Genomic DNA, 57,671 nt, shown 5'->3' on the forward strand with positions numbered 1-57,671 from the left:
GTGCCGCACCGAACGCGCGGGGCGATGCCCACGCGGCTAAACGAAACGATGTTTTTTTGCTGGATCAAATCTCTTCACGGTGTTGTGGTTAGGACCGTCGGAACAATAAGTGGCGTAGCGAAACTCGCCAAGAGTTTCGGCAACTCGGCAAACCGAAAGTCTTGGCGACTTTCGCTACCAATTTCCCCGCCACTAATTGTTGCGGCGGTCCTCAGTTCGACTCGACGACTGCCACGGACCGACCGGCGGCGATGATGTGGCCTCGCAATTCTTCAGGGCTAAGACAACGATCGTAAATGGCGACCTCGTCGATCTGGCCAACGAATCGGCGTTCAGTTCTTGTCAAGTAAAGCTGACCGATCACGATTTGCAGATTCTCGTTGAGTAGATCTGGATCCAACTGTTCAATTGCCAAACGTCCATCGATCCAAAGCGACACGCGATCCCCTTGTTTCTGAGCGGCAAGGTGCTGCCACGTTCGCACCTGGTAAGGCTGCCCGCCCACTAAGTTGCTGCCATCTGTCACGACTCCTGATGACGGGGTTCGATGGACAAACCGAAACCGATGCGGCCGGAAGTCCTCCAGAGGGTTTTTCCAATGCTGGACCAACGTCTCAATCATCATCGAATGCGAGTAACGCCCATCCTCTTCTTTCACTGGCTCGTGCATACAGAACATTTCGCCGTGATGATAAAGCTCTGGCTTGACCCACATTTCAATCGTGTAATTCGCTAACGGCTTGGGCGGCCAAGTTCCCGTACTGGCGAATCCGGAAGAAGTTCCGATTTTGCCCAATTCAGCCACTCGATTTTCACCATACCGACGCCAACCGGATTCACCAAACATCTCGGCGTCCATGTCGGGGGCGCTGCCTTGATTGGCGACGAAATAGGGTGACTCGCCAAGTAATTCCTCAAACCGCCAATACACACTGGGCTTTGATTCCAAGACGGCGTCAACATAATCTTGGCCGATATTTAATGGATCGAATCCAGACGAACGCGCTGAAACAAAGCTGGACATCGAAGCCTCAAACATAACCGGCCCCAACCTTTCTGATCCTGAACTAGTTGAAAACCGGACTGCTTCTCCCGCTTCCAGCCGAAGCTGCTTGCTTCTGGAGAAAGATCGGATCGGTTCAATCAATCCTCGCCCGGCGAACAAATGAACTTCGTTCACACTGGCCTGAGACATCAAACCAATCGAACTTTGACCATCAATCATAACCAGACCGATTGGGGTAATGATCAGGACTTGTTCGCTTCCCGTTCCCAGCGACTTAACGGTCAGTGATCCATTACGCAATTCGAGCTGTCCATCACCGTGGATGTAGACACTCGCTGGACCTTCAACTCGCACCAAAGCTTCGCCAGATGTCCCTTCACCGATTTTCAATTCAGCAACACCCTCGGCAAGATCCAGCATTTCGCCAAAGCGAATCGACTGCCCAAGCGACGGTGTGGGCCCGTCTGAATCACGCCAAACACAGGCCGTCATCGACACCAACTGCGGTCGCGATGCTTCCAGCAAAGCAACCGCTGTCGAGTCATTGCTTGACGATGAGTTTGCGAAAGACCAAACCAGGGAAGCGATAAACAGGTGGCTCGCAGCCAAACCGATCAACCAAACCGAATTTGTCCATCGGCTTGAACCAGCCGCAACCTTTTCTTCACCACGCACATTTCGATCGAGCTTTGACAAAGGAACTCGACCGGGGGCTGACTTGAAATGCGGCCGACTTTCATTGCCAAACGCTTCGGCCAACAACTTCGCCATTGGCAAAGAATCGAGCGACCCCGAGTCACCGAACGCGCACAATTGATCAATCAAAGCCGCTACTTCTTTCGCTCCGCCGTCGATTCGACACAGCCGCTCAAGCTCCGACGTTTCAGCCTCGCTGAGCGATTCTGATTGCGACTTCAAAATCAAAGTTCGCAAAGCCCGCAGGTCCTTCTCTTGGATCGTCATTGCAAGCCCTCGCTGATGGACCGCTCGACGCAGCGCAACAAAACGCCATGAACTCGGCTCAGTTCGCGATAGATTGCGTGAGTCGAACGGCCGACGAGTTCCGAAATTTCGCTCACGCTTAAATGGTCGAAATACCTCTGCCGAATTAGCTCGTGATCGCTATCGGGCAGATTTTCTAAGCACTTGGACAAAGCGAGCCTTCGTTCGTTAACTTGGGACGAAATTGGAAACGCCGCGAAAGCCAGAGACTCAATCGCCTCATCGCTTAACAATTTGAACCGGCGCTTGGATTCTCGATACTTCAACATTTCAAAATGAGCGATTCGACAAGCCCAGGCGGGAAAGCTGCCATCGCTGTCGTATTGGGAAAACTTTTGCCATAGCACCATCGATGTGAGCTGGAAAATCTCCTCAGACTCATCCTGGCGATTCATCGCCAAGATTCGAATGAACGACATGATCTTGCTCGAATGCATCGCAAGCAATTTGACGAACTCGTCTTCAGATGAGCCTTTCGTTGTAATCGATTACACCTTTTCGGGGGGGGTATGGGTGGGGGCAGCAACGCTACAAGGAATCGTCCCAAGAAAACTTACTAAGAATCGGATTCCACCAAACCCAACCCGAACGCGTAAGCGAGGGATCTTGCTTGACGGGTAAATCCCTCGCTTACGCGTTCGGGTTGAGGTTGGGAAATCAGGAAATTGCTTCGGAACAAGTCTTGAAAAAGGATCGCTCTCAAAAAAGGATTGCAGAGAAACTGTCGTAAAACGACCATCCAGGTTGCTGGCGACCTGCCCGTAGCTGATCCCGCCAGGGTTCAGTCGAGCTTAAGTCGAACGCGGACTGAACCCTGGCGGGATCAGCTACGTTTTAAAACGGCCTCAAACAGCGTTTCACACGCTCTCTATCTAAGATCACGAAAACTCCTGGAATTTTTGCAGACTTTCACCAAATAGATCTACAAAAACTGCTCTCCCAAAAAAAACGTTCTTTCTAAAAAACTTTGCGGGTCAGAAACCAGCATTTCGCGGTAATACAGGCCGGAGTTGGTGCATTGACCTCGAAAGGGCTCTATAATGGGCACCAACGAGACCTCGTAATTTTTTTGGATTTACAACGGAGTACATGAGATGAGACGAAAACGTATTGGTTTTACTTTGGTCGAATTGTTGGTGGTCATTGCGATCATCGGCGTTTTGGTCGGCCTTCTGCTGCCCGCCGTTCAGGCAGCCCGAGAAGCAGCTCGCCGAATGAGCTGCAGCAACAACTTCAAGCAAATTGGGCTTGGGTTACACAATTACCACAGCGCTTTCAACCAGTTGCCGCGGCACATGGGTGGAACCGGGGGACCTCCGACAGCCGAATGGCGTCGGGTTTTCAGTTGGAGCCGCGACTGCAATCAGGGCAGGTTGAGCATTTTGGTGGGGCTGATGCCATTTATCGAGCAACAAGCGATCTGGGAAATGGTCGTCGGTGGCTCTGATGACAACAACATATTCCCGCCGATGGGTGCTTCACCGGCTCGAAGTGACTTCGACCCGTGGATTACCAATATCCCAACACTCCGCTGCCCAAGTGACCCAGGCATTGGCATCCCTTCCTGGGGCCGTACGAACTATGCAGCCTGCTTGGGTGACAGTTTCGCTCGAGGAGTAATTGGCCCGATGACAGTGTCAACGGATGTTGCCAATGATTCAGGACTGGCACAGCAAACACGTGCTGGCCAACGCGGCATTTTTGTCCCCTGTGAATCGACCCGATTCCGCGACATCCTGGATGGACTCTCCAACACGATCATGGCCGGTGAAATTGCAACCGACTTGGGTGACAACGATGTCCGCACCGCTGGCCTGCAGGACTTGCCGCTTCAGGATGGCGACGGAAACGCGATCGTCGGCCCTGATATTTGCTCGTTGAACCCGGCCAGAGACAACTTGCGTCCGGGATTTTGGCAAGGCGGCACCAACACGCTTCCCACCAGAGATGCCCGGCACGGACGTGGTTTCGCTTGGGCCAGTGCTTTCCCGATCTTCAACGGCATGAACACAATGCTTCCTCCAAACGCTCCCGCCTGCATGACGGCAAACACGGATGGCGAATGGAATGGTGCGACTTTCCAGCGAGAGGTACGAAACGGGTTCCTTCCGCCAAGTAGTCGGCACCAAGGTGGCGTTCATGTGTTGATGGGTGATGGTGCGGTGAAGTTCATTACGGACTCCATCGAAGCTGGATCGCAACAACAGGCACCTGTGTCATTAAACAGCACCGCTGTGGTGGCCATTCCGCCTAACACAGCCGGTTCCGCTAGCCCTTACGGTTTGTGGGGCTCGCTGGGTACACGTGCTAGCAAAGAAGTGATCGATGGGGAATTCTAGAGCAGGCTGACGATTACGTCAGATGCTCAAGTATTTTGGTTATCAATCAGGCCACGTGAAGCCTGCGTCGTCATCGGCGTCGCGGGCTTTGTGGGCAGCGTAACGGCGTCGCTGGGATTTCCCCCCGCGAGCCATCAAAACAAGTTTAGTTTTTACAATGAGTCAAGGTAGAGAAATGAAAATGAAGCGGTTTGCATGTGCTTTTTTCGTCGGAGTTTCGGCCCTCATCTCCATTCCCGGATGTGGAGGAGGCGGCGAAGCCCAGGTCCAAAACACTCCTGAAGATCAGAAATTCTATGAGGAGCAGATAGCCAAGGACGAAGCGATGGACAAAGCTGCGCAGTAGGTTTCCTACCCAACAGCGTTTGGAATCCAGCGGTTTAAGGCGGATTCGCTTCATCGCGATCTCTGCCGCGGCGTTAACTGCATTGCCGCTTAGGTTTCTCCTGTTTTGACTTTCGCTTTCCATTGGAAATGGTTCATGGAATAGTTACTAGCCGGGGCTGGTGTGGATGACCACACCAGCCCTTTTTCGTTTTTCCGGAGGCGTTACTGCCGGCGGCTCACAAGAGCTTGCCCAGATTCAAAAAGTGGTTTGCCCAGCCATTCCTGGCCGGAAAGTGTGCGAAAACCACGCTAGACCAGTTTAAAGGGAATTCTTTTGGTTTTTCGCGCGAAAAACCCACTACTTCCCGGGATTGAGATAATAGGAGTTCTGCCGATGGGCGGTCCACGCTGGGTCGCCAACCGAGGGGCTCTTCCCTTTTTTCCTCATATCAGAGTTGAAGGAGTTTTCAGATGAAACGGAATCGAACTGGATTTACTTTGGTCGAACTGTTGGTGGTCATTGCGATCATTGGCGTGTTGGTCGGCCTCTTGCTGCCCGCAGTCCAGGCAGCCCGCGAAGCAGCTCGCCGGATGAGCTGCAGTAACAACTTCAAGCAAATTGGCTTGGGGATTCACAATTATCACTCCGCCTTCAAGAACATGCCGATTCATGGCTGCGGAACCGACCGTTGGGCAGGGCAGCAGGTTTATGCTGGTGATAGTGATGAGAATAGCATCAATCGTCGTGGCTCCTTCTTAATCGGCACTTTGCCGTTTATCGAGCAGCAGGCGTTGTGGGAGCAGATCTCGAATCCCATCTCAATTAACGCGGACGGCACCCCTCGAACACCACCTTGGCAAGCAATGGGACCAGGAGTCGCAAGAATTGACTACGGGCCATGGACCACCAACATTCCATCTTTCCGTTGTCCAAGCGACCCCGGCACGGGGCTTCCATCGCTCGGGCGTACCAACTACGGCGCTTGCATGGGCGATTCTTCGATCATGTCACGAGAAGGCCGGTTGTTTGTTTCCTTAATTTCTCGCGGTGCCACGGTTCCGTATACGGAAAACAATGATCAGCAAGCTGAGCGATCGCGGATGGTTCATAGGGGTATGTTTCTCATGAACAGCCCCATGAAGTTTCGTGACGTTCTCGATGGGCTATCCAACACGATTATGTGTGGAGAACTTGCAACCGACTTGGGTGACAATGATGTTCGAACATCCCTTCCCCAGGACAGTGCTTTCAACGACCGAGCGGGTCACGGTCGTGCCGAATGCCGAACGAACCCTCGCTTTATGGATCAGTTCCACGATCCACTGCGTCCTCAGTTTTGGTCGCCAGCGGCGGGTGCTTCCACTAGCACCGCGCTCGGTCGCGGCTTCCGATGGCACGATTGCATGCACGTCTTTTCGCAAGTGCATACCATTCTGCCTCCGAACTCCGGCGTTTGTACCGGCGGATTCGCGAGCAACGACTCCAATGTGACGGTTTCAAGTCGCCACCAAGGTGGAGCTCACGTGTTGATGGGCGACGGCGCGGTGAAGTTTATCACTGACTCAATCGACGCCGGCAATGGCAACGCTAGACAGGTTTCCTATCACGGTCAACCAACCCAGCCTGCGCCGGGTTCGGCAAGCCAATACGGGCTGTGGGGGTCTTTGGGCACGCGTGCCAACAAGGAAATCATTGACGAAGAGTTTTAGACCATTCGGTTTGCTCGGATAAATTTGCTTTTCGCTCTGCTATCGACTACCGATGGCAGGGCGAAAGTTTTAAGCTTTCATACTTTGCCCACCAAACGTGGGCTTGCTAAGGAGAAGAGATGAAGTCACGTATTTTATTGTGTGTATTTGCTTTGGTTTTGGTTGGCGGATGCGGTTCATCGGAACCCAGTTCGATTGCCGATGGACTCGAGCAGAGTGAAATTGATAAATACAATGCTATGATCGCGGATGAGGCGAAGCGTTCCTCCGAAGCAGGACAGATTGGTGCCAACGAGTAAGTTGTTCTGACCGCTTTGTCATCGAGGCAACACAAAGGCTGATGTGGTTTCCATGTCAGCCTTTTTTTACATCTCGATCGTTTTCTCTTGTCAGCCTTCTTGGCGTCAGCGGGAAACGTGCCGGAGTTTCCTCGACGCATGGCCCTGAATTGTTATTTATCTTCACTATGCTGGGTTCCTTCCCGAACAGCCGTTTGCGTCATTCCGTTTTGCTTCCTGGTCGTAAGGCAGCATTTCTGGGACGAAGCCGTTTCAAATTTTTAAGCCGAGATTGACATCATGATGCCCCGATTGGTTTTCGTTTTCATTGCCTTGTTTTTAGCTCCAACAGTTTGCTGGTCTGAAAGCTTACCTATCGCTTCCATCTCCAAACCAGCGATACAGCCAGACGGTTCCGCTGGATTCGATGCGATGGTTAGTCGCGGCTACACGCCGTTGTTTAACGGAGAAGATCTTTCCGGATGGCGGAATCCTTACTCGCATGGAGAAGCGAAAGTTGTTGATGGCGAGATTCATTTGCTCGGCGACAAAAAATTCTTCTTGGTGACTGAGAAAAAGTACTCGGACTTTCGCGTTAGCGTTGAAATTCATCTGCCCGAAGGACCAGCCAATTCGGGGGTGATGTTCCGATGTCACGTCGATGAAGACGCCAAGAAAAAGGTCTACGGTTATCAAGCCGAATGCGATGGATCCGACCGCAAATGGTCTGGCGGTTTCTATGACGAAAGCCGACGTGGTTGGATTTGGCCCAGCACCAAAGGTCGCTCGAAAGATCAGTTTCTTGCGCATTCAGCAGAATCAAAGGCTGCTTTTGCAGATCCGACGGTTGCCAATGCACTCAATCGCAACGGCTGGAACCGCTTCGAGATCACTTGCATTAACGATTTGATCAAAATCGAAATCAATGGAGTGCAAACCGCTCTGTTTCGTGATGCAACCGACGCCAGCGGGTACATCGGAATTCAGCATCACGGTGAGAAAGGTCAGACCTATCGGTTTCGCAACTTGTTCATCAAGGAATTGCCTGAAATTCCTGCCGAGCAACATGTGGAGCTGACCGAACAGGAACCGGTGACGATCAAGCGAATCAATGACAAGGTCACCCAAATCGATTTTGGCAAAGTTGCTTTCGGCAACATTGTCATGCCGGTTCCCAGCGGTCGCGGAAAGGCTAGCGTCCATTTTGGTGAAAAGCTAAATGGCGATCGCATCGACCGAAAACCACCGGGAACGGTTCGCTACGGAATGACTGAAATTCGTCTTGGTCAGGAACGAGGGAACTGGATCGTGCCAGCCCCGGTGGACTTGCGGAATGTTCAACAAACCGGGCTGACAACCGCGAACCCGCCTGCCGTGCTGATGCCAGCGGCATGGCAATCGGTGATCCCATTTCGCTGGATCGAGATCGAAGGACTTGATGCGGACTATCCGTATGAATTTATCCGTAGACGAGCCGCCTACTCGGCGACTTGGAACGACGACGCCAGTGCATTTGAATGTTCCGATGAAACGATGAATCGCATTTGGGATCTGTGTAAGTACAGCATCAAAGCGACCACGTTCGCGGGCGTGTATGTCGATGGCGATCGCGAACGCATTCCCTACGAAGCCGACGCCTACCTAAATCAACTGAGTCACTATTACACCGATGACAACGTTACGATGGCGGCTCGTACGTTTGATTGGTTGATGGAAAACGGCACTTGGCCGACCGAGTGGTCACCGCACATGGTGTTCATGGCACACGCCGAGTGGATGCACACGGGCGATACGCAGTGGCTGAAGCATCGCTATGAATCACTGAAAGCAAAAACGCTGATACATCGAAGCGGCGATGACGGATTGGTGCGTAGTGACAAGCTGGATCAATCACGGCATGACATCGTCGATTGGCCACAAAAAGAACGCGACGGTTTTGTGTTCACAGAAATCAATACAGTCGTCAATGCTTTTCACATCGAAGCACTAAAGCAAATGGCCAAAATGGCTCGCGCGGTTGGCAAAGTTGATGACGCCAATGCGTTTGAATCACGCATTGAACTTGCAAAGGCTTCGTTCCAAAAAACTCTGTTTGACGAAAGTGCTGGCATTTATCGCGACGGTGTCGGCACCGATCACAGCAGCATTCACGCCAACTTTTTCCCACTAGCGTTTGGGTTGGTACCCGAAGAAAAAATCGACGGCGTCGTCGCCTGGTTGGAAGAGCGTGACATGCAGTGCAGTGTCTATGCCGCCCAGTACTTCATGGAGAGCCTGTTCCAAAACGGCAGCGACAAGAAAGCGGTTGACCTGATCCTGGCCGACGGAGACCGTAGCTGGAAACACATGGTCAACAGCGGCACGACCATTAGCTGGGAAGCTTGGGAAATGAAGTACAAACCTAACCAAGATTGGAACCACGCTTGGGGTGCCGCGCCGGCCAACTTGTTGCCGCGTTTTGTGCTAGGTGTGCAAGCGGCCAAGGCCGGATGGGACCATGCCATCATCCGGCCCATGCCGGGCGGGTTGAAATACGCTCGTGGCAAAGTGCCAACAGCGAAGGGACCGATCAACATCGATTGGAACAATGACGCCACCTTCACGCTTGCGGTTGAGCTACCCGAAGGAGTCTCGGCGAACATCGATCTGCCAGCAGGCGAAGGCACCAGCGGCGTATTCGCCGGTGGCGAACAAGTCGCCGCAACCCAAAAGGGTGACCGCTGGGTTGTCACCAATCCAGTCAGCGGCAAAGTATCCCTGGAAGTGAAGTGAAGCCACAATCAACGCGATTCGAGACACTCGAACAGGATCGTTTAGCCGCGTGCCCATCGGGCCGCGCGTTCCGCGATGCTTCGATTCCGCGATTGATTGGACGCGCGGGGCGATGCCCAACGCCGTGAAGAGTTTTGGTCCAGTAAAACCCATTGAATGTTTAGCCGCGTGGGCATCGCCCCGCGTGTTTCGTTCCGCGTGGACGCGCGGGGCGATGCCCACGCGGTTAAACAGTTTAGAAACCGTTCGCGGCGTGGGGCGATGCCCACGCGGTTAAACAAAGCCTTGCAAATGACCTCCACAACAAATCAAAAAACATGAATCGAATTCTATCTTGCTTGCTGATCGGAATTGCCCTTTCAACATCATCGTTCGCAAATGAAACCCAACGCCAACCGGACATCGTTGTCTATTTAGCCGATGACTTGTCGGCGGCGGACTTAAAGCTTTACGGCGGAACGAACATCCAAACGCCGTCGATCGATCGATTGGCCGCCGATGGAATGACATTCGATCAGGCGTTTGTTGCCAGCCCGTCTTGCGCGGTCAGCCGAGCGGCTTTGTTGACCGGGTTGATGCCCGCTCGTAACGGCGCAGAGGAAAACCACAGCTATCCTCATGCAGACGTTCTTCGTTTGACGACGGTGCTAAACGCGATGGGATACCAAACCGCCGCGTTTGGAAAAGTTGCGCATCTTCGGAGCGCCCCGGACTACAAGTTCGACACGTTCGATCTAAAACAGAACATTCCCGAACTGCGTCAGACCGTCACTGACTTTTTGGAAAACCGCACCGACACTCGCCCACTTGCCCTGTTCGTCGGTGTCTCTGATCCGCATGTCCCGTGGCCGAGCGAATCGTCCGTGGATCCAGAATCGATGTCGATGCCACCACAGTTGCTGGACACACCGCGGACGCGGGTTCAGCGTTCTCGTTACCTGCAAGAAGTCAAAGACCTAGATGCCTACTTGGGCGAACTTCGTGAATTGACCGACAAGCATTTATCCAAAGACCAGCTCTTTGTTTTTTCAAGCGATCATGGGGCTCAGTTTCCGTTTGGAAAGTGGACGTTGTATGACGAAGGCATTCGCGTGCCGCTGATCGTCGCGCAGCAAGGCAGCATTGAAGCGGGCAGCCGAACCGATGCGATGGTTAGCTGGGTCGATATCCTGCCGACACTGATCGATATCGGTGGCGGCGAGGTTCCTGAGAATTTGGATGGACAATCGTTTGCGTCGGTCATCTACGGCGACGCTGACTCGCTGCGAGATCGAATTTTCACCACGCACAGCGGCGACGTGAAGATGAATGTCTACCTCAGTCGCAGCGTTCGCACCGATCGCTACAAATTGATTTGGAATCCGCACCCCGAATTCGCCTTCACGTCCTACATCGACTTGCTGTTACGTGAAACGTCGGGTGATTACTTTAAACAGTGGACCGAAGCCGCCAAGACCGATCCCGAAGCCGCAAAAGTTCTCGCCCGCTATTACGGCCGTCCCGAGTACGAACTGTTCGATTTAAAAGAAGACCCAAACGAACTGAACAATCTTGCGGACAGCCCAGAGCTGGCTAGCGTTCGGCTACAATTAGACAGCGAACTCAAAGCCTGGATAACAGAACAGGGCGATCAGCTTACCGTCTTCCATGAACCGCTGATGCTCGATGCCCCAGACACCTGGGTTCCACGACGTAAATAAGGATGCAAGGAACTCGCGACTTTTCATAGTCGCCTTTCGCTCCGCGAAAGACGACAGTTGTTCCTCGCTCGTTCCTAAACAAGCCTGCACGATATCCGCCACCTTTAGGAGCTTCATCATCGACCGCCGAAATTTCATCAATCGTCTGTCCGCCGGTTACGCTGGCTTGGCCCTTTCCACGAATTATCTTCTCGCCGATTCCACGATTGATGGTGGGGCCGATCGCGGGGTCAGCGTCGGCAGCCACTTCGATCTGCTGACCAAACAATTGCTGGTGGATTGGTGCGATGGCATGATCAAACACCAGATCAACGCACCGGATAACCCCGGACTTCACGGCGCACTGGAATGTCCTTCCTGCACCCACATCCATGGTCGATGTAGCGATGCGGTTTACCCGTTCTTGCATTTGGCCAAGGTGACTGGCGACAAAAAGTACCTTGACGCGGCGATCAAGGTTTACGATTGGGCTGAAAACAACGTCAGCCAACCCGACCGCAGTTGGACCAACGATATCAATCCAAAATCGTGGCGCGGGACGACAATCTTTGGCGCGATCGGATTGGCAGAAGCCTTGCACTACCACGGTGAACTCCTGGATGAAGAACGCAGGCAGGCTTGGACGAAGCGTTTGCATGAAGCAGTCGAAAGCTATTTGTATCGCGACTTCAAAACAATTGACTTTACGAACTTAAACTATGGCATGACGGCCGTTTATGGTTTCAACCTGTTTGGCCGCCTGCTCGAAGAACCGAAATACATTGACCGAAGCGAGCAATTTGCTAAGCGGGTCAAAGAGTTCTTTACCGAGCCAAACAAGTTGTTGTGGGGTGAAGGCAAGCCCAACGACAATCGAAGTGGTCGTGGGCTATTGCCGGTGGACCTGGGATACAACGTCGAGGAATCTTTGAACGGCGTCGTGCTGTACGCCTTGGAAGTCAACGACACCGAATTGTTGGACTTGATGGTAGAATCGCTCGGCGGACATCTGGAATTCATGCTTCCCGATGGCGCTTGGGACAATAGCTGGGGAACCCGATCGGCCAAATGGAGTTATTGGGGCAGCCGAACGTCCGACGGTTGTCAGCCAGCGTTTAGCCTGTTGGCCGGTCACAACCCGGCGTTTGGAACAGCCGCAATCAAGAATGCTGAATTGCTTCGGCGTTGCACGGCCGACGGACTCCTGCACGGTGGACCACATTACGTATCACACGGCGTCAAGCCATGCATGCACCACACGTTTGCGCACGCAAAAGTCATGGCGCTGGTGCAAGACAAGATGCACTCGATGCCAAAAGTCGACACCACGACACCGCTGCCTCGCGTGACCGCCAAAGGGGTCAAGCACTTCCCCGAGATCGCAGTTTGGTTGGCAGCCAAGGGACCGTGGCGTGGAACCGTTTCGGCTTACGATTCCATTTACAAAACCAAGAATCAAGATCACATCCAACAACCGACCGGCGGATCGCTTGCGGTTCTGTATCACGACAAAGTTGGATTGTTGTTGGCCAGCAGCATGGCTCGCTACATTCAGGTCGAACCCCTGAATCAGCAACCCAATCCGGGCGACGATTTCCCGCTGACCACTCGTGTCGAAACGCGTCAAGATGATACTTGGTACACGAACATCTACGACCTAACGGCAGAGGTCAACGTCAAGGAAGAGGATCAACAAATCACGTTTGACGTCGCCGCGAAGATGCAAGACGAAGATCGCAACCTGGTTCCCGCAGACGCGGCGGCTTGCAGCCTGAGCTACAAATTTCAGGACGATAAAGTCACGATTTCGGCGATGGGTCCGAGTGCGGAAAGCAAACCCTCGCCGACAACACTGGTCGTTCCAATCGTTTCACCGTCGGGCGAAGAAGTGCGCCAAGTTTCACCCAACCGAATTGAAATCGATAAGCCTGAAGGCACCGTCGTGGTTGAGTGCAATGTGTCGATGGAAATCAAAGCCAGCGAGAAAGGTCGTATTTTCAACATGGTTCCCGGTGCGGAAGCCGTACCGATCATGGTTCAAATGTCCGCAGATGCGGCGACCCCGGTAAGCGTTGAAATATCGGTGGTCTAACAGATTGTGGCTACGTCAGTAACTGATCCTGTGATGCTCCATTTTTGCCCCGCAATCACTGTTCAGTTATTCATGCCTGTCTGAGGTACGCTCCTTCGCTCTGGGGCAGAATCGATAAATCACACCAGATCTCGGGTGCATACCGCAGTTTGCAGCCCGCACCGTTGGAGTCCAGGCTTTAGCCGTTTGAGCACTCAATCCAATCGCGAGGGTCCCCTCATAAAAGAGCGGCTAAAGCCTGGACTCCAGCAAATAACGCCATCTTCTGCAAACCGCGAGATGCCCCCCAAGTCACACCCGTTTGCATTAGGCTAAGGAACGATCGGCTTTTTATAGTCGCCTTTCGCTCCGCGAAAGTAGCGTCACAGCACACTTTCGCGGAGCGAAAGGCGACTATAAAAAGCCACAGTCCCTAAAGACCTACAACCGCTGAATCTAGTTTTACGATCCGGACGATCGAAAATAACCTACGAGAGAGACAATGAACCGAACACGCTTGCTTACCGTTTTTTTGTTCTCCGCCTTTTTCTCTGCTTTGATCAGCGACTCACATTCTTGTCTGGCTGAACAGATCGTTGACCTGCGATCCGATGGCCGAATCACTCCGCTGGCAATCGATGCGAGCGATCCACTGTTGTCGTGGAAACTGGAAGGTAGTCGGAAAGGTCTTTCGCAAACTGCCTATCAAATTCAGGCTGCCACGACGACTGAAAAACTTGCCGAAGCCGACCTTTGGGATTCTGGATGGGTCAACGAAAGCAAGTCGCATGCGATCGCGTACGAGGGCAAGAACCCGGCTGCTAAACAACGGGTTTACTGGCGAGTTCGGATCAAGAATGACGCTGGTGATGTTCTGTCGTGGTCCGAGCCGTCTTGGTTTGACGCCGGATTGCTTTCTGATCGCGATTGGCAAAAGGCGAGTTGGATTTCTTGCACTCGCAAGCAACAAACCGAATACGGCCCCGCCGAGGTAATGGGCGATTGGATCGCCGCTGCAAACAAATCGCAAAAGAATGATGAGATCACCTACACATTTTCCTTCACGCTGCCAGACAAACATGTTGTTTACGCTGGCGCGTGGTGGAACCACGTCGATCAAGGGACGACCGAGCTTGTCATTAACGGAACGAAAGGACTCAGTGGTCCCGAAGGCCCGCCAACGGTCCACTTCAAAGACTTTAGTTTCCAACTGAAAACAAAAAACGAAATCTCGATTGCTGTGTCGGACGCCGAACCATCAACGCCAATTTGTTTTGGGATGCAGGTCGTGTTTGCAGATGGGACGGAGCAGACGATTGGCACCAGTGCGAATTGGCAAGTTCAGGTTGGGGATTCCGCGATGCCTGCGAAAGTGATTTGCGAGTATGGCAAGTCGCCGCTTGGCGAAGCAAAGATTTCTCCACGCGCACCGCTGGCCGCAACTTGGTACAAGAAAGATTTTCAGGTTAGCAAAGAGGTCGCTGCGGCGAAGCTTTACGTTTGCGGATTGGGCTATCACGAACCGTATTTGAACGGGACGAAAGTGGGCGATCATGTGCTCGATCCTGGCCAAACCGATTACGAGCATTTCGCGCACTATCAAGTCTTCGACATCAAGGATCAGTTGAAGAAGGGTGCAAACACGCTTGCGGTTCTGTTAGGCGATGGTTGGTACAACAACAACCGGATGTTCTCGCACGCGCGGTTTCGCTACGGCAACCCGGGCCTGCGAGCTTACGCGGATGTCCGCTATGCCGATGGCACTCACGATCACATCGTTTCCGGCAACAACTGGCATTGGAAAGAATCCGGGTTGACCGAGTCGAGCGTCTTTCGTGGCGACTACATCGATTATCGAAAATGGCATGACGAATGGGAAAAGCCGGGCACGCCCAACGGATGGAAGCCAGTCCGAAAAGTGAAACCACTATCGCCAAAATTGGTCGCTCAAGACTTTCCCCCGATTCGCATCGTGCGAGAAATCGAACCAGTCAAAATTTGGCAGATTGGTGAGACGACCTGGGGCGTCGACCTGGGGGAAAATATCAGCGGCTGGATTGGACTGCAATTCGATGAACCATCGGGCAACGTGATTCGTCTGCGCGTGAGTGAATTGCTGGACCAAGATGAAACGCATTTAGATAATGTGCCAAGATCGTTTTGGAACTGCCACGCCGCACCGCAGCATCATCGCATCATCGCGGACGGCAAGCCGCATGATTGGCGTCCCTACTTTAGTTACCACGGTTTTCGGTTTGCCGAAATCAGTGGACTAAGCAAAGCACCGACCGCCGGACAGATCAAGGGATTGGTCGTACACACCGACACGCCCGTGATTGCTACGTTCGAATCGTCTGATCCGCTACTAGATCGTATTTTTGCGATGGGGATTCAGACGCACTTAAACAACATGCACTCGATTTTGGAAGACTGTCCTCACCGCGAGAAATGTTTGTGGGGCGGGGACGCTCACTCGTCTTGGGCGACCGGCATGTACACGCTCGATTCGGGTTCGTTCTACCGCCAACAAGCTCGGCTTTTTTACACACCACCGATGGATCCGCTGGGCATTCCCGGTCGGATCGCTGTCGGCAAACGATCGACCAACAAAACGCTCGATTTCACTTGGTCCGTCTCGCCGCTATTCACCGCTTGGCATCACTATCAAATGAGTGGTGACCTAGCGACGGCCAAAGATCACTACCAAGAAATGATCGACTTCCTGCGATACTTCGAGGGCGAATCACCTGATCTTTTGCCGACCATTTGCCGCTACGGCGACCATGCACCGCCGATCGGTATCGAACGCACCCCAGCCGATCCCAAGTTGATCGCATCGATGAACTTCTTTGCCGCCGCGAATCGGTTCGCCGAGTTTGCCGAAGTGCTAGGCAAAGAAAAGGACGCGGTTTGGAGCCGAGATCTTGCCGAGCGAATTCGCAAGTCGATCATCAAGACTTATTTTGACGACGAAGAAAAGACGTTTGGCAACGGCACTCACGACAGTCTGGCTTTAACGTTCGGAATCCCAGATCCGGCCGATCAATCGGCCGTCGCCGCTTCGCTTGCGAAGATCTACCAGGACAACGGAAAGAAGTTTGACGGCGGATTCATGTCGTACAACATCTATCCAGAATTGACCAAGCACGGTCATCTCGATTTGGCGCTCGACATGCTGCGAAACCCAGATTATCCGGGAATTGCGCAGAGCATCTGCGATTACGATGCGACGACGATCTTTGAGCGATTCCGCAACGATTCACGCCGAAGTCAATTGAATCAATCGCTTGATCATCATGCAATGAATCATCCCACCGCTTGGCTGCTCAACGACATCGCCGGCATCCGCTCGCATCCCAGCCATCCCGGCATGCAGCGTTTACTGCTGACTCCCCACATCCCCAAAGATCTCGATCACGCCAGCGGAACGCTTCGGACTTCTTACGGATTGGTGAAGAGCGAGTGGTCTCAGCAAGACGGACAGGTCACATGGCAGATCCAAATTCCACCGGGCAGCACCGCGGAAGTGCGGCTACCCAAAGGAACCAAGGATCTGCGCATGGAAGGTCAGCAGCCACCCGCAAACGCACAAAGCTTTGAGATCGAGTCAGGCAACCATCAGCTTCAGTGGCAAAAACCGTACCCCAACGAATCCCTGGCTGAATGATCCGTCCAGCCAGGGCGAGGTCATGGTTTATAGATTTGGAACTCGGCGATCGACGGCACCTTGGATGCGGTCTCGATCAACAGTCGAATTCGTTTTGACGTTACCGCTTCAAATTCATGCACCTTGTTAGATCCACAATCATCGCCATCGGCAACCTGGGTCCAGTCGCTTCCGTTGAGGTACTCGATCGCGTGGCTTGTGATATGGTTGCCGACTTCGTGGATGAAGACTTTGTTGACAGTCTGCGGTTGCATCCATTCCACTTCTAGCCACTGATCGTTTGAATTTCGTGCCATCCATAGCGTTTGCATGTCATCATCATTCGCCCTGAAAGCTTCTTGACTTGGGTTTTGTGCGTCCTTCATGGTCATGGACGAGGCGGTCGCTCGACCGATCAACGCAATGTTTGGTCCTTGGTATTTGGGCGGTGGATAGTTCACTTGGGGCAAATCAGTCGAGGTGAAATCAAAGACACCTGCACCTACTTGATAGATGACGTATTGACCAACCACGTCACTCTCTTCCACTCCGACATACTCAACGCCCGGTGCTTCGGAAGCGAGTGCCGAGCCTTCTTTGACAACGTCTGGATTCGTTGCTGGAATGAATACTTTCGCGGTCGTGTTCGCAGGAATCTCAAGGTGGAAGGTCGCGGTTTTCCCGTCTGTCTTCCAATTGTTTACAATCTTTCCGTACAAGCTTTCATAAGATGTGTTGGCATACGTCAAGCCATCCACAACCGCCGGCTTGATCAGAAAATGTTGAAATCCGTAGTGCTCGGGATCAACACGGATGCCACCAAATCCCATGATGAAATAACCACCAATCCCGGTGTAGCAGGTGTGGATCCGACTGGGGCCCGAGCTTGACCACAACTCTGGCCATGTTGTTTCGCCTTGTTCTATGAAATAGCTGTAGCTTGGATGCCGTGTGTCGGTCAGTAGCTCATAAATGAGATCCATGCGTTCGCCGACTTCGATAAAGTAGCGAGTGAACAGAGCTTGCCCTGAACTGCCAACATCGTAGTACGGAAATCCATAAAGGATTTTGTCGACTAGATTCTCATAAACCTTCTGTTTTTCAGGTTCTGGGGTGACGCCGGAAAACAGTGCATAAGCTTGGTCAACTTGACGACCGGTTCGATAATTCCCTGTTTCCGAATCATAGGTGTTGGCATGCGTTGCCTGGCGCTGCACCTTCAGTCGGTCGGCATACTTTGCCGCATCTTCCGCTTCACCAAGTTCCGTGGCAATTCGCTCAGCAATCTCCAGCATGTGGGCGTACAAGCAATTGTTGAAATGAACCGCGTCGGGTGCGTTGCAACTGCTAAAGTCATTGCCATGCGGTGTAGCCCAATCACCCAGGCCGGGAAACTCGCGTTTTCCCTCTTCACCAGCAATCAGAGATCCACCGTTGGCGTAATCGGAATGATCCAAAATCCAAGTCATCCACTTTTCCATCGATTCATAGTTGTCAGCTAGAATTTTCTTGTCACCAAAGAACCGGTAGGTTTCCCAAATGGTCAAAGGATTGTTGGCTTGCCACATTAGGAAACAGCGATCTTCTTCGTTGATAATCGCGCGAGTGCGACCATCGGGGAACTGCGCATCTTTCATGTACTGCATGTACTGATCCATGTAGGCACCGCTTTCGAAGTTGGGGAAAGCATCGCCGTACATCGCTGCCACTGTCACTTCACCCCAGCCTCGTCTTTCGCGGTGAGGGCAGTCCATCAAGATGCCGTCTAACGTATTGGCAAGGTAGGTCTTGATGTTCATCGCGTAGATCTGATTTAGGAGATCACTGGAGCATTCAAAACGACTAATCTGTTTTCGGTCGCTCGTAATCACATAGCCTTTGATGTCTTCCAATTCCGGCTTGTAGGATAATCCTGAAACCGTGTACCAACGGCCGCCCGCAAGATTAAAGCGATTGCAGAAGACTCCCTCGCCGCTTTCGTTAAATACATACTTACTGATTTGATTCTTGTTGCAGACCACGCCTTTGATGTCGCTGATCTGAAACGTTACTGTCTCGCCGGCTGTTCCGTTTCGCAGTTTGATTTCAAACCAACCGGAATAGTTAGTCCCCATGTCAATCAGGTAAGTTCCCTCTTCCTTGCCTTCGGTCACCGCAACAGGCAGCACCGAATCGTACTTCACCTGGGGTTCGACCATTTGAGCACTCAATAGCGGCGGAGTGTTCCCGCTGGCAACGATGGCATTACTCCATGCGCTGTCGTCATAACTTGCGGCACACCAATTCGGCTCTAGCTTCCGAGCATCGATGATCTCGCCACCGAAATCTTGGATGTCCCATTTGCCGACGTATTTGCTGGAACTGTTTTTGCATTTCCAACTCTCGTCACTTGATAGCGTCAAAGAATCTTCATTGGTTTCAATCTGAGCCTGTGCCTTGAACGTAAACGGCGGATTTCGGTGCTCACGAATTCGGGTCCACCGTGTCCAGCCCGCCGCGTGCCAGACGCCAATGACGTTGTCACCTCGCCTCAATTTGTCGCTGACATCGTACGTCAGGTATGGCACCCTGGTTTTCAGATAAGAAGACGCTGGGTTCATTACACTGTCGGTGATCTTCTCTCCATTGACGTACAGTTCGTGATACCCCAAGGATGCGACGTAAACCAATCCTGATGTAGGTGAGTCAGAAAGCGTGAAATTTTTTCGGTACCAAATATGATCCATCTTGGTTTGGTCTTCCTTCTGAATCCAGGCGCCTTTCCAATCATCCGGATGCAACAAGCCGATCGTAAATCGTGCAGCTTTGCTCCACTGAGAATCCTTTCCAGCAATATCCCAAATGCGAACTTTCCAGAAACAATTTTGACCTGAAGTTAAGGGCTTACCTTTGTAAACATTGTTGACCGATTTGGATCGAACTTGCTTCTTGGTATCCCACAAATCGCCCTGGTCCGCGTTCAACTTTTGCAAGCTGCTTGAAACCAGGATCTGAAAGGCGGTTTGCTTCTGTCCTCGCGTCTCGGCTTCGTCCACCATCTTCCAACTTAAACGCGGCTGAACGTTGTCGATTCCAATCGGGTTGACGCGATACTCACATCTCAAATCCGTGGGCATCTCGGCGCTAATAGCAATCGATGCTGTTCCTGCTAGAAGTACAACGGCGGAAAGATAGAACGGTAAGCGTTGCGGATACATTTTAAATCCGAATCATATTCAGTAATGGTGGGATCCATGCCTCTTCCGTGGCAAACGCTGCATCACAGCTTCTTGTTTAGCTCAATGCCATTGAGGACGGCTTCTTCCTTTGTCGGCACAAAATCAATGACGAGTGATTCGCCCGACTGGGTCGTTGCAAGCGTTTTGATTTTTACTGCGCGGAATGAACCGTAATCGCGAGCCAAGCTGATCTGTTGAACAACCGGCTTGCCGTTGACGTTGACCGTAAACACTCGGTTCTTGGCTTTGGACGGTTTCTTGTCATCTGCGTCGGTCAATTCATAGGGCAATGCCTTCGACATCTGACCAGTCAGTTCTGCAAAGTGCAATGTGATTTCGTACATCCCCGGCGGAACGTCGAAGCGATATTGCTGGATACCGATTCGTTGGGTTTGATACACGGGATCACAATGGGTTCCCTTGATCGGTTGGCTGGTTCCGTGTTGCTGCCGAGGCGTTCGGGGCATTTTGTAGACTTCCCCGCCAACGTAACCCCAACTTCCATCGGCATACGCCTTCTCTGGCAGCCAAGCCTGATCAATCTTGTCGTCATGGAAAAAACGATAGTCGCCGCAGTTCAAGGCTAATCCGGATAACGGAAACTCGTCTAGCTTGATGGGCAGCACATCAATTTTCACGACCGCAAGATCTTCCACAGTGCTGTTGGTCGAACAGACAGCCCGCAGAGTGTTAACACCGCCAGAAAACGGAACATCCCAGATGAACTTGTTAAACTCGCCAGCGTTTTTCTTGCCAAGACTAACACCGTTGTGGAACAGTTCCAGCTCTTTCTGGTTCGAGAAAACTTCCACCGGCATACTGCAAATGCCCTGACCCACACTGTCTTCGACGCAGGCGCGGCGGCCCCATCCTTTCGCTGTGATTCCAACAAACGGCTCGTCCAGCAGGGCGGCTTGATAGAACAAAAACACATCCTTCGGCTTCCGATCGATTCCGATCAAACCTTTGTTGTTGATGTTAGGAACCGTATCAGCACGGCCAACCGATCCAAAGTCCGCCATGTTCCAAACATTGATGCCAGCTACAAACGGCAGTTCGGTCAAAGCCTTCAAGTACTGTTCGTGAAAACGTGTCGCATACTCAACCGTAAAATCGAATCGCACCGGGTCGAGAGAATGCAATCGAGGATCAGCACCGGCACCGTACTCGGCAATGATCATTGGCTTGTCTGGAACCGCTTCGTGAAATTCAGTCATCATTTTCTTGACGTCTGAAAACTCACCTTTGTACCAGCCGTAATAGATGTTCCACCCAACGATCATCGGCAGGTCGGTCAGGCCATTGTCCTTATAGATGTTCAGGTTGGCATGATTTGGGATCATCGTGTAACGGTACGGATCTTCTTTTCGGGTCATCGCTTCCAATGCGGCTGCTATGTCGTAAACCTTCTCGAAGTAGACCTTCTGTTTTGCTTTGTCACCTTTGTACTTGGGATGCAGCAACACCTCATTCATGTATGCCCAGATAATCAAACTGGGGTGATTGTAATTCTGACGCATCATTTCCAGATGAATGTTCAAACAGTTTTGCTTGAAGGCTTCGCTTTCAGTGATGGTGTCAACAATCGGGGTTTCAATGGTGGTTAGAATCCCCAGTTGATCGCACAGTTCTAGAATCGCTGGGTCTTGCGGGTAATGAGCAATCCGCAGGAAGTTGCTTCCCATTTCCTTCATCCGCAACACGTCTTCGCGATGGATGTAATCAGGCAACGCGTTGCCAAGCCCAACGTAATCCTGATGGCGGCAGGTGCCGATTAGCTGCAGGTGTTCTCCGTTAAGGAAAAAGCCTTTGTCGGCGTCAAAGGAAAACCATCGACAGCCGAACGAGTCCATGACCTCGTCGAGCATTTGATCCGTTTCCGCATCGTAGACTTTGCAAACCAGGCGATATTGATTCGGCGTATCGGTGCTCCATAACTGCGGGTTTTCGATAGGATCGATCTTCGGCTTTGCCGTAAGCACCTCACCCGCCGACAAATCCAGGTCAGATAAAAAGGTCGCAACCTGTTGTGAATCAGGGCCGTAAATGGTCGTTTCCAGCCTGACATTGCGATCGGTTGTTCCGCTGTTTTTCAGTTGAACGTCGACGTCCAATTCAGCCTGTTGAGCCGAAACTGACGGAGTGCGAATGTAGATTCCGTTTGACGCATGATCTTCAAGATTGAAGTGAACTTTCTCTTCAACCAATAGCAACACATCGCGGTAGATCCCTCCATAGAACGTGAAGTCCGCTTGAAGCGTTGGCACATCCAGGTTGTGCGTCGTATCGACTCGAACAGCAATCTCGAAGTCGGTTGACTCTTTCGCTTCGTCGAACTCAACGAACTGTGAAATGGGAAAAACAAAGCGGGTGTAACCACCGATATGGTTGCCGGCGAATTGGCCGTTCACAAATACATCGGTCTCTTGGTTTGCACCTTCAAAGTAAACAAACAGCTCTTTGTTTTTGTAGTCAGAGGGGACGGTTACTTTGCGGATGTACCACACAGGACCGCGATAGAAACCTTCGGTCTTACTGGTCGCGCCGTAGATGGCGTCGTCGGTGTTAAAGCTGTGAGGCAGATTAACAATTTCTACTTCACGATCCCCAAGCTCGGTCAACGCGACCGGTTTCTCGGCGGCATCTTTGAAGAAGATCCAGGAGTCATTGATCGAGTATTGGGTTTGGGCACTGTCCTGCCCGAATGCGATATTCGAGATCAACAGCAATAAAACAAGCGAGTATTTTATCATTTGGACGTTTGATTCTGAGCGCTGATGGCGTCTTGACGAGACAACGAAGCTGGGATGAACGGTGAGAGAACTTTCACAAGCGTTCTAGGAACACCGCAGATAAGCATCCCGTCGAAAGTCGTTCGTTTAGCGGTTTTTCTGAACTTTTCGCCGGAAAAAAGCTGTAAAGCATTCCTAACTCCTTAAACCGCGTAGGCATCGCCCCATTGGCACTTAACTTAAGAACGTTCGCTCTAAATGTAGGCCGGAACAAGCGCAGCGCAGTTCCGGCAATCCAACGCAGTTCCATACAATTGCCGGAACTGCGCTGCGCTTGTTCCGGCCTACACCAACTCTGCAAGCCAGTCTTCTTACCTCACTGCAACTGAATCTGGATCGTTGCACCTTCACGATTCAATACGATCGGTTTGGTGATCGTCTGGCCTTCGTGCTCGGCGGTCACGTTGTACTGTCCTAGGAAACCGCGGAGTTTCGATTGACCAGCTTCGTCGGTGGTGACGGTCTCGTTTGTCCACCACTGATTTTTGACTAGGTCAGTGAACACTTGACCGGACGGTTTTAAGGTCCAATCTTCTCGCCACAGTGCGGCCGCACGTTTCCAGTGCGCCTTTTCCCAGAAACCCCATTGAATGATCGCTTGAAAGTTCGGGTGACTAAACGATGCAATCATCACATCGCGGAAATAGTCGGCTTGCAACTGGTCGTCATCACCGGCGTCCACATCAAATTCGCTCAACTGCAAACGTGGTGCGATCTCGGCAAAATTGTCGTAGACCTCCAACAATTCCTCCGGCGGCGTCAGCGTGGTTAGACCAAAGTGGCCCATAAAACCGACGACGTCGGGTGCTTGGCCTTGGTCGTTCAAAAACCGAATGATGCGTTTGTAGTCTTTGCGTTTGTACCCGTCTGGCAGCACCTTGCCCTCGTTGATCGCGTGCGTCGCATCGGGAGCCAATCGCCGCGATTCGGCCATAATGTCGGCATAAATCTGCAGGCCACCATACTCTTTTTCGTAGGTGTGTTTGCCCCAGCCGACAATGTGATTGATCGTATCCCACTCGGTCACAAATTCGGCCGTCTTGGGCAGCACATCGGACATGTGATCCCACAACCACTGGCGGTGCGCAGTCGGATCGCCGACGAAATCTTTCTCGATCGCATTGAAATCCATCGGTGCCCAAGCGACGTAATGCCCACGAATGCCAATCCCGTTGGCTTGCAGCCAGGGAACGGCTTGGTCCAAGAGTACTCTGTTTAAGCGTTTGCCCTCGGGCGAGCCAGAGATTTGCTTTTTCCAAACATGTGGCCTTAACTCGCTCTCGAATGTCACGCAGTTGAAGTAATCCTTGACGACTTGGCGATACCTTTGTGCATCTTGCCAAGACGACGTCACATCGGTCCCACTTCTCTTGCGCGTATAGGGAAACGATTGCTGCTCGCCGCCAAGCAGTTCCGCATTGACCGCGTTCCCAAACCCAAAAGCATGGCGTTGCATCTGAGCTTTCACGGTCGCGTTTGGGATTGGCTGGCCATCCGAGCCAACGACTTCGATCGTCAGATCGGCTTTGCGGATCTTCTCGATTCTTGCCAGAGCATCTTTCCGCCACTGTGCTTCTGGTTCACGGCCCGGGTAGTTGACCGTTGATCTGGGAAGTGAATCAATGTCATAGTCCGCGCCGTAATTGATCAATCGAAAATCAGCAATCTCGGCAGTCCTGCCTGCTTCGCCAAGATGGATGTCAACGGCACTGATTTCAGGATCATAGTCGGCAGTTGCCACGAACGATCGGACATGCTGTTTCCATTCTTTGTAGGCCGACAGCTTGTACTCAAACCCTTTCAGATCCTTCCCTGGTTGAAAGTAGAAAACGGCGTTGTTGGGTTGACCGCCCGCACCGGGACGCCGCATCCAAAAGGACATCAGCACGACGTCGCCTTTCTTGAATGCTTCGCTGATCGGGACGATGACCCGCATGTTGGTCGGTTTGCTAAACCGCACCTCCGAGCTCACTTGATACGCCTTTTGGAAAGGCATGTTTTTCGCTGGCACCCAGCCCGAAGTCGCCTCGATATTCTCGTTGCGGAACTCAACCTTGCCGTCTTCGCTGAACGACAAAACATCTTGACCGCCCGAAGGCGGCACAATCAGATCATCGCCGTACACGAAGCTTGTCACGAACAGGAAAGCAAACGCAAGCGAAAGCGTTTTGACGAAACTTCGATGAAGTTGGGATAAAAACATCTTTTAGATTTTGACTCTGCTTGGGGCGGCTTGCAAGAAACAATCAGTTGCAATCGTTCATCGTTGCTTTTGTGAGAGAAAGAAAGATTGACGACTGCATTGACGTAACCTTAGTTGGTTTGATGGAACTTTGCTGAGCTGTGGACCGCCAAGTTTGCCAGAAGGATCTTTGCGAGGCTGCGCTTCACCCAAAGCAAACTGCCCAGCTCAAAGCCCACCGTTGTTTAACGTTACCTTGAAGTTATACGGCCCCAGGCTGGCCTGATGAAAATCATTGCAACGCAGCAAATTGGGCAAGCTGCACCATGGCAGACAACACAAACTGCAGCGCTGCGAAGCATTGTGGCAACGGCACATTTCCCTGATCGCCAGCATGTAGGCCGTAGCGAGTTACGGCTATTTGCGCACCGCCGTAACTCGCTATGGCTCGCTACGGCCTACTTTCAAGGGGCGTGACAAGCTAACAACGACACACTTTCATCAGGCCAATCAGGCCAGCCCCAAGGCAAGGCCACTGATGGGCTTTTGATCTCCAATAGAGTCAGGCAAACTCCATTACACTCAAATTTTTCTTTGCCAAAGCGAGTCAGCGAGCTAACGAAGGGGAAGGGGGTAGATTACGGGTTGTCCTGAACTGGATCGACCTGCAAGCCAAGAGATCGACAGGATACTTTCCAAGTCCTTCTGCGAGCGTCCGAAGGAACGCCTGAAGTCTTCTGACTTGTGGAGAATATCACTCTGCTAGACCACTAGTATTCCGCGTCACCTCAATCTTCGGGTAGCGGAACTCGCCAAGAGTTTCGGCTACGAGGGGGACGCCGAAAGTCTACGCGACTTCCGCTACCTCCTAACCGAAGATTGAGCTGACATGGACTACTACTCTATCGAAACTACTTCCCGAGTTCCCAACCCGAATCGAGCGTCTGAATCGAGCGTCTGGATGGAGCACAGTGCCATTGGAGAGACCAGCACCACCGATAACACTCAGCACGTACCGGTTCGCTGCGATCAGACGCCATCTCTGAGCATCCATGTGGAAGCTACCCAAGACAATATCGCTCCCAGTTCCGTTCGTGACCGAGAACGTGATATTCGTGGGTTTAGGAACTGTCCTGAAACAAGTTCCGTATTTGGCGAAATCTTATGTAGCTGGGCCCACCAGGGTTCAGTCGGGTACGGCTCCTTGATGGACTGAACCCTGGCGGGCCCAGCTACGGGGAAACCGGGATGTTATTTCGCGACAGTTCCTTAAGATCCTTATGCCTCATGGAAATGCAGGTGATCACAGAGAAGTGTCGTATTTGAAGCTGAGGCAGGCAGATAGTCGCCATTCGCCCGGAAAACGGCTGAAACAGCTAGATTTGAAAAGAATTGGTGATTTTTCTTGAAAATCAGCGCGAATAATGTGAAACTGGGCGGGATGTACCGTGTGAGAGGTTGTGTGGTGGTCAGGCCCCCTGATCGTTTCCAACCCTCATTCGCCTGCAAGATTCGCAGGTGACGATCGACCGAACTAAGCTGGTTGGAATAGAAACCTGCAGGTGTTTTGACTTACCGCAAGGATTGCGACGCTCGTTTTGGGGCGTTTTTCGTCTGATGGAGCAGGGGAATGATGGGTGATCAGAACAGATAGGAGGTTCGTCCTCCGCGTTTTGGCCTACTTAGTTTCGAGTTGAATTTTTACTAGATCTAGAAACAGGAGAAGTCTAATGAAGAGTTGTATGAGAATGTTGATGGTTGCTGCTGTTGCAGTGACTGGTTTTGGTACAGCCAGTGCTGATGTCGTCATTGGCATCGGAACCGTTGGTGGAACGGCCGCCAACCCCGTGTTCACACTAGAAGGAAGTGAATTTATACCACTAGGGAGCAGTCCTGGACGCTGGACGGGTGGTGGAGTCGTTGGAACCGACTGGGTAGGAACCACTGGCGGCACAGACGCCGGAAATGCCGACTGGTACCTCAACCATAGCGGCGGTACGAATACTCTTGCTTCAGCGAGCCTTGACAAGGCAACCTATCAGTTTGCACAAGTCTTCTATTCGACCGACGCTGCATTTACACCCGACCCTACTGATGTGGATGACAATAGGTTCTTTTTTTCAGGAGGCCAAAATCCCACCCCAGCGACGGCCGGGCTAATTCCTACCGGACCAGGTCCCCAAAGCTTTGTCGTGGATATTTCCGGCTCAGGCGAAACGGGTAATTGGAATCGTTTCCGTTGGGATCCCTTCAACAACCCAGCCAATGTAGCGGACAATGCGGGCATTGAGTTCACATTAGATAGGGTCGTGTTTGGAACTGAATTCACCGCGATCCCAGAGCCAGGTTCCTTGGCTGTACTCGCCGTTGCCAGTCTCGGTGTGGCTGCACGTCGTAGAAAGCGAACCGCTTAGAGCGTCTGTAGCCTTCAAGTCTGAACAGAATCAAGCTGGCCCTTGCGTCAGCTTCGATTAATCAAACGATCAGCGGTGTTGCAAGCGAAATGTTTGCAAGCGCCGCTGGTCTGTTTTTATAGGCGGCTAGGGACCATTTGCGGTGAGCCTTGGCCAACGAAAGTCGGGCCGGTTCCTACCGGCCGAAGTTGTGCCGGCCTAGGTTGTGCCGGATCGTCCGGTGGGAACCGGACCTCCCTATGATCGGGCCCGTGGGTAACGACTGATCGAGGCAGTTCCAGGGTTCGGATTAATCACAAAGCTCGCTTATTTGTGAGTTCAATTCCTCTTTAATCGCATTCTAGGGTCGTGGTTAACGACTAAAATTGAGGAAGGATTTCCGGATCAAAACCAGTTTTTGTTAACAAAACGCCATAGTTACCGCAGCCATTTTCTCTCGCTCTTCTCAGATTTCACGTGGATCTATGGATCAGGATCGTTCAGTTCTTCCGAAGTTAATTCGTAATTCACGTCTTGGCTCAAAAGTGAAGTCAAAGCAGGCCAAGCGACGTGGGCGTAAACCGCGTTTGGAAAGGCTGGAAAGCCGGCAACTTTTGGCGGCTACGCTGGCGGTCAATTCGGGGGATTGGACCGATGCGAGTACGTGGAGTAACGGTGTGCCGACCGAGTCCACGCGGGCCATCATTTCGCAGGGCCGTACGGTCACGCTGAACAGCACCAATCATGTCGCCGAAGAAATTGTCGTTCACGGTCAATTGGTGGCCGAAGAAGGTGCCGCCGGTTCGCCGGACAAGTCGCTGACGACTCGCTGGATTCACGTCAACAGCGGCGGCGTCTTTCAAATTGGTACCGAGAACAATCGATACGACAACCATGACTTTGTCCTGACGTTGACGGGAACGAACCCCAATGCCGACCACGTCGTCGAAACGGCGATGGGGACGATGCAGATCAACGACAATGATGGTTTCTTAATGACCGGCGGTGGCGGCAGCCTGCAGTTCTTCGGTGACGAAAAACTCAGCTTCACCAAATTGGCAAGAACGGCCTTTAGGAATTCAACGACGATCACCGTTGAAAATGTGATTGAACGCAACTTTGATGGCACCACCTCCGCTGCATCCGATGGTTCTCTGACTGGATCGAATGCTTGGGAAGTCGGTGATGAAATTGTGATCGCTAGTTCTTCGTACGACTACAGCGAAGAGGACGCGCGAACGATCACAGCGGTGAATGTTCAAGGCAGCGAAACGGTGCTGACGTTGAACCAACCGCTAAGCTATCGACACTACGGCCAGATCGAAACTTACAAGAACGGCCAGGAAAGCATTGACCTTCGCGTCGAAGTGGCACTGCTGAACCGAAGCATTGTGGTGCAGGGCACTCAGGATACTGACAGCCGGTTTGGTAACCGCGCCCGATACGGCACCACCGCGGGCAGGAACCTTGGCATCGGTGCCCATGCGATGTTCATGACGGGCTCGGGCAACATCACGATCGACTCAGTCCAATTTGACAAAATGGGGCAAACCGGTCAGGTCGGACGCTATCCGATTCACTGGCACTTGGGCGCTGACCGATCCGGCGATGTCTTGCGTAATTCAAGCGTCACCAATTCCAACAACCGTGGCGTGATCGTTCACGGGACACAGGGCCTGTTGATCGAAGGCAACGTGCTGCACGACATTCATGGGCACGGCCTGTTCATGGAAGACGGTGCGGAATTCGACAATCAATTTCTTAGCAACATCGTGTTGGGAATTCACAAGGTTGGCGGCAATAGCCGTAACGATCCGTTCATCATTCCCGGCGTCACGCGAGGGAGCAACGGTCGGGTCAACGACGATGCACCGCGAAACGGAAACGGCGAGAGTTCGCATGATACCGGGCAGCAAGTCTTTGAGCGTTTCCTAAGTTCAGCGGCTTACTGGATCACGAACCCGAACAACACCTGGATCGGCAACATTTCGGCGGGATCCGAAGGAACTGGGTTCTGGTTCATTTTGCCTGACCGCGTGATCGGGCACTCGCGCGATACCGGTTTGTACAACGGGTACAATCCCTCAAAGCAGAACCTGGGCATCTTTGACCACAACACGTCGCACTCGTCGCCGGTTGGTTTGACGTTTGATCGCGGGTCAGACATTCGTGGCGGCGGCAGCGTCGGTTACACGCCGCCGCAAAGGGCGACGTTCAATGAGTTCACCGGCTACAAACACAATGGGACGGCGGTCTACCATCGCGGTAACAATGTCACCTTTGCCGGCAGCCAGTTTGCCGATGTCAAAAGCGGCTCCTTCAATACGTTCTCGCAAATCGAACGCGATGTTTTGTTTGTCGGACACAGTCGCGGCAACGCTTCGCTGTCTACGCTTGTGGGTGGCTACAAACTTTACGATGGTCCGGGGCAGATTATTGGAGCTCACTTTGCAGGATTCGCTGGCGATAACGCGCACACGTTCCTGAATACCGGTGGGGCGCACAAGCACGCGATGACGCGGGCCGAGGGAATCACGTTTGAAGATGACGGAACCGCCGATAACCTGTCGATTTACTGGCAGGATGCGGGCGGCTTCACCAACGACTCGCCCGCCAATGCTGCTGGACGGCCCGATGCGATTTCGGGAATTGTTCTGGACGTGGACGGGTCGCTGACGGGGCATGCCGGGGGCGGCGCGGGGCATGTTCTGACGCCGCGAATTGATTATTACCGCGATTCGACCGATATCGCTCCGGCTGGCTGGAATGCCTACATCAGTGACGACCGGTTTGGCTATCTGCAGTTGAACACCATCAGTGGTGCGGGCAATTTCCCCTACTTTGATGTTCACAATGGTGATGACAATCGATTGAGGGTCAACCGCCGGAATATCACGCGGCAGCGGCTTTACACCAAGCTGAACGCGGGTGACTACACCTTCACGTTTACCCAACCTGTGCCGTCGGACGGGTTCACGGTCCGAATGGATGTGTTACGTGGCGCAGAACCGGGTGATTCCAGCGTCTATCGTTTCAAAGGGGTCGGCACGGATTACGAACCAACCTCTGGCGCAGAAAGAACGACGCTGCAAGCGCTGCGCAATTCGTCATCGAATGCGTATTTCCGCGACGCGGGCGGTGATCTTTGGATGAAAGTGTTCGAATCGGGTGCCACGATCCGCATCAGGCCCACCAACGAACCGCTGCCATCCAACGATGCCGAGGTGGAAGCACTGGTCTTGGTCAATGCTGATAACGAAGAAGACATTATCGAATTGGTCGATGGCTTGGTGATCAATCTAACGACGTTGCCGACAGAGAATTTCAATGTACGCGCGGCCACCAACGAAACCACTCAAAGCGTCGGATTCAATTTAACTGGACCGTCGGCACACAGTCAGACCGAAAGTATCGAGCCGTATTCGCTTTTTGGTGACGCCAACGGAGACTTCCAATCGGAACCCTTGCTGGTGGGCCAGTACACGTTGGTGGTGACGCCCTACGATGGAAATAATTTGTCGGGCACCGCAGGTGAAGCCGTAACGATCAACTTTACCGTTACCGAACCGGTTCAATCGCAGTTCGCTTCGCTGACCGAAGATCCGGTCGTCAAAGACGGGACGCTGGTTAGGGCTGAGGAATTTGACGAAGGCGGTCAGGGCGTTGCTTACTTTGACACCAGTCCCGGCAATGCTGGTTCAGGCAACAACGCTCGACCGGACGAAGATGTTGATCTGACTGGCAGCAGTATTTTGCTTGGGAACGTGATCGATGGTGAGTGGCTGGAATTCACGCGTGATGTGGTTGCCGGTGTCTATGACATTGGCATCAACGTCAATAACTTTTCAATCCAATTCCCTGAAAAGGGCATCCGCCTGTTGGTTGCCGAGAATGCGTTTTCCGATTCGTTCACCGAACTTGGTTCGGTCCGAATTCCTGACCCCAATGTTACCGGAACAAGCTTCGTCATTCCGGATGTTGACCTGACGCAGTGGGGCGGCGAGGACCGAGTGTTCCGGGTCGAGTTTTTCGCTGGCAGACCAGACATCGTCATCGCGCCGGCCAACGCGGTGCTGACAAGTGAAAACAGTTCGTATCTTGATGCGCCCTATGGCGCAAACGGAGAGAATTGGTTCAATGGATCTGGCCTGGATAATGCGTCTGATGTCGAAACCGGGGATCCGGTACCAGAAGTTTGGCCGGGACATCAGTCGGGCAACCATCGCGATCGGGTCTCCCGAATCCGAAGCGCCGTCGAGTCCAACACGCTAACCATTGATCTTGGCGGAACCTTTGACATCAGTGGAATGGTGCTTTGGAATAGCACCGAAAGTGGACAAACCGCTCGAGGTTTCGAGAACACGGTTTTGTCTTACTTGACTGACGGCGGAACGACGTTCAGCGGAAATGACTCACTGACATGGACACAGCTTGAAGGCGGTGGCCCAGATTTCGGCCCCGAAGTCCAGTCCCTTGCGGGCGTTCGAGAAGGTGTGACTCATGTTCGCATGGTGGTCGATAATTTCTCCAATGCAGGGTCCGACGCAATCGTGATGGCGTCGGAGTTTCGATTCATCGGCAAAGGCCAGGCTGCTGCAGGTTCCAATTTGAGCCTGAACTTTGATGCGCTGCAATTTAACAACGCCCATGACCTCGACTTCGGTGACGCACCTGTATCCTACTCGACATTGCTTTCCGATGACGGTGCCAGACACGCTGCGATCGGCCCGCAACTTGGATCGACGCGTGACAGCGAAAACGATGGCTCGCCATCGGTCGGTGCCAATGGCGATGGTAATGACGAAGATGGCGTCATGTTTGGTGCCATCGCAGTCAACCGTTCGATGGCCGGTGTCAACTTTTACTTGGAAGACAATCAGCAAGGGCTCATCGACGCCTGGATCGACTTCAACCGAGACGGCGATTGGGACGATCCCTTCGAGCAAATTCTTAGCGGGGCCATGGTCAACCAGAATCTTCAAACGCACAGTTTCGCACTTCCTGATAATCTGACGACCGGCGATGTTCACGCGCGTGTTCGCATCAGCACCGATGGTGGTCTTGGTCCACAAGGCTTTGCCGCCGATGGCGAGGTCGAAGATTACGTGGTCAGCATTGTCCAGCCACCAACGGTCGAAAGCATCGAGATCAACGCCGGCGACGCCCAACGTTCGTCGGTCGATTCGGTGCGAGTGACGTTTGATCAAGAAGTTGACATTGATACCACTGGCGGTGCTCCGTTTGAGTTGATCGAGCCCGATAGCGGCGCGGTGGTCCCCATACTTACACCGGTAATTCATCAATCAGGTGGCAAGACGATCGTGGACCTGACCTTTCAGCGAACCGGTCCGCATGTGACTGCGTTTGGCAGTCTGCAGGACGGCGATTATCAATTGACGATCAATCCGTCTTTGGTGACCTATCCAGATTCAGACGTCCAACTCGAAGGCGATCACGTCATGTCGGCGGTCGATGGATTGTTCCGCAAGTACGGCGATGCTGATGGTGACAACAATGTCGGCCTAACGGACTTCGCCGCGTTTCGCAGCACGTTTGGAAAATCCGCGGGTGAACCGGGGTACGTTCATGGACTCGACTCGGACGGCGACGAGGAAATCGGCCTGACGGACTTCGCTGCCTTCCGGGCCAACTTTGGTACTTAGCAATTGTTTTAAAACGACTCAGGAGGTTGCCGACGACGTGCCCGTAGCTGATCCCGCCAGGGTTCAGTCGAGCTCAATCCGTTTGTCCCGGAAAACACGAATTAGTTCGTTCAACCGCGTGCGCATCGCCCCGCGCGTTTCGTTCCGGGTAGACGCGCGGGGCGACGCCCACGCGGTTAAACAATTTAGAAACTCTTTACGGCGTTGCAGTGAAGCCTGGCGGGATCAGCTACGTTTTCAAATAGTCTCTTAGCTGGAAGACACCATTTCGGGAGTCGATGATCGTTTTTTTCTGAGATAATCAGCCGATACAACCTTTAATACTGGATGACGCGAACAACAGGATGGCAAAGAAATACTCGACGATCGAAAGACTGGCCGGACTGGTTTACCGCAAAGCTAATCGCCGCAATCGAGCTGGCATTCGAGCTGGCATTCGAACCAGCGCCAGCGGTCGAAGAGGCTTGCGATTGGAGTCGCTGGAAAAGCGTCAATTGTTGGCGGCCAGCGTGATTGCGCCTGTCGATGTTGAATTGCAAAGTGTCGAAGATTCCTACTTGCAATACGGCACGAATCAAAATGACGGAAATGGTGGCAGTCACTGGTACAACGGATCGGGGCTTACCGATGCGTCGATTGTCGAAACGGGTGATCCGATTCCCGCCGCATGGCCCGAACATGTTTCGGGCAACCATAGAAATCGCGTTTCTAGAATTCGCGACGCAGCAGAATTCAATACGCTGACGTTTGATCTGGGGGGCACCTTTGATGTCAGCGGCATGGTGCTTTGGAATAGCACCGAAGATGGGCAATCCGATCGCGGGTTTGAAAACACGGTCTTATCGTATTCCACCGATGGTGGTTTGACCTTCACCGGCAGTGACGCATTGACGTGGACTCAGCGCATCGATGACGAACCCGCCAACGCGAATCCGTCAACGACGTTTGGCCCCGAGGTCGAAATGCTGCCAGCGGTCGTTGCCGGTGTGACGCATGTCCGGATGGTCGTCGATAATTTCTCACCCGGCGGTTCGGACAAGATCGTGATGGCGTCTGAGCTTCGCTTCATTGGCGACGAAACGCCGTCTCCCGTAATTGTGGTCGCACCGGTCAGAGTTGAACTGACCAGCGTCAATGATTCGTTTCTGCAGGACGGATCTGCAAACGCCAATTGGTATAACGGATCGGGCTTGTCAGATGCCTCGATTGTCGAAACCGGAGATTCAATTCCGGAAGTTTGGCCAACGCATGCCGCAGGTCATGATGTGGAACGCGTGACCCGAATCCGCAATGCGAATGAATTCAACACGCTGACCTTCGATTTGGGCGAACGATTAGATTTGATCGGTATGGTGTTGTGGAATGGATCCGAGCCCAATCGTCCCACCCGTGGAATCGAAAATACAGTCTTGTCTTATTCGACCGATGGTGGGCTGACGTTTAGCGGCAGCGACACATTGACTTGGATGAATCGCAGCGAAGCAACGGTCAACCCAAACGGTCATCTTCCCGAAGTCCAAATGTTGGACGCGCCGATACGGGACGTCACCCACGTTCGCATGGTCGTCGATAACTTTTCCGACAACGGAAGCGATCGGATCGTTGCAGCCGACGAAATCCGATTCCTGGGTCAAGGACGCAGCGTGCCAACGGTCGCCAATCTCGCTGGTCGTACCGTCAACGATCAATTTGATCGTCGTCAAGGCATCGAAGGCTCTCGAGCGCTGGACTTAACGGTCACGTTGTCGTCGCGGAACTTTTCCGGTGCTCCGATCTCGTTTGATTTGGAAGACTTGGGTACGGGAACGGCAACCGTCGGGTTGGATTACCAGCCGATTCCAGCCGGAGCCAAAATTACTGTTCCCGTCGGTGCGATCTCCGGCAGCTTTCGTGTCGACGTGTTTGACGACGCTTTGATCGAGCCCACCGAAACGTTGAACGCTCGGATCTCTAACTCATCCAATTCAAGTTCCGTGATCGGTCAAGCCACGACGACGGCGACCATCCGGGACAACGACGTTGCCGGAATCACGTTGATCGGTGCGGACAACTTGCAGGTTTCCGAAAGTGGTCAGACCGATTCATATACCGTCCAACTAGACACCATCCCCACCGGCGCGGTCGAGATCACAGCGACTGCTGATTCCGAAACTGAAATCAGCACCGACGGCGTCAACTTTGCCGCTACACAAATCTTGACCTTGACCGACACCGCGCCGCAAACCATCACGGTTCGGGCGGTTGACGATCTGGTGATCGAAGATACGCACCAAGCCACGATCACTCATGCCATTACTGGGACCGTCGTCGATCCCAACTATCCGGACGTCAAGGTCGAAGACCTGTACACGCAGACCGGCGACGATCCGTTGACGTTCCAGGATTTGCTTGACAGCGGCGCGTTACCGCGAGGTTTCAATTCAAACGGCGGAGTGCTGGGGTCGGCGATTGATGTCAACAACGCGGCCTTTGAACAGGGCGTCAACGCTGGCATTCCCATTCCGCAAAACATTCGACTGCACACGTTGGGGCATTCGCAGTTGTTGCGACCGGACTTTGACAATTGGACGCGTTGGTACCAGGAAGACGGCAACACGCAAATCTATCGGTTGTTTGAGGGCGAGGAAAATACGCACAGCGACCGCTTGCTGGCTGCTCGAACGGAAACGCACACGACCGGAGACTTTTCCCATGGAGTCTGGAACGAATTTTCGGCCAGCTACATGATCATGAAGCCGGAAACGATGTCGATCTTTCAATCCTTTCAAGGCGGGTTCCAGTGGTCGGTTCACATCGGGATGGACGCCGATGGCAGCGTCAACATGACTCATCGCCGGGTGGGAGATGACATCCACGTCAAGGTTCCCTTGGGCGTGGACATGATCGGCAAACGATTCGATGTCTTGATTCGCGACGATGGTTTCAACTACCAGGTTTACTTCAACGGCGAATTGATGGGGACGGGTTTCTGGCAAAGAGATCCAACGTCGAGATTTTCTTTTCGTTGGGGGCCGTATGTCGGTGAAAAGCCGGTCACTCGCGACACCATGTTGTTTGTCACAGGCGTGACGATGCGAGCAGACGCAGCCGACCCGATCGGTTTGGTTCCCTATCGGCCCGCGACAACCGCACTTTCGATTGCCGATGCGTCGGCCGAAATCACCGACAACGATGATGACACTCAGTTGGACTTTGGCGACGCGCCTTTTTTAACGCTACTATCCGATGATGGTGCGCGGCACTTTGCCGGCGGTCCTCAATTGGGCAGCTCGCGTGATGTGGAAAGCGATGGTTCGCCTTCGCCAAACGCCGATGGCGATGGCGACGACGAAGACGGCGTCATGTTTGGCGGAATCAACGTCAACGGCAGCATGGCGGCGGTCAACATCGAACTGCCCGAAAACAACGAAGGCTTTATCGATGCCTGGATCGATTTCAATGGCAATAGAGTCTGGGAAGCGTCCGAGAAAATTCTCGATAGGGTTTTTGTTGATCAGTCGATGCAGACGCTCAATTATGACCTGCCCATCGTTATGACGACTGGCGACACGTACGCTCGCGTGCGTCTAAGCAGTGCTGGCGGACTTGGTCCCACAGGTTTGGCTGCCGATGGCGAGGTCGAAGATTACCGGGTCAGCATCGTTGATCCGCCACAGGTCGAAAGCATTGTGGTCAACGAAGGCAGCAGCCAACGGTCATCACTCGATTCGATTCGAGTCACCTTTGATGGAAGTGTTGTCATCAATCAAACCGACGGCGATCCTTTCCAAATTACTCAAGCAGGATCAACCGGTTCGCTGACGCCACTCGCATTCATCCGTCAAGTCAATGACAAGACGGTAGTTGATTTGACGTTTGCCGCCGGTGATTCGTACGTCAACAATTTCGGAAGCCTGCTGGACGGTGACTATCAATTGAAAATCGATGCATCGCTCGTCACTTACCAGGGCGTCGAACTGGATGGCAATCGCGATGGATCGGCGGGTGACGACTACGAGATGTCGGCAACCGACGGACTGTTCCGAAAATACGGCGACGCTGATGGCGACGACTCGGTCGGCCTGAGCGATTTCGCGACCTTCCGCAGCGTGTTTGGCACGTCATCAAACAACGCGGCTGATTTATCGGGCTTGGATTCCGACGGAGACGGCGATATCGGTCTAACCGACTTCGCGGCCTTCCGAGCAAATTTTGGAAGGTGACAATCTTTTTGTCTCATTCCTCCCTGCAATACGAGCGCCACCAATCACCATTTCAACGACAGTTCGACAAAAAAATTGTTGTCAAAAAAATGGGACACTTCTCGGTGAACGTCAACAAGCGGTCGGATCGAAACTTACGATGTTGACCAACATTCGCTTGGTCCCGTGCAGTTTGTAGGATGGCAAAGATGGAGTGGGAGAGCGTACACGCGAAGAGCTTGTGTAAAACGTAGCTGATCCCGCCAGGGTTCAGTCCACGATCGGATTCAGCTCGACTGAACCCTGGCGGGATCAGCTACAAGCAGGTCGCCGGAAACCGCCGAGGTCTTTTCAAAACAATTTCCAAGAACACGTTGCCATTTTTTGCCAATTCCAACTTCCGACTTCCAAGTGAGCTGTGGCTGGTTCCGTGGGCCAAGGACCACTGTGTCGTGCTCGGGATTTGCCCGGGTTGTAAGTAAGTGGATGCAATTGCCGGAACCGCGCTAAGCTTGTTCCGGCCTACCGTTGCTGCAGCTAGATTGCTCGGCAGTCTTCAAGCCCTCTGCCCTATTACAAACGCCCCAAAGACTGAGCACCCAATTTTTTTGACAACAATTTTTTTGTCGAATTCCTCCCTGCAATACGAGCGCCACCAATCACCTTTTCAACGACCGTTCGACAAAAAAATGTTGTCAAAAAATGGGACACTTCTCGGTAGACGCCATCAAAAACTCATTCCCAGGCTGGTGCCTGGGAACACAATGCCCCGAGGCTCCCACCTCGTCTGGGGGTAGCTTGGCAGGCGGGAGCCTGCGATTCAGGTAAAGCCTGGGAAACAGCGGTGGCGTTCACCGAGTAGTTTCGGTTTTTTCGAAAAATTCAAGCAAGATCCAGGGAATTGCCGGCGATGCTAGTGGGCGAAATGGGGCCACATGACTCGATTTCGCTCCCCCTCTGTTGATCAATAATTTGTGCGGCAGATGTGGGTACAAAAGCGTTTTTGGGGCGTTTACTAATTGTTCGCTCGGTGGCATGCGGCTTTCGGCAAGCTGCTGATTGGCTGGCGACTGAATTCGCGGCGCACCCCTGAGCACACTTTTCTTTTCCTTCTTCTTCGACAGATTTGTCCATGGCAAAGCATTTCTCGTCTTCTCGACTTAAAGGGCGAGCAAATTCGTCTGTCAGCCGACGGATCTCTCGCATTGAAACGCTGGAGGCTCGCCAGCTTTTGGCCGCTGAAATCAGCGGGTGGGTGGGCAGCTATTACGGCAGTGTTACGCCCGACGCATCACCCGACTTGATCCGCCATGATGCGTTGATTGATTTTGATTGGGGGCAGCGTTCAGCGCTCAATAACACCGGCGACAGTGACGGTTCGTCGGCTCGCTGGGAATCGAATCTGCAAAGTGATCACACGGCGACGCACCAGTTGATCTTCCGTATGGAACCCCAAGATGGGTTGCGGTTGTGGGTCGACAATCAGATTGTCGTAGACGCTTGGGGCGGCGTGGGCAGTGACGAGTTCATTGCCGATGTTCCGCTGGTCGCCGATCAAGCGACGCCGGTCCGAATCGAGACGCTTGATATTTCCGGTGCATCGCGATTGTGGTTGGGATGGACCAGTCCCGAATTGCCGGTCGAAGTCGTCGGCCCTGAATGGACGCCGTTGTCGACCGATCAGATGCAGACTTTGGATGCGGCCGAGCCGCGTGGAGTTCTGTTTGAACAGCTTTCGTCAGTGGCTGGCGATTTCCTCGATACCGGCGACGTCGATTTTGATGCGGTCGCCAGCGGCGTGCGTGCCAGCACGGTTTCGGCTTCGGCTAGCTCGACGAGTCATCCGGCACAGCGAATGCGTGGCTTTGTTGTTCCTGAAACCGACGGCAACTATCAGTTCCGAATTTCCGGTGGCGATGCCAGCCGGTTGTTGTTGGCGGACGACGCCACCCCCGAACTTGCTCGCGTGATCGCATCGGCAAACACCGCGACCGCTCCGGGGCAATGGAATGTTACGGCTAGCCAAACCTCCGCCGGCGTTCGGTTGCTCGCCGGGGTGCAGTATTACATCGAAGCAAGGCAGACCGACAGCGGATCGTACGATGGGTTGCAGGTTCAGTGGCGTCGCGATGGATCGGCCGCTTGGACGGCGATCCCCAATGAAGAGTTGCGTCCTGTTCAGGCCGAAGTCGGTGTGCGTGCGATTGTTTCGGCGGTCAATGAAACCGACGCTTCGACGGTCTTGTCATTCGACGTGTTCCGCACCGATGACTTTGGGCGTGACCTAGTCGTTGATCTTGATTACGGCGGTACGGCGGATCGCGGGGTCGATTACACCGGTGCCAATCCGACGGTCACCATTCCCGCGGGTGATCGATCGGCTCGCGTGCAGGTCGTGGTCACGTCCGACGGAATGGATGAAGTACGAGAAGCCATCGAGGTCGGTGTGGCGGCCTCCGGGGACTATCAATTAACGTCCCCGATTCGTACGCGAACGACCCTTTCAATTTTTGGCAACCTCGCACCCGCTGGCAGTTCGCTGGTGGGCGATGACCCGTTATTGGTAGGCAACATCGACCAAGTAAGCGGAAACAGTTCTGCTAACTTGAGCAACCGAACGGCCGTTGACGAAGAAGGCGGCGCGATCAACGGGACGGTGTTGGTGGTCGACACTTCGTCGTCTCCGGCCAACGCACCGGACGTCTTGGTCAGGTGGGATGTTGACCAGAACCTGATTCCCGACGAAACGATTTACGCGGATTTTTACTATCGCAGAACGGGCACGCCCTGGGTTCCGATGGTATTTGAATTGCAGGACAAAACTTCCTCCGACCGTTGGGGCCGAACGGAACTGACCGCCACGGGATTCTGGCAACGCGCCCAGATTCCGATCACGCCGGGCGAGGCGTTGTCGGGGGACTCGCTTCGAGTCGAGTTGTCGATGGATTCGCGTAACGCCGCGGTCGAGATTGCCAACTTCCAATTCAAACGATTCTTCAGTGGCGATGCGGAAGCCGAAGCGATTTTGTCCGCTGATGCCGTTCTGCTTGGCAACGTCGACGTTACCGCAGGTAGCACGGGTAGCAACCCAGCAATTTATACCAACCGCACGGCGACGGCGGCCGAACAGGTTCCGTTCGACGACGTGCTTGCCGTTGACATTCAGACGCCGAGAAATTTCCTGGGGCAAATTGGACCGCGGTGGAACAGCCAAGTGCCCATCGAGCCTGGTTCGATGTTGACCGCGCAGATGTGGTTGCGGACCGATGATGCGCCGTTCGATGTGCGTCTGCAAGTGACTCAGGCTGCGGCCGTTCGCGCCCCGCTTCGCGAAGATTTTCAAGTCGACGGACAATGGCGGCTGTACGAGTTCGATTTTGAGGCTGCTATCGCTTCGGTGCCTGGCGAGGTCCAACTTGAATTGGCGATTGGCCGCAGTCTTGGAACAATTGAAATCGGTGGCGTGCAGTTGCTCAACCGCGGCATTGCACCAGATTTGAGGCAATTCCTGCCGCAGACTTACGACAACTATACCGAGCGTGATGCTGATAGCGATTGGCGTTGGGAGGCTCAACAAAGCGTCTTGCAAAATCGTCGCAATGAGTTGGTAGTCAACGTGACCAACACGGCGGGCAATCCGATTGTCGGTGCAACCATCGAGGTCAATCAGGTCGAACATGCTTACAAGTTCGGCAACATCCTGCGGACCGAATACATCAGTTCAACGGATCCGCGTTCGTCGACGCCGGAATCGTTGCGGCATCAAGCGATTGCGTCGCGATTGTTCAATAGCATCACGATAGCCAACGGAATTCGTTGGGTACCGTGGGATTCCAATGAGGCCAACGGGCGAGCATCGGTGGACTGGGTCAACGAAAATGTTCGCGATCTGCATGGGCACCATTTGACGTGGGGCCATCTCGACTTTGTTCCAAATTCAGTCGAAGCGGAATACTTTCGGTTGATTGCCGAAGAATCTCAGTCGGTGGCAACCGCATACCTGCGTCAAGCACAATTGGACCACGTTGCCGAGATTGCTTCAGCAGAATTTGGAATCGGTGGATTGATCGAAGGCACCGACCGCCCCATCGTCGCGCACTGGGACGTGGCAAACCACCCTGTGCTGATCAAACAACTTTGGAACATTCTTCGCGAAGGCGGGCCGCTTGCAGGCCCCGTCGGTGAAGTTTTCGATGTGGCCGCGGCTAACGCTCACCCAGACACGTTGTTGATCGTCAACGAGGGGCAAACGATTTCAAGGATTGATAATCCCCTGCGATTTGAATACTACGAATTGGTGGAAGATCTACTGGCTGCTGGCAAGCAGGTTGAGGGTATTGGGTTCATGAACCACTTCAACTTTGACTCTTCACCTAGCCCGACGCTATTCAACGAATACCTGGATTACTTTGCAGAGCTCGGTTTGCCGCTCTTGATGACGGAATTCGATGTCGACTCGAACGGCACGGATTATCAAACTCAAGCGGATTGGTCGGAAGATTACTTTCTAAATGTCTTTGCCAACCCAGCCACCATCGGCGTGATTTCGTACGGGTTCTGGGATCTGGCTCACTGGCGCGATGATGAAGGGGCGGCTTGGTACGAAGCCGATTGGGAAGCCAAACCGAATGCCGATGTTTTTGTCGATCAGATTTTCCGCGAATGGCAAACCAATACGCTTGGTTCCACTCGCGATGACGGATCGTATCGAACGATGGCGTTTGACGGCCAGCATCAAGTCACCGTCACGATCGATGGGCAAGCTTACGAAATGATGGCCGAGGTCGATCCATCCGGCGGCGTCGTCAATTTTGTCCTCGATGTGCCGACCCAGGTTGCCTATCAAGAAACCACGGTGACCAACGGCACTCGCATTGAAGCCGAAGCGTTCGATCTGGGTGGCAGCGGCGTGGCGTACAGCGATACTTCGCCCGGCAACCAGGGCGATGTGTTCCGAACCGATGTTGATGTCGATATTTATGAAGCGATCGATGGTACAGAGACAGAGGGCTTTTCCGTCGGCCGGCCCAATGGAGCTGGCGAATGGATGGAGTACACCGCCGACGTGGTCGCTGGAACCTATGACATCGATTTCCGACTGGCCGCAAGCGGAAATGATACGACCCGAACCGTCCGTGTTTTGATCGCAGACGACGCCAATGAATCCAGTGCGTTCACTGAATTGGGAATCGTCAGCGTTCCGTTGACGGGCAGCCAATCGAACTGGCAAACGGTGACGCTCGCTGGCGTTGACCTGAGTCCTTGGGCAGGTTCCGACCGAGTGATTCGATTGGAAACCGATGGCTTCAACTTTCAATTCAACTGGTTTGAATTCAACAGCCCGCAACTGGACTTTGGCGACGCGCCGTTCGAGACGTTGCTAGCCGACGACGGGGCGCGGCACGCGGCGATTGGTCCGCAGCTTGGTGACAGTCGCGATAGCGAACCCGACGGGCTGGCTTCGGCCGATGCCGACGGGGACGGCAACGACGATGACGGCGTCATGTTTGGCGCAATCAATGTTGGCGGCACGATGGCCGGGGTCAATATCAAGTTGCCCGCGGACACCGAAGGCCAGATCGATGCGTGGATCGATTTCAATCGCAACGGATCCTTTGACGCTGGCGAGAAAATTATTCACGACTTAAGCGTCAATGAACTGGAACAGACGATCAACTACATGATCCCCACGAATCTTCCCGGCGGCGTCACCGTGGGCGATACCTATGCTCGCGTACGCATCAGCAGCGACGGGGGTCTAGGGCCGACTGGTTTTGCTGCTGATGGCGAAGTCGAAGACTACGTGGTCAGCATTGTGGAACCGCCGCAGGTCGAAAGCGTTGTGGTCAACGAAGGAAGCACTCAGCGTTCGTCACTCGATTCGGTTCGCATCACCTTCGATGCCGTGGTCGACATCAATCAGACCGATGGCGACCCATTTCAGATCACTCGTGATGGATCGGCCGGAACCTTGGTGCCGCTGGTTGCAATCGATGACTCGTCGGGTAAGACGGTGGTCGACCTAACGTTTGCTGCCGGCGACTCGTTCGTGACTGATTTTGGAAGTCTGTTGGACGGAGATTATCAGTTGCGAATCGATGCGACGCTGGTGACCGATCGTGGGGTTCGACTTGATGGCAACCGCGACGGATTGGCTGGCGATGATTACACAATGTCGGCTGCCGATGGATTGTTCCGAATGTACGGCGACGCCGATGGCAGCAAGTCGGTGGGCCTGAGCGATTTTGCAATGTTCCGAAGTGTGTTTGGAACGTCGCCTAGTGACCCCAGTGCAATGTCCGGTTTGGATAGCGATGGTGACGGAGACATCGGACTGAGCGACTTTGCAGCCTTCCGAGCCAACTTTGGCCGTTAGCAATCAAAAGACAATTTAACAATTCAAGAGTGAAGCGAAACCTAAAGGGAAATCATGAGACGAGACTCCTTGTTGGCAAAACTATCGAATCGGTTGTCGGGTCGTGGGCACAATTCACGCTGTTGCGCAAGATCTGAGTCTGATCGCAAAAAACACCTCCGGATGGAAACGCTGGAAAAGCGACAACTGCTTGCCGCGGAGGTGATCGCGCCGGTCACGGCAAGCCTGGAAAGCGTCGGCGATCCCGCGTCGTATCTTGAATACGGCACCAGCGGCAGCCATTGGATTGATGGGTCGGGGTTGTCCGATGCGTCCATCGTTGAAACGGGTGATCCTGTGCCCTCAGTTTGGCCGCTGCATCTCGGGGGCAACAGCGACCAACGTGTGTCTCGAATTCGCAACGCGGCCGAGGAAAACACTTTAACGTTTGACCTTGGCGGAACCTTTGACGTCAGCGGGATGGCGCTTTGGAACAGCACCGAGAGGGGGAACAACAACCTCCTGCAGACCGACCGCGGATTTGAGAACACCCGGCTTTCCTATTCCACCGATGGCGGGATCACGTTTAGCGGGGACGATTTGCTGACGTGGACCGAACTTGTTGACGACGCGGCGACCAATCAAGATTCCAACCCAACATCACCGCCACCGATGTTTGGGCCGGAAGTGCAAATGCTTGGCAGCACCGTGACCGGCGTGACCCACGTACGCATGGTGGTCGATAATTTCTCGGCAGGTGGTGCGGACAAATTTGTCATGGCGTCGGAACTGAGGTTCATCGGGGAACCCACGCCTCTGCCGCCAGTCGTGATTGCGCCGTTGAGCGCAGAGCTTCAGAGTGTCGGTGGTTCCTACCTTCAATACGGCGATCCCGCAGGCGTCCATTGGATCAACGGATCGGGGCTTGACGATGCAACCGTCGTCGAAACGGGAGACGAGATTCCTGCCGTTTGGCCCAAACACGAAACGGGAAACAACGGCGAACGTGTGTCACGAATTCGAGGCGCTGCCGAATTCAATACTCTGACCTTTGATCTTGGCGGCCGGTTTCATCTCGAAGGGATGGCGCTTTGGAATAGTACCGAAGCCAATCAAACCGACCGAGGATTCGAGGGCACGGAATTGTCCTATTCCACCGATGGCGGAAACACGTTTAGTGGCAGCGATTTGCTGACATGGGAGCAGCTAGGCACGTTAACAGCACCCTATGAACCTGAAGTTCAGATGTTGCCAAGCACCGTCGATGGTGTGACGCACGTGCGCATGGTCGTCGACAACTTCTCGGGTGAAGCGATCGTGATGGCATCGGAACTGAGGTTCATCGGCCAGATCGATACCTCTATTCCGCTGGTTGCCGACCTTTCCGCCGAAACGCTGGAGGGGAACTACAACTTGACGCAAGGAGTTGAGGGTGGCCGAGAAGTCGAGTTTACGGTCACGTTGAGCGAAACGAACTCCACCGGATCACCGATCACGTTTGATTTGGATGATTTGGGAACGGGCACCGCTGTATCAGGTGTGGATTACGCGGCGATCCCAGCCGACGCAAAGATCATCGTGCCTCATGGATCCAATACCGGTTCGCTGGTCGTCAATGTGATCGACGACTTTTCGATCGAAGCGACGGAAACGTTGAACGTTCAGATTTCTGGTGCCAGCTTTCCAGCCGTCATCATCAACACCTCAACCGCCACGGGCACGATCAAGGATAACGACGCCGCCGGCGTCACGTTGGTGGGAGCGGACGACTTGAACGTTAGCGAAGCCGGCGACATCGATACCTACACGATCGCACTGGATTCCATCCCCACCGGTCCCGTTCAGATCACCGCCACAGCCGATTCGCAATTGGAAATCAGCACCGATGGGATCACATTCGCGCCGGCACTGAATTTAAGCTTCACCGACATGACGCCACAAACCATCACGGTGCGGGCCGTCAATGATCAGTCGATCGAAGACCTTCACAACGGAACCATCACCCACGCCATCACCGGCACGGTGGTCGACGCCAACTATCCCGACGTGACGCACGATGATCTTTATACGGTCAACGGAACCGATCGCACGTTTCAAGAATTGTTGGACGACGAAGCCCTGCGGCCTGGGGGCAATTGGGCAGGAGGCGTTCGTGGATCCGAAATCGACGTGAATAATGCCATTTTGGAACAGGGCATCCCCAACCATGTTTCAATCCCACAGAACATTAGGGCACACACTTTGAACGCGTCGGTCGTCACGCGTCCCAACTTTGACAACATCACGCGTTGGTACCAAGAAGACGGCAAGACTCAGATTTACCGAGTGTTCGAGGGTGAGCAGAACGTTCGCAACAATCGTGAATATGCCGCTCGAATCGAAACGTTCGCAGATGCTGGCACCGCGGTGTGGAATGACTTTTCAGTTCGCTACACCATCATGAAAGGGGAGTCGATGTCGCTGTTCCAGAATAAACAGAACAGCGACGCGTCATGGGGACTTCACGTTGGCATGACCCCCGAGGGCGATATCCACTATACGCACCGGAGAAACCATGACGGGGGCAATCGACGCTTCACGTTGGCCGAAGACATGATCGGAAAAAGTTTCGAGATGATGGTCAGGGACAATGGCCATGACTTCGAGTTGTATTTTAACGGCGAACTGATCGCGAAAAACTTCCATGAGCGTCCAGGCCGTGACTTCAGTTGGCGTTGGGGCCCCTACCGTGGCGCCCGACCGATGGAACATGACGTCTTGGTCTTTGTCAACAACTTACAGATGCGGGAAAACACCTCCTCGCCAGTCGGGTTGATGCCGTACCGATTGCCCACGACGTCGTTGGTGATTGATTCGGCCACCGCCGAAATCACCGATAATGACGATGGAAGTCAGAAACCGTTTGTGGACCGAGTCGTCCAGAGTGGCACCCGTATCGAAGCCGAAGCATTTGATTTTGGTGGCAGCGGCGTGGCGTACAACGACACAGGTGCTGGCAACGACGGTAACGTTTTCCGAACCGATGTCGATGTTGATATTTTTGAGACCACCGATGGTGGTTCGGGCTTCTCCGTCGGCAAACCGAACGGAAACGGTACGGAATGGATGGAATACACCGCTGACGTGGTCGGCGGCACCTACGACATCGACTTCCGGCTTGCGGCCGAAGGTAGTGACCCCACGCGAATCGTACGCGTCCTGATCGCTGACGACAGTGAATCAAGTCAGTTCACTGAATTGGGAACCGTCAGCGTTCCGTTGACGGGCAGCCAATCAACTTGGCAGACCGTGACGCTCGCCGGCGTTGACCTGAATCCTTGGGCTGGTTCCGACCGAGTGATCCGATTGGAAACCGATGGATTCAATTTCCAAACCAACTGGTTCGAGTTCAACAGTCCGCAGCTTGACTTCGGCGACGCACCGCTGTCCTACGGCACCCTTCTTGCCGATGACGGTGCCCGGCACGCGGCCGTGGGACCACAGCTTGGGGCAACGCGCGACTGGGAGAGTAACGGCACCGTTTCACCGGCAGCCGACGGTGACGGCAGCGACGAAGACGGCGTGATGTTTGGCGGAATCGGGGTCAACAACCTGATCGCCGCGGTCAACGTGGAATTCGGCAATGTCAACGAAGTGGGCACAGCGAAAGTCGACGCCTGGATTGATTTCAATCGCAATGGAGCCTTTGAGCTTGAAGAAAAGATCCTTGACGACATCACGGTCAATCAAGCCATGCAGACGATCAATTACGACATCCCACGCGACCTGCCCGGCGGGATCACCGTGGGCGATGCCTACGCCCGAGTCCGCATCAGTACCGCAGGCAAGTTAGGGCCAACCGGTTATGCCGCTGACGGTGAAGTCGAAGACTACGTTGTCACCATCGCTGAACCTCCGGTGGTTGAGAGCTTCGAAATTAACGGTGGCAGTTCTCAGCGTTCCTCGGTCAATTCAGTCAAGGTAACCTTTGACCAAGTCGTGGACATCGATACCGAAGGTGGCAACCCGTTCCAATTGACCTACGGCAGCAACGAAGCGGTTGCGATCGGGGCACCTTTGATTGGCGAGATTACTGACAATGCGGGCAACAGAAAGACGACCGTCGAATTGACCTTTGATCCGTCCAGTGCTTACGTCACCGATTTCGGCAGTCTGAAAGACGGGCACTATCAATTGACGATCGATCCATCGTTGGTGACGGCATCCGGTGTCGAACTGGATGGTGACGGCGATGGAATCGCTGGCGACGCTTACGTGATGACGGCTGCCGATGGTCTGTTCCGCAAGTATGGTGACGCGGATGGCACCGACTCGGTCGGATTGAGCGACTTTGCGATGTTCCGAAGCGTCTTTGGAACGTCACCAAGCGACCCCAGTGCGATGTCAGGTTTGGACAGCAATGGTGACGGCAGCATCGGCCTAACCGATTTTGCAGCCTTCCGAGCCAACTTCGGAGCTTAAAGATACGGTCACTACGAACAGCTCAAAAATTTTTGACAAGCGAATAGGTGACAAGCGAGTGTTTATCGCGATGTATCCCAATTCGCTTGTCCCCATTCGTTTGTCAATTCTGTCTGTTTGTGCCGTGCGAGTCAGTGTGTTCGGGTCGTCATCGAGCGACCCGCATGCATTGGCAGGTTTGGATTTGGATGGTGATGGCGGTATCGGTCTTACCGATTTCGCGGCCTTCCGAAGTAACTTGGAACGTGACGGGAATCAATCGTAGGCCGTATTGAGCGGAGCGAAATACGGCAACAGGCTCAAGTGCCGTATTTCGCTCCACTCAATACCGCCTACATGCTAGTGGGCGAAATTGGTCCATATGACTCGATTTCGCTCCCCCTCTGTTGATCAATAATTTGTGCGGCAAATGTGGGTACAAAGGCGTTTTAGGGGCGTTTACTGATGGTTCCATCGGTGGCATGCGACTTTCGGGGAGCTGTTGATTGGCTGACGACTGAATTCGCGGCGACCCCCTGAGCACACTTTTCTTTTCCTTCTTCTTCGACAGATTGGTCCATGGCAAAGCGTTCCTCGTTTTCTCGTCTTAACGGGCGAGCAAATTCGTCTGTCAGTCGACGGATCTCTCGCGTTGAAACGCTGGAGGCTCGCCAGCTTTTGGCCGCTGAAATCACCGGGTGGGTGGGCAGCTATTACGGCAGTGGCACTCCCGACGCATCACCCGACTTGGTCCGCCATGATGCGTTGATTGATTTTGATTGGGGGCAGCGTTCAGCGCTCAATAACACCGGCGACAGTGACGGTTCGTCGGCCCGTTGGGAATCGAATCTGCAAAGCGATCACACGGCGACGCATCAGTTGATCCTGAGGATGGAACCGCAAGACGGATTGCGAGTTTGGGTCGATAACCAAATCGTGGTCAACGCCTGGAATGGTGCCGGAAGCGACGAGATCATTGCCGATGTTCCGCTGGTCGCCGATCAAGCGACGCCGGTCCGAATCGAAACCCGTGATATTTCGGGTGCATCGCGTTTGTGGTTGGGGTGGACCAGTCCCGAATTGCCTGTCGAAGTCGTCGGCCCTGAATGGACGCCGTTGTCGACCGATCAGATGCAAGCCTTAGACGATGCCGCACCGACGGGCATTTTGTTTGAGCAATTGTCGTCGGTCGCGGGTGATTTTCTGGGCACTGGCGACGTTGACCATTCCGCCGTCACCAGCGGCGTGCGTCTGTCGACGATCGACGCATCGGCTAGCGGGACCACACATCCCGCCCAGCGGACACGTGGTTTCTTTGTTCCCGAAACCTCCGGCGATTATCAGTTCCGAATTTCCGGTGGCGATGCGAGTCGTTTGTTGCTTGCCGACGACGGTACACCTGAATTGTCCAGAGTCATTGCATCAACCGATTCTGCGACGACGCCTGGGCAATGGAATGTCGACGCCAGTCAAACTTCGCCGCCTGTCGCTCTGGTTGCTGGTGTGCATTACTACTTGGAAACGCGTCAGGTCGATAGCGGATCTTATGACGGGTTGGAAGTTCAGTGGAGACAAGCCGGATCGGCGTGGGAAGCGATCCCCAACGAACAATTGCGTCCGCTACAGGCACAGATCGGTGTCCGCGCGGTGGTGTCGGCGGTCAGTGAAACCGATTCGTCACCGACGTTGTCATTCGACGTTTCAAGAACTGACGACTTTGGTCTTGACTTGGTCGTTCAGCTCCATTACGGCGGCACCGCGACTCGCGGTAGCGATTACACCGGAGCGCCCGCGACGGTCACGATCCCGGCGGGGCAAAGATCGGCGCGGGTGAACATCAACGTGGTCAGCGATAGCGTCAATGACGAACTAGAAACCGTTGAGGTAAGCGCTGCATCATCAAGCCAGTACGAATTGTCCACACCAATTCGGACAAGAACGACGCTAACGATTTCCGGGCCATTGATCCCGACGGGCGGCTCGCTGATTCCGAGTAATCCGTTGACGGTTACCAACATCGATGAAGCCACGGGAACCTCGTTCGCCAACTTCACCAATCGTACCGCAAACGCAGATGGTGAAAACGATGGCACCGTCAACGGCACCGTGTTGGTCGTTGATACGATCACGACGCCGCCGGGTGCATCAACCGTTTCTGCTCGCTGGAACATCACTCAGGATGTCGCTGCATCGGAGAACGTGTACGTCGAATTCTACTACCGACGGCTCGGGACACTTTGGAGCCCGATGGAATTCCGGCTCCATGACACCTTGTCCTTCGACGACTGGGGGACGACCGAATTGATCGCCAAGGGGTTTTGGCAACATGCCCAAATCCAGATCGCCGCAGGTCAAGCATTGTCCAGCAGTTCGCTTCGAGCGGAGCTTGCGTTTGATCTAGCAGAAGACATCACCGACGTGGAAATCGCAAACTTCCAAGTCAGGTTGACCGAAGACCCACTCGTGCCCGCCCAGAGTTTCCAAAACTACCCTGAACGCGACGCCGATAGCGATTGGCGATGGGATGCGCAGCAAAGTGTTTTGGAAAACCGACGCAATGAACTGCTAGTCAACGTGACGAACCAGGCGGGGGCTGCAGTGTCCGGTGCAACGGTCGAGGTGAATCAGCTTCAGCACTCCTATGGATTCGGCAACATCATCAGGAGCGAGTATATCAGTGACGTCTATTCTAATTCGCGAACCGCTGAATCCGCCCGTCATCGCGCGATTGCGTCGCGGTTGTTCAACACCCTGACGATTGCTGACGGAATTCGCTGGCGACTGTGGGAAATCAATGACAACATCGGCCGCCAATCGGTCGATTGGGTGAACGACAATTTCGATCGACTGCATGGACATCACTTGACATGGGGACAGTTCCGCTTGATTCCCGATTCCGTTGAAGCCGAGTACTTTCGGCTGCGAGACAATGTCAGTCAGACAGCAGCGAGAGAGTATTTGCGTACAGCTCAACTGGAACATGTCGCAGACATTGCCTCAGAGCTGGGTGGCACGATTGACGGAACCGATCGGCCCAAGATCGCGCACTGGGACACGGTCAATCATCCCGTGCTACTGAAAGAGCTTTGGAACATCCTCCGCGACGGTGGATCGTTGGCGGGACCGATGGGAGAAGTGTTTGACGTGGCCAAAGCCAACTCGCATCCCGACACGTTGCAGATGATCAACGAAGGTCAAACGATCGAACGGGTTGGCATTCCTCGGCGAACCGAATACTACGACCTGATCGAAGAGTTATTGGACAATGGCAAGCCAGTCGAAGCGATTGGGTTCATGAACCACTTCGACCTTGCGACCGCTCCGTCGCCAACTCAGTTCAACGCTTACTTGAACGAGTTCGCTCAGTTGGGTTTGCCGCTGTCGATGACCGAGTTTGATATTAATTCGACCGGAACCGACTTACAGACTCAGGCGGATTGGTCCGAAGATTACTACTTGAACGTGTTTGCCAATCCGGCGACTTCGTTCATTATCGGGTATGGTTTTTGGGAATCGGCTCATTGGCGTGATGAAGTCGGTGCTCATTGGTACGAAGCAGACTGGGAAGCCAAGCCCAATGCGGACGTCTTCGTTGACCAGATCTTTCGCGAGTGGCAGACCGACACCCAAGGTTCCACGCGAACCGATGGCACGTACCGCACCATGGCCTTCGATGGACAACACCAAGTCACCGTCACCGTCGGCGGACACACCTATGAAGCGGTCGTTGACGTTGATTCCAATGGCGGAGTTGTCGACATCCAAGTCGATTCGCCAACCGTGATCACCGACGGCACTCGAATCGAAGCTGAATCGTATGACGAAGGTGGGCAGGGCGTTGCTTACCACGACACCACAACAGGAAATACGGGCGGCCAGTTTCGCACCGACGATGTCGATATTGGTGCCAACATCGACGACGGAAGTCCGGGTTTTAATGTTGGCTGGATCGCTGGCGGAGAGTGGCTACATTACACCACCGACGTCCAGCCGGGGACTTACAATGTTGCCGCACGAGTCGCTTCGAACAACGCTAGCGCCGGTGACCTAAAATTGTTGATTGGCGACGGAACCAGCTTCACAGAATTGGGCACCTTTCCGGTCGAATCAACTGGCGGTTGGGGAAACTGGATAACGGTCACGCTGAACGACGTCGACTTAGGCCCACATGCTGGCATCGACCAAGTGTTGCGTTTGGAAATGGTGGGTGGCGGCTTTAATCTCAATTGGATTGAATTCAACCAAGAGATGGACTTTGGCGATGCACCGCAGTCCTACGGAACGTTGCTAACTGACGATGGTGCCAGACATGCCGCGGTTGGCCCGCAGTTGGGTGCCAATCGTGACACCGAAACCGATGGCATTGCAACGCCAGACGCCGACGGTGACGGCAGCGACGATGACGGCGTCATGTTTGGCGCGATCAATGTGGACGGCACCATGGCCGGGGTCAACATCAAGTTGCCCGCGGACATCGAAGGCCAGATCGATGCGTGGATCGATTTTAATCGCAATGGATCCTTTGACGCTGGCGAGAAAATCATTCACGACTTAAGCGTCAATGAATTGGAACAAACGATCAACTACATGATCCCGACTGATATCCCCGGCGGCATCACCGTCGGTGTCACGTATGCACGCGTTCGCATCAGCAGCGCCGGTGGTCTGGGGCCGACCGGTTTCGCCGCTGATGGTGAAGTCGAGGACTATGTGGTCAGCATTGTTGAGCCGCCGCAAGTCGAGAGCATTGTGGTTAACGAGGGACACTCACAGCGTTCGTCACTCGATTCGGTGCGGATCACCTTCGATACGGTGGTCGATATCAATCAGATCGATGGCAATCCGTTTGAAATCACTCGCGCCGGATCGGCGGGAACCTTGATACCGCTTGTGTCGATTGACGACACATCGGGCAAGACGGTGGTGGATTTGTCGTTTGCGGTGGGCGATTCGTTCGTGACCGGTTTTGGAAGCTTGCTGGACGGAGACTACCAGTTACGAATTGATGCGACGTTGGTGACTGATCGTTGGGTCCGGCTTGATGGCAACCGCGATGGATCGGCCGGTGATGATTACGTGATGTCGGCCACTGATGGTCTGTTCCGAATGTATGGCGACGCCAATGGCAGCAAGTCGGTGGGGCTTACCGACTTCGCCGCCTTCCGCAGCGTGTTTGGAACGTCATCAAGCGACGCCAATGCGATGTCCGGTTTGGACAGCGATGGTGACGGCGATATCGGTCTAACCGATTTTGCGGCTTTTCGTGCCAATTTTGGAACCTGAAGTTTGATGGAATCGCGAAAAGATGCCGTAGTTTTTTGACAAACGAATGGGGACAATCGAACTTTGAACGCGTTAATCTATGGTGGACATGACGATTCGTTCGTCAAGACGGTGCTAAAATACAGACTTGCTTGGTTTTCGAGCCAGCCCGCCTTTTCTTCTAAATCTTGTCATTCAGGTTTCAATCCATGGGTCGATTTCGATCGCGTTTCTTTAAGAACCTCCACAACGACGTCATCGGTGGCGTGGCCTCTCGTTCAGGAAGGCTCAAATCGAAAGATCGCCAGAAGCGTCGCTTGAAACTGGAGTCGCTGGAAAGCCGACGACTGCTGACAGCAACGCTTGCGGTTTCATCGGGCGATTGGAGTGATGCTAGCACGTGGAGCAACGGGGTCCCCAACAATTCGACTCGGGCGATCATTGGCCAGGGCAAAGCTGTCACGCTGGACAGCACCAATCATATAGCGCGTGAAGTCGTGGTTCATGGGCAATTGATCGCCGAAGAAGGCCCGGTCGGGTCAGCGGACAAGTCATTGACGACTCGTTGGATGCACGTCAACAGCGGCGGTGTGTTCCAGATCGGAACGCCAACCAATCGGTATGACAACCATGACTTTGTGTTGACGCTGACCGGCACCAACCCCAATGCCGACTTCACCGTCGAAACGGCGATGGGGACGATGCAGGTGATGGACAATGATGGCTTCTTGATGACTGGTGGTGGAGGCAGTTTGCAGTTCTATGGTGACGAAAAACTGAGCTTCACCAAGTTGGCAAGAACTGCCTGGAAGAATTCAACCAGTATCCGAGTGGAGAACGTGATCGAACGCAACTTCGATGGGACGACATCGGCTGCGTCGGACGGATCGCTCGTTGGTTCGCAAGCTTGGGAAGTCGGTGACCAAATTGTGATTGCCAGTTCGTCCTACGATTATACCGAACAGGATGTTCGAACCATCACGGGCGTCAGCGTGCAGGGCAGCGAAACGGTGCTGACGCTGAATTCACCGACGTCACATCGGCATTACGGCAATATCGAGTATTACAAGGATGGCGAGCTGAGCATCGATTTGCGTGCGGAAGTTGCGCTGCTGAATCGATCGATCATTGTTCAAGGCACACAGGATACCGACAGCAACTTTGGCAATCGCGCCAGATATGGAACCACGTCTGGAAGGAACCTGGGCGTCGGCGCGCATGCGATGTTCATGCCTGGGTCGGGAACGATTACGATCGATTCAGTCCAGTTCGACAAAATGGGACAGACCGGAATCCTTGGTCGCTACCCGGTTCACTGGCACCTTGGTGGCAATCGTACCGGTGATGTCATGGTGAATTCCAGCGTCACGAATTCCAACAACCGCGGCGTGACCATTCACGGAACGCAGGGTTTGGTGATCGAAGGCAACGTGCTGCATGATATCCACGGGCACGGCATGTTCATGGAAGACGCTGCGGAATTCAACAACCAATTCCTCAGCAACATCGTCTTAGGAATTCATAAGGTCGGTGGGGCCAGACGAAACGATCCCTTCATCGTTCCTGGGATCACACGTGGTTCCAACGGTCAGGTCAATGGCGAAGCACCGAGGAACGGTACCGGCGAAGGTTCTCACGATACCGGTCAACAGATCGACAAACGCTTTTTGAGTTCGGCCGCCTACTGGATCACCAATCCGAACAACACTTGGGTCGGCAACATTTCGGCGGGCTCCGAAGGAACGGGCTTCTGGTTTATTTTGCCCGACCGCGTGATTGGACTTTCCAGAGACACCGGGCTGTATAACGGGATTGATGCTGGTGAAACCAATCTTGGCGTCTTTGATAATAACACGTCGCACTCGTCACCGATTGGGTTGACCTTTGATCGCGGTGCAGACATCCGCGGCGGCGGCAGCGTGGGTTACAACCCGCCGCAAGTCGCGGTTTTCAACGACTTCACCGGCTACAAACACGATGGCACCGCGGTCTACCATCGCGGAGGCAACGCGATTTTTGACGGCAGCAAGTTTGCCGACGTTGCCAATGGATCCTTCAATACGTTCTCGCAAGAAGAGCACAACATTCTCTTTGTGGGCCACAGCCAGGGGAATGCCGATCTTTCACACGCAGTTGGCGGTTATCGATTGTACGATGGCCCCGGTCGCATCATCGGCGCCCACTTTGCAGGTTTCGCCGCCGACAACGCCTATACGTTCTTGAACAACGGGGGAACCGATAAATATGCGATGACTCGCGCCGAAGGCATCACGTACGAAGATGACGGGACGGCTGACAACTTGCAGGTCTACTTCCTGGATAACTCGGGGATCGCCAACAGCTCGCCCGCCAATGCCGCAGGACGACCTGATGCGATTTCTGGAATTGTTCTGGATGTCGATGGTTCTTTGACAGGCCACGCCGGCGGTGGCGTGGATCATGTGCTGACGCCCAGGATTGACTTCTACCGCGATTCCACCGACATCGCTCCGCCAGGTTGGAACGCGTACATCAGCGATGACCGCTTCGGCTATCTGGAACTCGATACCGTCACCGGGTCGGGAAACTTTCCGTACTTTGACATCGAAAACGGCGATGGCAATCGGTTAAGAGTCAATCGTCGAAACATCTCGTCGCAGCGTCTGTACACCAAACTGAATGCCGGCGACTACACCATCACCTTCATTGATCCTGTTCCTTCAGACGGATTTAGCCTCAGGATGGATGTTCGTCGCGGCCAAAAGCCCGGGGACTATACGGTCTATCGTTTCAAAGGCATCGGTGAGGACTACAAACCGACCTCAGGCATTGACAGCGTCTCGCTTCAAGCCATGCGTGACGCGACATCGAATGCCTATTTCCGCGATGGCGCAGGTGACTTGTGGATGAAGGTGTTCGAATCGGGTCGCCGGATCCAGATCCGACCCACCGACGATCCGTTGCCCACTAACTTAGAGATCGATGAACTGTGGCTTGTCGACGCCGATAGCAATGAAGACTTCGATATTGACGTTGCACCTTTGACCGACAACATGGTCATCAACCTCACGGCGCTGGGAATCGAAGGGGTCAATGTTCGAGCGACCACCAATATCGCCGCGGGCAGCATCGGGTTCGCGTTGAGCGGACCGTTGTCGCACAACCAGACTGAAAGCATCGCGCCGTACGCGTTGTTCGGAGATCAACAAGGCGACTTCAACGCGGAAGTCTTACCCGTCGGGCAGTACACACTGATCGTCACTCCGTACCCGAGTCCAGGTTTGAACGGTACACCAGGAACACCGGTCACGGTGAACTTTGAAATCACCCAACCGGTGCAGTTGCCGTTTCTCGACCAAACCGTTCAAGACGGTACTATCATCAAGGCGGAAGAGTTTGATTACGGCGGACAACAGATAGCTTACTTCGATACCACCGCTGGCAATTCCGGCTCCGGCAATAACGCGCGGCCAGACGAAGACGTTGATCTCAATAGTTCGTCGATCCTGGTCAGCCAGATCATTGACGGAGAATGGCTCGAGTTCACTCGCGATGTGGTTCCGGGTGTGTACGACATCGATGTCAACGTGAATCAATTCTCGGTTCAAAACCCGCCCAAAGGCATTCGCGTGTTGATCGCTGAAAATGCGTTCTCAACCTCGTTCACGGAGCTTGGGTCCGTCGAGATCCCTGACCCGGATGTTACCGGAACGAATTACGTGATCGAGGGCGTCGACCTGACATCGTGGGCCGGCCCGGGGCGAGTGTTCCGCACCGAGTTCTACGCTCCTGCCCCAGACATCGTGATCGCTCCGGCGAGCGCAACGTTGCAGGTTGAGAACGGGTCGTATATGGACAGTCCCTATGGTGCAAACGGGGAAAACTGGTTCAATGGCTCCGGCTTGACGGACCCAGCCGGATCGACGGACGCCTCGGATGTTGAAACCGGTGATCCGGTACCCCTGACTTGGCCGCAGCATCAAACCGGAAACGACCGAAATCGCGTGTCCCGAATTCGCAATGCTGTTGAGGAAAATACGCTGACCATCGATCTGGATGGAACGTATGACCTCAGCGGGATGGTGCTTTGGAACAGCACCGAGGGTGGACAGACCGACCGAGGTTTTGAGAACACCGTCTTGTCTTACTCGACCGATGGTGGAACCAACTTCAGCGGAAGTGACTCGCTGACCTGGACACAACTTGCCAGTACCGGCGGTTACTTCCCGCCCGAAATCAACATGCTAGATGGAGTTCGCGAAGGAGTCACCCACGTGCGGATGGTGGTTGATAACTTTTCCCCATCAGGTTCTGACAACATCGTGATGGCTTCGGAATTGCGTTTCATCGGTAAAGGAACGGCGGCAGCGGGGGCT

22 protein-coding genes (1 of these 22 running past the window's edge) are annotated in these 57,671 nt (G+C 53.7%); 16 read left to right on the top strand and 6 right to left on the bottom strand.

What is annotated here, in order from left to right; genetic code table 11:
- Positions 1-211: 211 nt before the first annotated feature.
- Positions 212-1,969: a LamG domain-containing protein gene (locus RC85_RS05780; protein ID WP_068259745.1), complete on the bottom strand. Its 1,758-nt coding sequence runs from the start codon at positions 1,967-1,969 to the stop codon at positions 212-214.
- Positions 1,966-2,454 carry a sigma-70 family RNA polymerase sigma factor gene (locus tag RC85_RS05785; protein WP_338060566.1) on the bottom strand — a complete coding sequence of 163 codons (489 nt, stop codon included), beginning with the start codon at positions 2,452-2,454 and terminating at the stop codon, positions 1,966-1,968. The genes RC85_RS05780 and RC85_RS05785 overlap by 4 nt, the downstream gene beginning before the upstream one ends.
- Positions 2,455-3,102: 648 nt before the next feature.
- On the opposite strand from RC85_RS05785, the gene RC85_RS05790 reads away from it, so the two are divergent.
- From RC85_RS05790 to RC85_RS05825, 8 genes are all read left to right on the top strand, one after another.
- Positions 3,103-4,347 carry a DUF1559 domain-containing protein gene (locus RC85_RS05790; RefSeq protein WP_068259751.1) on the top strand — a complete coding sequence of 415 codons (1,245 nt, stop codon included), beginning with the start codon at positions 3,103-3,105 and terminating at the stop codon, positions 4,345-4,347.
- Between the two features lie 157 nt (positions 4,348-4,504).
- Positions 4,505-4,693: a hypothetical protein gene (locus RC85_RS05795; RefSeq protein WP_068259753.1), complete on the top strand. Its 189-nt coding sequence runs from the start codon at positions 4,505-4,507 to the stop codon at positions 4,691-4,693.
- A 452-nt stretch (positions 4,694-5,145) separates the two neighbouring features.
- The gene (locus tag RC85_RS05800) at positions 5,146-6,384 is read left to right on the top strand and encodes a DUF1559 domain-containing protein (protein ID WP_068259756.1); all 1,239 of its coding nucleotides are present in this window, start codon (positions 5,146-5,148) and stop codon (positions 6,382-6,384) included.
- Between the two features lie 119 nt (positions 6,385-6,503).
- On the top strand, positions 6,504-6,683 hold the full coding sequence (locus RC85_RS05805; protein WP_068259760.1) for a hypothetical protein: 180 nt from the start codon (positions 6,504-6,506) through the stop codon (positions 6,681-6,683).
- 411 nt (positions 6,684-7,094) lie between these two features.
- The gene (locus RC85_RS05810) at positions 7,095-9,434 is read left to right on the top strand and encodes a family 78 glycoside hydrolase catalytic domain (RefSeq protein ID WP_235033274.1); all 2,340 of its coding nucleotides are present in this window, start codon (positions 7,095-7,097) and stop codon (positions 9,432-9,434) included.
- Between the two features lie 317 nt (positions 9,435-9,751).
- Positions 9,752-11,134: a sulfatase family protein gene (locus RC85_RS05815; protein WP_068259764.1), complete on the top strand. Its 1,383-nt coding sequence runs from the start codon at positions 9,752-9,754 to the stop codon at positions 11,132-11,134.
- A gap of 118 nt (positions 11,135-11,252) precedes the next feature.
- Positions 11,253-13,205: an ulvan lysase-like protein gene (locus tag RC85_RS05820; protein WP_068259834.1), complete on the top strand. Its 1,953-nt coding sequence runs from the start codon at positions 11,253-11,255 to the stop codon at positions 13,203-13,205.
- A gap of 481 nt (positions 13,206-13,686) precedes the next feature.
- Positions 13,687-16,851: a family 78 glycoside hydrolase catalytic domain gene (locus RC85_RS05825; RefSeq protein ID WP_068259766.1), complete on the top strand. Its 3,165-nt coding sequence runs from the start codon at positions 13,687-13,689 to the stop codon at positions 16,849-16,851.
- 20 nt (positions 16,852-16,871) lie between these two features.
- Here RC85_RS05825 and RC85_RS05830 read toward each other — a convergent pair whose 3' ends face one another.
- The 3 genes from RC85_RS05830 to RC85_RS05840 all read right to left on the bottom strand — a co-directional run bounded on the left by RC85_RS05830 (position 16,872) and on the right by RC85_RS05840 (position 25,043).
- On the bottom strand, positions 16,872-19,946 hold the full coding sequence (locus RC85_RS05830; RefSeq protein WP_068259768.1) for a family 78 glycoside hydrolase catalytic domain: 3,075 nt from the start codon (positions 19,944-19,946) through the stop codon (positions 16,872-16,874).
- Positions 19,947-20,089: 143 nt separating this feature from the next.
- Complete coding sequence (locus RC85_RS05835) at positions 20,090-22,801, bottom strand: glycoside hydrolase family 2 TIM barrel-domain containing protein (RefSeq protein ID WP_084422378.1); 2,712 nt, start codon at positions 22,799-22,801, stop codon at positions 20,090-20,092.
- A gap of 355 nt (positions 22,802-23,156) precedes the next feature.
- Positions 23,157-25,043, bottom strand: coding sequence for an endo-1,4-beta-xylanase (locus RC85_RS05840; protein ID WP_084422379.1), 1,887 nt, complete (start codon positions 25,041-25,043; stop codon positions 23,157-23,159).
- A 1,709-nt stretch (positions 25,044-26,752) separates the two neighbouring features.
- Here RC85_RS05840 and RC85_RS05845 point away from each other — a divergent pair.
- From RC85_RS05845 to RC85_RS05880, 6 genes are all read left to right on the top strand, one after another.
- On the top strand, positions 26,753-27,436 hold the full coding sequence (locus tag RC85_RS05845) for a PEP-CTERM sorting domain-containing protein (RefSeq protein ID WP_149752750.1): 684 nt from the start codon (positions 26,753-26,755) through the stop codon (positions 27,434-27,436).
- A 524-nt stretch (positions 27,437-27,960) separates the two neighbouring features.
- On the top strand, positions 27,961-33,078 hold the full coding sequence (locus RC85_RS05850) for a G8 domain-containing protein (RefSeq protein ID WP_160148121.1): 5,118 nt from the start codon (positions 27,961-27,963) through the stop codon (positions 33,076-33,078).
- Between the two features lie 344 nt (positions 33,079-33,422).
- A complete protein-coding gene (locus RC85_RS05855; protein WP_068259777.1) occupies positions 33,423-37,280 on the top strand; it encodes a GEVED domain-containing protein in 3,858 nt (1,285 codons plus the stop codon).
- A 1,111-nt stretch (positions 37,281-38,391) separates the two neighbouring features.
- Positions 38,392-43,635 (top strand): endo-1,4-beta-xylanase, encoded by a 5,244-nt coding sequence (locus RC85_RS05870; protein WP_084422380.1) that lies wholly within the window; start codon positions 38,392-38,394, stop codon positions 43,633-43,635.
- A gap of 54 nt (positions 43,636-43,689) precedes the next feature.
- Positions 43,690-48,075 (top strand): GEVED domain-containing protein, encoded by a 4,386-nt coding sequence (locus tag RC85_RS05875; protein ID WP_149752751.1) that lies wholly within the window; start codon positions 43,690-43,692, stop codon positions 48,073-48,075.
- A gap of 58 nt (positions 48,076-48,133) precedes the next feature.
- Positions 48,134-48,340: a hypothetical protein gene (locus RC85_RS05880; protein ID WP_068259793.1), complete on the top strand. Its 207-nt coding sequence runs from the start codon at positions 48,134-48,136 to the stop codon at positions 48,338-48,340.
- 163 nt (positions 48,341-48,503) lie between these two features.
- On the opposite strand, the gene RC85_RS28845 is transcribed toward RC85_RS05880, so the two are convergent.
- Entirely contained in the window at positions 48,504-48,635 is a 132-nt protein-coding gene (locus RC85_RS28845; protein WP_261340466.1) for a hypothetical protein, read from the bottom strand.
- On the opposite strand from RC85_RS28845, the gene RC85_RS05885 reads away from it, so the two are divergent.
- Both RC85_RS05885 and RC85_RS05890 read left to right on the top strand, forming a co-directional pair.
- Entirely contained in the window at positions 48,634-53,337 is a 4,704-nt protein-coding gene (locus RC85_RS05885) for an endo-1,4-beta-xylanase (RefSeq protein WP_068259796.1), read from the top strand. The genes RC85_RS28845 and RC85_RS05885 overlap by 2 nt on opposite strands.
- A gap of 188 nt (positions 53,338-53,525) precedes the next feature.
- Positions 53,526-57,671, top strand: partial view of a GEVED domain-containing protein gene (locus RC85_RS05890; RefSeq protein WP_068259799.1) — the 5' portion only. It continues 1,083 nt past the right edge of the window; only the first 4,146 of its 5,229 coding nucleotides appear in the window; it begins with the start codon at positions 53,526-53,528; the stop codon falls past the right edge of the window.

It is taken from the genome of Rubripirellula obstinata (genome assembly GCF_001642955.1).
GTDB classification, from domain to species: domain Bacteria; phylum Planctomycetota; class Planctomycetia; order Pirellulales; family Pirellulaceae; genus Rubripirellula; species Rubripirellula obstinata.

Excerpts from the sequence above, each read along its gene's own strand:
- RC85_RS05780 (WP_068259745.1), bottom strand. The coding sequence starts at position 1,969 with ATGACGATCCAAGAGAAGGACCTGCGGGCTTTGCGAACTTTGATTTTG.
- RC85_RS05790 (WP_068259751.1), top strand. The coding sequence starts at position 3,103 with ATGAGACGAAAACGTATTGGTTTTACTTTGGTCGAATTGTTGGTGGTC.
- RC85_RS05795 (WP_068259753.1), top strand. The coding sequence starts at position 4,505 with ATGAGTCAAGGTAGAGAAATGAAAATGAAGCGGTTTGCATGTGCTTTT.
- RC85_RS05800 (WP_068259756.1), top strand. The coding sequence starts at position 5,146 with ATGAAACGGAATCGAACTGGATTTACTTTGGTCGAACTGTTGGTGGTC.
- RC85_RS05805 (WP_068259760.1), top strand. The coding sequence starts at position 6,504 with ATGAAGTCACGTATTTTATTGTGTGTATTTGCTTTGGTTTTGGTTGGC.
- RC85_RS05810 (WP_235033274.1), top strand. The coding sequence starts at position 7,095 with ATGGTTAGTCGCGGCTACACGCCGTTGTTTAACGGAGAAGATCTTTCC.
- RC85_RS05815 (WP_068259764.1), top strand. The coding sequence starts at position 9,752 with ATGAATCGAATTCTATCTTGCTTGCTGATCGGAATTGCCCTTTCAACA.
- RC85_RS05825 (WP_068259766.1), top strand. The coding sequence starts at position 13,687 with ATGAACCGAACACGCTTGCTTACCGTTTTTTTGTTCTCCGCCTTTTTC.
- RC85_RS05830 (WP_068259768.1), bottom strand. The coding sequence starts at position 19,946 with ATGCCCACGGATTTGAGATGTGAGTATCGCGTCAACCCGATTGGAATC.
- RC85_RS05835 (WP_084422378.1), bottom strand. The coding sequence starts at position 22,801 with ATGATAAAATACTCGCTTGTTTTATTGCTGTTGATCTCGAATATCGCA.
- RC85_RS05840 (WP_084422379.1), bottom strand. The coding sequence starts at position 25,043 with ATGTTTTTATCCCAACTTCATCGAAGTTTCGTCAAAACGCTTTCGCTT.
- RC85_RS05845 (WP_149752750.1), top strand. The coding sequence starts at position 26,753 with ATGAAGAGTTGTATGAGAATGTTGATGGTTGCTGCTGTTGCAGTGACT.
- RC85_RS05855 (WP_068259777.1), top strand. The coding sequence starts at position 33,423 with ATGGCAAAGAAATACTCGACGATCGAAAGACTGGCCGGACTGGTTTAC.
- RC85_RS05870 (WP_084422380.1), top strand. The coding sequence starts at position 38,392 with ATGGCAAAGCATTTCTCGTCTTCTCGACTTAAAGGGCGAGCAAATTCG.
- RC85_RS05875 (WP_149752751.1), top strand. The coding sequence starts at position 43,690 with ATGAGACGAGACTCCTTGTTGGCAAAACTATCGAATCGGTTGTCGGGT.
- RC85_RS05885 (WP_068259796.1), top strand. The coding sequence starts at position 48,634 with ATGGCAAAGCGTTCCTCGTTTTCTCGTCTTAACGGGCGAGCAAATTCG.
- RC85_RS28845 (WP_261340466.1), bottom strand. The coding sequence starts at position 48,635 with ATGGACCAATCTGTCGAAGAAGAAGGAAAAGAAAAGTGTGCTCAGGGG.